Below are 55,090 nucleotides of genomic sequence, written 5' to 3'. Positions count from 1 at the left end.
CGGGATCACCATCGTGCTCGGCCAGGCCTGGTTCGGCCAGGGCGGGCGCACGCCGCAGCTGGCCGGCGACGCGCGCTTCACGCCGATCACGCTTCCGGGCGCCGACGCGGTGCGCGAGGTGCCGATCCTTGGGCCGCTTTATGCCAACGTCATCTCCGGCAACAATATTCTGACCTACCTCGCCTTCCTGGCGGTGCCGCTCTCGTGGTGGATCCTCTACCGCACGCGCTTCGGTCTTCGTCTGCGCGCCGTCGGTGAAAATCCGGGTGCGGTCGATACCGCCGGCATTTCGGTCAGCTGGCTGCGCTACCGCGCCGTCATCTGCGCCGGCATTCTCTGCGGCTTCTCCGGCACTTATCTGGCGATCGCGCAGTCTGCCGCCTTCATCAAGGACATGTCGGCCGGCAAGGGCTATATCGCGCTGGCAGCCCTCGTCTTCGCCAAGTGGAAGCCGGTGCCTGTGATGTTCGCCTGCCTGCTGTTCGGCTTCCTCGATGCACTCGGCAACTTCATGCAGGGCAAGCCGATCCCCGGGATCGGCGAAGTGCCGGTGCAGATCTTCCAGGCCCTGCCCTATATCCTCACCTGCGTGTTGCTCGCGGGCTTCATCGGCAAAGCCATCCCGCCGAAGGCCGGCGGCACACCCTATGTCAAGGAGCGCTAAGACCATGTCCCACGACCTCTTCGAAGCCGCCCGCGGCGCCATGGCATTCGCCCATGCGCCCTATTCCAAGTTCCCCGTCGGTGCCGCGATCCGCGCCGAGGACGGCAAGGTCTATACCGGCGCCAACATCGAGAACCTCTCCTTCCCCCAGGGCTGGTGCGCGGAGCCGACGGCGATTAGCGCCATGATCATGGGTGGGGCGAAGAAGATCGTCGAGATGGCCGTGATCGCCGAGAAGCTGCCGCTCTGCCCGCCCTGCGGCGGCTGCCGGCAGAAGATCTCGGAATTCGCCTCCAAGGAGACGAAGATCTATCTCTGCGACGAAGCCGGCGTGCAGAAGACCATGACCATGGACGAACTGCTTCCCTTCAGCTTCGAGACCGAACTCTGATGCAGGCGGCGCTCGACCTGCTGAAGGCGCGTCTCGGCGGGCTTTCGCCGCGCTACGGCGTCATCCTCGGCTCCGGGCTCGGTTCGCTGGTGGCAGAACTGAAGGATGCGGTACGGATACCCTATCAGGATGTGCCGGGCTTTCCCGTCAGCGCCGTCTCAGGCCATGCCGGCGAGGTCGTGGCCGGCACGCTTGGCGGCGTGCCTGCGATCATGCTGTCGGGACGCGTCCACTTCTACGAGAAGGGCGACGCCAACGCCATGCGGCGGCCGATCGAGGTGTTGAAGGCGCTCGGCGTCGAGGCGCTGATCCTGACGAATTCGGCGGGATCGCTGCGCGAGGATCTGGCGCCGGGATCGGTGATGCAGATCACCGACCACATCAACTATTCCGGCATCAACCCGCTGATCGGCGAGGAGAGCGACCGTCGCTTCGTGGGCATGACGAATGCCTACGATACCGGCCTTGCTGAGGCGATGCGGCGGGCGGCGGAGAAGACCGGGACAGCGCTTTCGCAAGGCGTCTACATGTGGTTCTCGGGCCCGAGCTTCGAGACGCCGGCGGAGATCCGCATGGCGCGCATTCTCGGCGCAGATGCCGTGGGCATGTCGACCGTGCCCGAGGTCATCATTGCCCGAATGCTCGACATGAGGGTTGCGGCTGCTTCCGTTATCACCAACTATGGGGCCGGAATGACCGGTTCGGAACTGAGCCACGACGAAACCAAGGAGATGGCGCCCATCGGCGGTGCCCGTCTTGCCGCCATCCTGAAAGAGATGATCGCGGCTGGAGGAAATGACGCATGAGCAATCACTCGCTGAAGGAAACGGCAGCCGTGGCGCTGTCGTTGCTTGATCTCACCAACCTCAAGGACGACTGCACGGAAGCGCAGATCGAGGCCTTGTGCGCACGCGCGCAGACGCCCTACGGCAACAGCGCCGCGATCTGCATCTGGCCGCGCTTCGTGGCGCATGCGCGCTCGATCCTCGGCAGCGGCCATCCCGTGAAGATCGCCACTGTCGTCAACTTCCCCTCGGGCGACATGGAGGTCGCCGACGTGGCGGCCGAGACGCGCGAGGCGATCGCCGACGGCGCCGACGAGATCGATCTCGTCATTCCCTATCGCAAGTTCATCGCCGGCAGCGGCCGGGCCGTGACCGACATGGTTGCCGCCGTGCGCGCCGAATGCGGCGAGGCGGTGCTCTTGAAGGTCATTCTCGAGACCGGCGAGATCAAGGATGCGGCGATGATCCGTCGCGCCTCGGAACTGGCGATCGAGGCGGGCGCAGACTTCATCAAGACCTCGACCGGCAAGGTGTCCGTCAACGCGACGCTTGAAGCCGCCGACATCATGCTGCGCGCCATTCGCCAGAGCGGCCGCAAGGTCGGCTTCAAGCCGGCGGGCGGCATTGCCTCGGTGGCGGATGCAGCACTCTATCTGAGCCTCGCCGAGACGATCATGGCGCCCGACTGGCCGATGCCCTCGACCTTCCGCTTCGGCGCTTCGGGCGTGCTCGACGACATCCTCGCGGTTCTTTCCGGCACGCAATCGGCACCGGCGACCGCCGCGAGCTACTGAGATGATCCCGCAGGAGATCATTCGCCGCAAGCGCGACGGCGCGGTGCTGTCCGATGACGATATCCAGGCGTTCATCGCAGCACTTGCGGCGGGCAAGCTCTCCGAGGGGCAGATCGGCGCCTTTGCCATGGCCGTATGGTTCAAGGGAATGCGCCGCGAGGAGACCGTTTCGCTGACCATGGCGATGGCGCGCTCCGGCGACATGCTCGACTGGAGCGATCTCGACCGGCCGATCGCCGACAAGCATTCGACCGGCGGCGTCGGCGATAACGTCTCGCTGATGCTGGCGCCGATCGCGGCGGCCTGCGGGCTGGCGGTGCCGATGATATCAGGGCGCGGGCTCGGCCACACCGGCGGGACGCTCGACAAGCTGGAATCCATACCAGGCTATACAGTTACCCCCGACGCCGCGCTGTTTCGCAAGGTGGTACGCGAGGCGGGCTGCGCAATCATCGGCCAGACGGCAGCGCTGGCGCCGGCCGACGGCAAGCTCTACGCAGTGCGGGACGTGACGGCGACGGTGGATTCCATTCCGCTGATCACCGCCTCGATCCTGTCGAAGAAGCTGGCCGCCGGGCTGCAGACGCTGGTGCTCGACGTGAAGGTCGGCAACGGCGCCTTCATGGCCTCGTCCGAGGAGGCCGAGCAACTGGCGAAATCGCTGGTCGAGGTCGCGAATGGCGCCGGGCTGAAGACTTCGGCGGTCATCACCGACATGAACCAGCCGCTGGCGGATGCGGTGGGCAACGCGCTGGAGATCCGCAACGCGATCACGTTCCTCGCGGGCGAGAAGAGCGGCACGCGGCTGGAGAGGGTGGTTCTCGCCTTCGCGGCCGAGATGCTCGTCCAGTCGGGCGTCGCATCCTCGCGGGAGGATGGCGAGGCGCGGGCGGCCGAGGCGCTGTCATCGGGCAAGGCCGCGGAGATATTCGGGCGCATGACGCATATGCTGGGCGGCCCGTCCGACCTCCTGGAGAAGCCGGACAGCTATCTGCCCACTGCCCCAGCGATTCGGCCTGTCGTGGCCACGCGAAGGGGCTGGCTTGCGGCCTGCAACAGCAGGGATATCGGGATGAGCCTGATCGATCTCGGCGGCGGGCGGCGACACCCCGATGACCGGATCGACCACCGGGTTGGTTTCAGCGATATCCTGCCGCTCGGCACGCGCGTTGAGCGCGGCGAGCCGATCGCCTTCGTGCATGCGGCGAACGATGATGCGGCGGAAATAGCGGCTGCGGCGCTTCAGGCGAACTACGTGATCGGCGACAGCGCGCCGGCGCTGCCACCGGTCATTTCATCGCGCTTCTGACTACTGCTTCATGCTGAGCGAGCCGTCGGCCACCGCATAAGAGGCGAGCTTCTTCAGGAAGCTCATGCCGACGAGCGTCGAGGACAGGGCTTCGTCCTTCAAGACGAAAGCCTCGACATCGCGCACCCGGATGCCGCCGATCTCGACGCGGTCGAGCATGATGTGCGCTGCCTTGGTCTGGCCGTTGGCGGTGTTGACCGAATAGCGGAAATCGAGCTGGTTTGCCGTGTAGCCGAGACGGCGGGCCATGGTCTCGTTCAGCGCGACATAGGTGGCGCCGGTGTCGATCAGGCCGGAGACCGACTTGCCGTTGATGCGGAAATCGCCGGTGTAGTGGCCCTGCTGATCGGCCTGCAGGCGCATGCTGGTGCCATTGCCTGAGATTGCGGTCGTGGGGGTGGGATCGACCGCGCCGGAAACGAAATTCGCGGAGATCGGGCCTTCCGGGCGCGTAGGCGTGCTTCCGATGAAGGAAGGAACCTGTGTGGCAAGCACCGCTGCGATGCTTGCGAATATGACTGTACGCAAGAGCATGGAAACAGAAATCCTTCCTGTATAAACCGTGCATCATGCGCGGCCGTATCTTTAGCAGCTAAGCCACAATTGCTGAAAAGTTGCTAACGGCAGAAGGAGATAAGGCCTGGAAACATAGTCCAGGCCCCATGTAACATTTCAAATGGTAAACGGCTCGTTAATTACTTCGTGCCGTACATGCGGTCGCCGGCATCGCCGAGACCGGGCATGATATAGCCCTTCTCGTTGAGATGGCTGTCGATCGAGGCCGTGTAGATCTTCACGTCGGGATGGGCTTCCTGGAAGTTCTTGATGCCTTCGGGGGCAGCGAGCAGGCAGAGGAAGCGGATGTTGGTCGCGCCGCGTTCCTTCAGCTTGTGGATGGCGGCGATCGAGGAATTGCCGGTCGCGAGCATCGGATCGACCACGATCATCAGGCGCTCGTCGAGCGCTTCGGGCGCCTTGAAATAGTATTCCACCGGCTGCAGCGTGTCGTGATCGCGGTACATGCCGATATGCGAGACACGGGCGGAAGGTACCAGCTCCAGCATGCCTTCGAGCAGGCCGTTGCCGGCGCGCAGGATCGACACGAAAACCAGCTTCTTGCCTTCAAGGATCGGCGATTCCATCGTCTGCATCGGCGTTTCGATGGTTGCCATCGTCAGCTCGAGATCGCGCGTCACCTCGTAACACAGGAGCGTGGAGATTTCGCGCAACAGGCGGCGGAAGCTGCCCGTCGACGTTTCCTTGCGCCGCATGATGGTGAGTTTGTGCTGCACGAGCGGATGATCGATGACCGTTACGCCGTTCATGGCCGAGCCCTTTCTTTAGCTGTTCTTATAGCATGTTTCTTCCACGGAATTTGTCTCCGCCGCAAGAGCGGAGGGCAAATTGCCCCTATGATCCCCAATCTGGGATCCCCAATCTGGCCCGGATCGGGAAGGATCAGAGCCTGGTCAGAAGCGCGCTACGCGTGGCCTCGTCTACGAAGGCGGCCTCGATGCCGGTGCGGGTAAATTCATTGATCTCGGCGTCGCTGAAGCCGAAGACGGAAGAAGCGAGCTCGTATTCCCGCTCAAGCGAGGTGTGGAAGAAGGGCGGATCGTCGGAGCTGATGGTGACGCGCACGCCGGCATCCTTCAGCGCCCGCAGCGGGTGCGACTGGAAATCCGGGAAGACCTTAAGCGCGATGTTCGAGCCCGGGCAGACCTCCAGCACCGTGCCGAGATCGGCCAGCCGCTTGACGAGGTCCGCATCCTCGATGGCGCGCACGCCATGGCCGATGCGGGCCGGGCGAACCGCATCCAGCGCATCCGTGACGCTGAAGGCGCCGCAGACTTCGCCGGCGTGGATGGTGAGGCCGAGGCCGGCGTCGCGGGCGATATCGAAGGCGCGCGCATAATCCGCCACGCGGCCCATGCGCTCCTCGCCTGCAAGGTTGAAGCCCGTGATGAGTGGATTGCCGGCGCTTGCTGCGTATTCGGCAGCGCCGATGACGCTTTCGGGGCCGAAGTGGCGTTCGCCGGTGACGATCAGCCGGGCCTCGATGCCTGACGCCGCCTTGGCGCGGCGGATGCCCTCGCACACGCCTGCGATATAGGCGTCGGCGCCGAGGCCGATGCGCTTGCCGTGATCGGGCGAGACGATGAGCTCGCTGTAGATCGTGCCGATCGCGGCGAGTTCAGCCAGATAGGTTTCGGTCAGTAGCGCATAGTCCTCGTCGGTCTTGTAGACCTCGGAGATCTTGTCGTAGCACTCGAGGAAGCTTGCGAAATCATGCCAGACATAGGCGCCGTCCTTCAGATAGGCGCTGATATCGATGTTGTACTTGCGGGCCTGCGCCAAAGTGAGCGCCGGCGGAGCGGCACCCTCCAGATGACAGTGCAGCTCGACCTTCTTCAAATGTGACGTCACAGAAAACTCCTCCCGTGCGGGCCGGCGGGGATGCGCAGATGCTGGGCAATGGTCTCGCCGATATCGGCGTAGCTCGAACGGATGCCGAGATTGCGCGGGCGGTGGCCGGGGCCATAGGCGATGATGGGAACCCGCTCACGGGTGTGGTCGGTGCCGCGCCACGTCGGGTCGCAGCCGTGGTCGGCGGTGATGATGACGAGATCGCCGGGCTTCAGCTTGCCGCCGACTTCCGACAGGCGCGCGTCGAAGGCCTCAAGGGCCGCGGCATAGCCCGGCACGTCGCGGCGGTGGCCGTAGAGCATGTCGAAATCGACGAAATTGGTGAAGACGAGATCGCCATCCTCGGCGACATCCATGGCGTCTAGCGTCGCATCCATCAGCGCCGCATTGCCGTTTGCCTTGACGACCCGCGACACGCCTTGGTGGGCGAAAATATCGCCGACCTTGCCGACGGCATGGACGGTGCGGCCTTCCTTTACCAATCTGTCGAGCAGCGTCGGCTCGGGCGGCGGCACGGAGAAATCGCGGCGATTGCCGGTGCGCTCGAAGCTCACTTTGGTTTCGCCGACGAAGGGGCGGGCGATGACGCGGCCGATGTTTTCGCGGTCGAGAAGGGCGCGGGCGATGGCGCAGAAGGTCATCAGCCGCTCGAGGCCGAAATGCTTCTCGTGGGCGGCGACCTGGAAGACGGAGTCCGAAGAGGTGTAGCAGATCGGCTTGCCGGTGCGGATGTGTTCCTCGCCGTAGCGGGCGATGATGTCGGTGCCGGACGCGTGGCAATTGCCGAGGATGCCGGGCACTTCGGCGGCGCGGCACAGCGCTTCCACGAATTCGGGCGCGAAGGCGTCGCCCTCGGTCGGGAAATAGCCCCAGTCGAAATTGACGGGCGTGCCGGCGATCTCCCAATGGCCCGACGGCGTATCCTTGCCGCGCGAGACCTCGTTGGCCGAGCCGAAGCTGGCGTAGACCTTCTCGGCCATCGGCATGCCGACGGGGATCTTGCCGGATGCCGCCTTTGCGAGGTGCAGGAGGCCGAGCGCCGACAGGTTCGGCAGCTGCAAGGGGCCTGATCGCAGGCCTTCGCGGTCGCCGAGGCCGGCGGCACAGAATTCGGCGATATGGCCGAGCGTATCCGCCCCCTCGTCGCCATAGGCGGCCGCATCCGGTGCGCCACCGACGCCGAAGGAATCCATCACGAATAGAAAGGCACGCGGCATGTTTCACCCGACACTGAAAAGCTGGCGCGCCGGATTGCCGGCCGCCGGGTCACAAGCCTTATAACGGAGACGGGAGGATGGCAAATGGGGGCGTCGGCGCGGTCCGCTCAGCAGTCGCTGCAGAGAACGTTGTCGCCCTGGCGCTGACGGTAATAATAGGTGCGGCTGATGGTCAGCGTGCTGTTGTTCGGCATGAGATTGGGCGCGAAGAGGAACAGCTTGTAGGGTATGGACAGCTCCGAGCGGACGAGGAAGCTGTTGGCCTTCCTGAGATCGGTCGGCACGGTCACGGCGGAATTGACCGTGTAGGGACGGCTGTTGTCCTGCGCCCAGGACCACTTGACGGTCGGGTTGGCGGCGGCGTCGATCTGGATGCCTGTAATCTTCAGGCTCAGCGTGGTTCCGGCATTGTAGGGCACGAAGATCGCGGCTGCGGCATTGGGCATGTCCGCGAGCCAGGACTTCGTCACCGTCTGCTGCTGCGTGACGATATCCGCCACCGTGGCGGCGGCGCGCGAAGCGCGCTTGCTGACGCTGAGACCGATGGTGATCTCAAACGCGCCGACATAGAGCATGACGAGGATCGGGAAGAGAATGGCGAACTCGATGGCGCCCATGCCGTCGCGGTCACCCGCGAAACGGCGAGAGAGGGCCTGTAGCCTGGCAATTGCGCTGCGGATCCTCATCATCACGGGTATTGCTCGTTCTGGAACGCGGCGGTCGCGACAATCAAGAAGTAGGCCGAGGAGCCGTCGGATGGCCTGATGTTGGAGATGTAGGGACGGATAAGATCGCCGATGACCTGCCACTTGTAATAGGCGCGGACCATGTTGATGGTGCCGGCGCCGCCTGGCGCGTATTGGAGTTTCGATGTGTCGAGGTCCGAATAGGCGGCGGTCGATTTCGTTGGAATGGTCGTCGGGATGGCGGCGAAGGTCGCGAACTTCTGGACATCGACGAAAAGCTTGCTTGGCGTTGCCGCTTCCGTCGCCGAGCAGGTGATCAGGATCGAGATCTCCTTGCAGAAGGCGGTGCGAAAGGCGGTGCGGTCGGTATTGGTGGCTGTGATCTGGCCGGTGCGGATCTTGCGGCCCAGCGTATCGACGGCGTTGGACACGAGCTCTTCGCCAGCAAAGGCGATGAAGGTCTCGATGATCGCGAAGACGACCATGAAATAAGGAATGGCAAGAAGCGCGAATTCGATCGCGGCGGCTCCATCACGCGAGCGCCTGAAAGCGGCAATGGACCACCGCCGCCTGCATTGGCGCCGATCCGTCCGTTCCGCTGTTTGATCCAATTCCGTCATGGCCTGCATCCGACACAGCTTCGATCATGCACTTTTAGGTGCCGAACGTTGATTTTCCGTTTCAAGCCGGTTCAGAAATTTAACAACAAGTAAAAGGGCTTCGATTAGGGACCAGTTGCACCAGCGCTGGCGCCGGCAGCGGCGGTCGTGTCGCTGTGCTGTTCGCAGTTCGGCGTGCAGGACAAAACCGTGCGCTCCGTCTGGCGGAACACGCGCACCGTGTTGGCTTCGTCGATGGAGACCAGGATGCTCTGATCGAGGATGGCGTTGCCGTCGGCATCGAGCAGGACGAGATTGGTGCTGCCGAAGCTGCGGCCTGTCAGCACGATGGTCTTGGCGTCGGCAACCGTCGCATCCGCCACCTTGGCGTTGCCGACGATGACCTTGCTGACGGGACGATCGAGCTTCAATACGCGCGCCTGATCCATATAGACCCTGAGCATCTGCTGCTGCTGGGCGAAGGCCGGGGCGTAGGCAGTTGCGCAGGCCGCGGCGGCGGCAAGTACACTGGCAAGGACTAGCCTTATGCCGCTCGATGACATCTGGATTCTCTCACGATCACGACGCTAACTTACCGGGAGCATAGAAAAAAATGGTGCATGAAACCTTAATACACGGGCGACCCCGTCCATAACGAGACGTTAACGCACCCTCATCAGTACAGTAATGACGCAAACCGTGCTCACGAGAGCGGATCAGGTAACAGCTCCGGGCGCCCGCTCATCAGGAATCCCTTATTCAGCAGTATCTTCCGCACGATATTTAAATTTCTAAAGAACTACTGAAACGGTTACTTACCATAACGCCGACCGCTCCTTCATTTACATATTAGTAACCCATTTTTTTAAGCCGATTGAAAGAGCGGTTCGTTAGGTTGTGCTCATCCGATCAACGGCAAACAGTTGGCGGACGTGCTGAACATCAACTGGAGTTAGGAGTTATCATGACCAAGCTTGTAAGCCGTTTTCTGAAAGACGAATCCGGCGCGACCGCAATTGAATACGGCCTGATCGCAGCGCTCATTTCCGTAGCGCTCATCACTGGCGCGACCGCACTCGGCAACAAACTGAACCTCATGTTCAACGGCCTGTCGAACACGATCGCTTCCAAGACGCCGGCCTGATATCGCCTTCGGCGACACGATATACGCCAGACCTTAACGGGTCTGGCGCTAAACATAGGCTCACGCGAACCCGCGGTGGGCCTTTTGTCTTAAGGATCGATAGCAGAATGATCGCAGCTTCCGTCTTTGTGATATTCCCGCTGTGCCTCGCAATCGCGGCATTTTCCGATCTGTTCACGATGACGATCCCGAACAGGATCTCTATCATCCTCATCGCGTCTTTCTTCGCCATCGCAGTTTTCACCGGCATGCCGCTGGCCGCGATCGGCAATCATGCCGCCGGCGCGCTTGCCGTGTTTGTCGTCTGCTTCGTTTTGTTTGCAACCAACACCATGGGCGGCGGCGACGCCAAGCTCCTGACGGCATCGGCACTCTGGTTCGGCCTTAACCCTGCTATCGTCGAGTTTCTCGGCTATGTCGGCATTTTCGGCGGCCTGGTGACCCTGATCATCATGATGATCCGCACGCAGGCAGACACCATTCTGGCGATCGGCCTTCCGGTTCCGAACTCTATCCTCATGGCCAAGAAGATCCCCTATGGCATCGCCATAGCGATCGGCGGTTTTCTGGCATTTCCGTCTTCGCCGGTATTCATGACCGCGCTGGAAGGCCTGAAATAAAGGCGCTTAAGCGCTCGTTAACCTAAGATCGAAGTCTTTCGTTAACTATAATTACACCAATTGGAGCCAATTCTCCGGAACGAATATTTCGATTCCTTGGGGAACGCCTGATGAAACCCGCCCGCATTTTGATCCTTGGAGTGGCCGTTGTGGCCGCCGGTCTGGCCGGCGTTCTGGCGATGAGCCTTGCCGGCCGCGGATCGGTCGTGACCCAGGTCCAGCAGGTGGTCGAGAAGGAGCCGACCGTCAACGTTCTGGTCTCCAGCGCCAATCTGCCTGTCGGCGCACGGCTCGACGACAAGTCCGCGCACTGGATGGCATGGCCGACAGGCGGGGTCGTTCAGGGCTTCATCACCGAAACCGACAAGCCAGAAGCCATCAAGGACCTGCAGGGCGCCGTGGTGCGCATGCCGATCTTCGAGGGCGAGCCGATCCGGGCCGAAAAGATCGCCGATTCCAACAGCCGCATCATGTCGTCGCTGCTGCCTTCGGGCAAGCGCGCGGTCGCAACCGAAATCTCGGTCGCAACCGGCGCCGGCGGCTTCATCCTGCCGAACGACCGCGTCGACCTCATCATGGTGCGCAAGGAAAAGAACGGCGACAAGTATCTGACCGAGACCGTGCTCAACAACGTGCGCGTACTCGCGATCGACCAGCAGGTTCAGGAAAAGGACGATGGCTCCAAGGCGGTGGTCGGCACGACCGCGACGCTGGAGCTGACACCTGACCAGACCAAGGTTCTGGCGGTTGCCCAGCAGATGGCCGACCGCCTGTCGCTGGCGCTGCGCTCGGTCGCCGACGCCCGCGAGCCGGACACCAAGGCCGCCGATTACCTGCTCAGCGGTGATAACGGCAGCTCCATCGTTCAGGTCATCAAGTCAGGCGCCATCGTCACCGACAGCGCGCCTTCGAAAGCCGAGTAGAGGAAACGGACATGGGCAACTCAACACGGCACATGAAACATCTGATGGCAGGCTGCCTGTCGCTGACGATCGGCTTGACCGGCGTCGCGCCCAGCTTCCTCGATCCCATCGTCGGCGTCAGCGCGGCTGAGGCCGCCGCCGACGGCATGGTCAACATCACCCAGACGGGCCCCGGCGCACATCGCGCCCTCAAGCTTGGCCTGAAGAAGGCTATCGTCATCGACCTTCCCGTCGATGCGCACGACATTCTCGTTTCCGATCCGAGCATGGCCGACGCGGTGACGCGCTCCTCGCGGCGCATCTACCTGTTCGGCAAGACGGTCGGGCAGACCAACATCTTCATCTTCGGCGCCGACGGCCAGCAGATCGTCAGCCTCGACATCGCGATCGAGCGCGACGTCAGCGGGTTGCAGAACAACCTGCGCCGCTTCATTCCCGATTCCAACATCAACGTCGAGATCGTCTCCGACAACATCGTGCTGACCGGTACCGTTCGCACGCCGCAAGACGCAGCACAGGCCGCTGATCTGGCCGGTGTCTTCCTGAAGGGCGGCGAGGCGACGACGCGCACGGAAACCGCCAGCAGCCAGGGTGGCGGCGACGGATCGGTGGCGCTGTTTGCGGAAAGCCGCCAGCAGTCGCAGGTGATCAACCTGCTGCAGATCGAAGGCGAGGATCAGGTCACGCTGAAGGTGACAATCGCCGAAGTTCGCCGCGAAATCCTGAAGCAGATCGGTTTCGACAATCTTGTCTCCAACTCCGGCGGTCTCAGCGTCGCGCAGCTTGGCGCGCCGAACGCCAGCGCTGCGACCGCAACCGTCGGCGGCGGTCTGGCGGCGCTGTTCAAGAGCTCGATCGGCAAGTACGACATCTCGACCTATCTGAGCGCGCTGGAACAGGCAAAGGTCGTGAAGACGCTTGCCGAGCCGACGCTGACGGCGATTTCCGGACAGGCGGCAACCTTCAACTCCGGCGGCCAGGTTCTCTATTCGACGACCGACAACGACGGCAACGTCACCGTCGTACCCTACAACTACGGTATCAACCTGGCCTTCAAGCCTGTCGTCCTGTCTTCGGGCCGCATCAGCCTGGAAATCAAGACCAACGTGTCGGAGCCGGCACCTTCGGTTACCGGCTCGGCACCGACCTACCAGCGCCGTTCAGCCGAGACATCCGTCGAGCTTCCTTCCGGTGGCTCGATCGCACTGGCCGGTCTCATCCGCGACAACGTCTCGCAGACATCGAACGGAACGCCTGGCGCCAACAAGATTCCGCTGCTGGGCACGCTGTTTCGCCAGCGCACGGTCGAGCGCGACGAGACGGAACTCGTGATCATCGCGACGCCCTATCTCGTGCGTCCGGTCGCCCGCAATCAGCTGAACCGGCCTGACGACAATTTCAGCCCGGAGAACGACGGCGCGGCATTCTTCATGAACCGCGTCAACAAGGTCTACGGCGGCAAGACGCCGGTCGCCGACGCCCAGTTCCACGGTTCAATCGGGTTCATCTACAAATGAGCGAAGCGGGATCAGCAATGGCACAACACAGAGACACGCCGATGGCCAAGATCAAGACCAGCGCCCGTAACCGCGGCTTTTCGACACCGCTGATCGCGGCGGCCGCAATCGCTGCCGCCCTGCTTTCGGGCTGCGCCTCGCGCGACGACCTGACGACAGGCGGTATTCCTGACGATTACCGCCAGCGCCATCCGATCGTGGTGACGGAAGCCGAGCAATCGGTCGATATTCCGGTTGCCTCGACCGACCGTCGGCTCAACACAGCGCAACGCGACATGATCCGCGGCTTCGCGCAGAACTACGGCTCTCGCGCCACCGGCCCGGTCTACCTCTTGACGCCGGAGGGATCGCCGAACTCCAACGCTGCCCGCCAGCTGCGCGGCCAGGTGCGCGCCGAACTCTCCGCACGCGGCATCGCGAGCTCGAAGATCGTCAACAGCTCCTATGTGACGCTCGACGCCAAGGATGCGGCGCCGATCCGCCTCACCTTCGTCGGCACCACGGCGATGACGTCGCAGTGCGGCCAGTGGCCGAAGGACATGATCAACGACTTCAGCAACCAGAATTACTATAATTTCGGCTGCGCGACGCAGAACAACCTCGCGGCACAGATCGCCAACCCCGAAGATCTCGTTGCGCCGCGCGGCATGACGCCGATCGACGCGACGCGCCGCAACGCCGCCATCAAGGAATATCGCGAACGCACATCCACGATCGAAGAAGTCGGTGGCAACGCCGCCGGAAGCTTCTGATCAGACCAGGATCGACGATGAGCACGGTTGAATACGACATCACGAACACCGCCGACCTTCAGCAGGCCGAAGAGGCCATGCGCATGGGCGATCTGGAAAACATGCGCCCGCTTCCGCGCATCTCGGTCCACGCCTTTTGCGAGAGCGAAGAACTGCAGCGGGTGATGGAGCGCTGCGGCAATGATCGCCGCCTGTCGAAGGTGAGCCTGCGCATCACCAGCGGCGGCATTGCGGCGGCGGCCAACATGTTTGCCAGCGCGCCGACACCGAACCTGATCATTCTCGAGACACGCGCCAATAGCGCCGGCCTGCTCAACGAGCTGGCGCCGCTCGCCGCCGTCTGCGATCCGTCGACCAAGGTCATCATCGTCGGCTACCACAACGACATCGCGCTCTATCGCGAGCTGATCCGCAACGGCATTTCCGAATATATCGTGCAGCCGGTGGGCATGGCCGACATCATGACGGCGATGGCGACGATCTTCGTCGATCCCGATGCCGAGCCACTGGGGCGCAGCATCGCCTTCATCGGCGCCAAGGGCGGCGTCGGCGCCTCGACCATCGCGCATAACTGCGCCTTCGGCATTTCGCGGCTGTTTTCGACCGAGACGATCCTCGCCGATCTCGACCTGCCCTACGGAACCGCGAACATCGATTTCGATCAGGACCCGACGCAGGGGATTGCCGAAGCGGTCTATGCGCCTGAGCGCCTCGACGAGATGTTCCTCGACCGCCTGCTGACGAAGTGCTCCGAGCACCTTTCGCTGCTTGCGGCGCCGTCCATCCTCGACCGCGCCTATGATTTCGACGGACATGCCTTCCAGCCGGTCATGGAGGTGCTGCAGCGCAGCGCGCCGGTGACCGTTCTCGACGTGCCGCACGCCTGGTCCGAATGGACCCGCTCGGTACTCGGTGCCGCCGACGAGGTGGTCATCTGCGCGTCTCCCGATCTCGCCAATCTGCGCAACACCAAGAACCTGATCGACGCCCTGCGCAAGATGCGGCCGAACGACAAGCCGCCGCACCTCGTTCTCAACCAGGTGGGCATGCCGAAGCGTCCGGAAATCAGCCCGTCGGATTTCTGCGAACCGCTGGAATGCGAGCCCGTCGCCATCATCCCGTTCGACAGCAACCTGTTCGGAACGGCTGCCAATAGTGGCCGGATGATCTCGGAGATGGATCCGAAATCGCCGACGGCCGAGACCTTCTCGCAGCTGTCGCACATCGTTACCGGGCGCATCGCCGTCAAGAAGGCGAAGAAGAGCAGTCTTCTCGGCCTCCTGAAACGCAAGTAGCCCACCAGGAGTGGAATAAGGCATGTTCGGAAAACGCGGAAACGAAGGATCTGGCAAGGCGGGCGGCACGATCGCGCCACCGCCACCTGTTGCTGCGCCTTCCTCGTCGACGGCGCCGGCCGTCTTCGTCGAGCCGCAGCGCGAGCAGACCCGCCAGCAGGTGGCGCCGCCGCCGATGCAGACGCCGCAGCGCAAGCGCCCTGCCCGCACCGACGAATATTACGATACCAAGGCACAAGTCTTCTCGGCGCTGATCGACACGATCGACCTGTCGCAGCTCGCCAAGCTCGACGGCGAGAGCGCGCGCGAGGAAATTCGCGATATCGTCAACGATATCATCACGATCAAGAACTTCGCGATGTCGATCTCCGAGCAGGAAGAACTGCTCGACGACATCTGCAACGACGTTCTCGGCTATGGTCCGCTGGAGCCGCTCCTGGCGCGCGACGACATCGCCGACATCATGGTCAACGGCTCCGGCAAGACCTTCATCGAAGTCGGCGGCAAGACGCTGGAATCGGAAGTGCGCTTCCGCGACAACGCGCAGCTCTTGTCGATCTGCCAGCGCATCGTCAGCCAGGTCGGCCGCCGCGTCGATGAATCGAGCCCGATCTGCGACGCCCGTCTTCCCGACGGCTCGCGCGTCAACGTCATCGCACCGCCGCTCGCCATCGACGGGCCGGCGCTCACCATTCGTAAGTTCAAGAAGGACAAGCTGACGCTCGACCAGCTGGTGCGCTTCGGCGCGATCACGCCCGAGGGCGCGACGCTGCTGCAGATCATCGGCCGCGTCCGCTGCAACATCGTCATCTCCGGCGGTACCGGCTCGGGCAAGACGACGTTGCTCAACTGCCTGACCAACTACATCGACCGCGACGAGCGCGTCATCACCTGCGAGGACACGGCCGAACTGCAGCTGCAGCAGCCGCATGTGGTGCGGCTCGAAACCCGCCCGCCGAATATCGAAGGCGAAGGCGAGATCACCATGCGCGATCTCGTCAAGAACTGCCTGCGTATGCGCCCCGAACGCATCATCGTCGGCGAAGTGCGCGGACCCGAGGTCTTCGACCTCCTGCAGGCGATGAACACCGGCCACGACGGCTCGATGGGCACGATCCACTCGAACTCCCCGCGCGAATGCCTCAGCCGTATCGAATCGATGATCGCCATGGGCGGCTATTCGCTGCCGGCCAAGACTGTTCGCGAGATCATCTCGAACTCGGTCGACGTCATCGTCCAGGCCGCGCGCCTTCGCGATGGCTCGCGCCGCATCACCCAGATCACCGAGGTGATGGGCATGGAAGGCGACGTGATCATCACCCAGGATCTGATGCGCTACGAGATCGAAGGCGAAGACGCGGGCGGAAAGATCATCGGGCGACACAAGTCGACCGGTATCGGCAAGCCGAACTTCTGGGATCGCGCCCGCTATTACAACGAAGAGAAGCGGCTCGCCGCGGCGCTCGACGAAATGGAAGAGAAGTCGAAGGATTAAGATTATGTTCGGTTTCGATCCGATCGTGCTGGGTATCGTGCTGCTCGTGGCCATTTCGGCCGGCGCGGTGTGTTACGGCCTGCTGTTCTCACGGATGGAAACCGAAAAGAAGGCGGCAAGCCGCGTCAGCCGGGTGGCATCGGCCGAACTCGACAAGCAGAGCGTCAAGGCAGCGCGCGACCGCGTCCAGGAAATGTCGAAGCGTCGCAAATCGATGCAGGACAACCTGAAGGATCTCGAGAAGCGGCAGCAGGAAAACGCCAAGAAGAAGCTGACGCTGAAATCGCGACTGACGCAGGCCGGTCTCTCGATCACGCCCGGCCGTTTCTACATGTTCAGCGGTATTTTCGGTCTTGTGCTGATGTTCGTCGCGTTTCTGGCCGGCGCCCCCACCATGGTGGTGCTCGGGCTGCCTGTTGTGGCCGGGCTCGGGCTGCCGCGCTGGATCCTCGGCTTCCTGATCAAGCGTCGCCAGAACAAGTTCCTCGACGAGTTCCCGAACGCGCTCGATGTGATCGTGCGATCGATCAAATCCGGCCTTCCGCTGAACGACGCGATCCGGCTGATCGCCAACGAGGGCAAGGAGCCGGTCAAGGGCGAGTTCCGGCGCGTGGTCGAAAGCCAGCAGATCGGTCTCAGCGTGCCCGACGCCTGCACGCGCATGGGCAACCACATGCCGCTGCAGGAAGTGAACTTCTTCGCGATCGTCATCGCCATTCAGTCGCAGGCCGGCGGCAACCTTTCCGAAGCGATCGGCAACCTTTCGAAGGTGCTGCGCGAGCGCAAGAAGATGAAGGCCAAGGTCAAGGCGCTTTCCATGGAAGCCAAGGCATCGGCCGTCATCATCGGCGCGCTGCCGTTCATCGTCGCGACGCTCGTCTACATGACGTCGCCGCAATACATGATGGTGCTGTTCACCGACCCGCGCGGTCACTTGATCATGGGCGCTTCGGCGGTGTGGATGTCGATCGGCATCTTCGTCATGCGCAACATGGTCAATTTCGATATCTAACCGAGGCAATGCGATGTCGTCCGATCTTGCGAGTTCCCTGACCGATCCCTCGATGCTGATCGCGGTGCTGGTGGCGCTGGCGGTGTTCGCGACGCTCTACACGCTCGCCATCCCGTTCTTCGAGCGCGGCGATCTCAACCAGCGCATGAAGGCGGTCTCGACGGAGCGCGAGCAGATGCGCGCCCGCGAACGCGCGCGGATGAACGCGGAATCGACCGGCAGCAAGGCGTCGCTGCGCACGCAGAACAACCGCTCGGTTCGCCAGATCGTCGAGCGCTTCAACCTGCGCGAGGCGCTGGTCGACGAGAACACCATGAACAAGCTGCGCGCGGCCGGCTATCGCTCGGAAAACGCGCTCAACATGTTCCTGGTCGCGCGCTTCCTCCTGCCGTTCTGCTTTTTCGCGCTGGCGATCTTCTGGGTGTTCGGCCTCGACCACCTCGTCGACAAGCCGACGCCGATCCGCTTTCTGGCGACGCTCTGCTTTGCCTATGTCGGCTTCTATGCACCGAATATCTTCATCTCCAACAAGATGAAAAAGCGGCAGCACTCGATCAAGCGCGCCTGGCCGGATGCGCTGGACCTGATGCTGATCTGCGTCGAATCCGGTATCTCGATCGAGGCCGCGATGCGCCGCGTCTCGGAAGAGCTCGGCGAGGCCTCTCCGCCGCTCGCCGAAGAAATGGTGCTGACGACGGCCGAGCTCTCCTTCCTGCCGGATCGCCGCGTGGCGCTCGAAAACCTAGGTACGCGCACGCAGATCCCGATCGTGCAGTCGGTCGTGCAGGCGCTGATGCAGGCCGATCGCTACGGTACGCCGATCTCGCAGGCACTGCGCGTGCTTGCCCAGGAAGGCCGCGACGAGCGCATGAACGAGGCGGAGAAGAAAGCCGCCGCGCTGCCGCCGAAGCTCACCGTGCCGATGATCCTGTTCTTCCTGCCGGTTCTGGTCGCCGTCATTCTCGGACCGGCCGGCATCCAGGTCGCCGACCGGTTCTAAACGTCTCGACCGTCAGCCGGCGTTTCCACACCACCGATTTTTAGGATGGACCGTTACGCGGGGTCGTGTGACATTGGATCACGCTAACCCCACAACGCGGACCATCGCCATGTCGTCGCTCAGCGTCTTTCTCAGCATTCTCGCAACGCTCTCGATCGGCGCGATGAGCCCCGGGCCGAGCTTCGTTCTCGTCTCCAGGATCGCCGTATCGCGCTCGCGTGTCGACGGGCTTGCGGCGGCGGCCGGCATGGGGCTGGGCGGGGTGTTGTTCAGCATCCTGGCGCTGGCGGGGCTGACCGCCCTGCTCTCGCAGTTCGGCTGGCTCTATCTGGCGCTGAAGATCATGGGCGGGCTCTATCTTGCCTATATAGCCTACAAGATCTGGCGCGGCGCGAGTGAGCCGCTCACGATCGGCGAGACGACCGCCGCCAGCCGCGCCATCGGCCGCAGCTTCATGACCGCGTTCCTGACGCAGGTCAGCAATCCGAAGACGATCGTCGTTTATGCCAGCATTTTCGCGGCGCTCTTGCCGAAGACCATTCCGTTGGAATTGTTCGTGGCGATCCCGCTTGGGGTCTTTGCCGTCGAGGCCGCGTGGTAGACGATCGTGGCGCTGGCTTTCTCGGCCCGGCACCCGCGCCGGGTCTATCTCGCCGCGAAGAAGTGGATCGACCGCGCGGCCGGCGCCGTCATGGCCGGGCTCGGGCTGCAGCTTGTCGTGTCAGGCCTGAGCGGCCGTTAGACTTTAATCAGTTGGCGCTGGCTGTCGCGGTGCCGACATCCTTGGCGGCGAGCTTCTGCCAGGAATTCTGCTGCGACATCATCGAGCGGAGATAGGCGACGTTGGCATCGGCCTGCTGCGGCGAGAGTTCGCCGCGGGCGATCTTTTCCGCTTCCGGGAAGCGGCCTTGCAGGCCAACGACGAGCGCCAGGTTCTGGCGCACGCGGCTATCGGCCGTCGGCTGGCTTGCTGCCTGACGCAGATAGGTTTCGGCGGTCCGGAGATCGCGGGTCAGCACATAGGACATGCCGAGATTGGAGAGGATCGACGGCTCGCCCGGCTGCAGATCGAGCGCGTCGCGGTAGCGCTGGCGGGCCTCGCTCGAGCGGCCGAGCTGATCGAGGATGGCGCCTTGCGCCGAGACGAGCTTCCAGTCGGGACGGTCGGCCGTCTGGGCGCGGCCGATGGTGTCGAGCGCCTGCTGCAACTGGCCGGCGGCGGCCTGCGCCTTGCCGTAGGCAGCAAGCACGTTGCGATCCTGCGGATTGGCGATCGCCACCTGCTGCATGACGGCGAGCGCCTGGGCATCCCTGCCCTGCATGCGCAGCAGATTGGCGTAGTTGACGCCGTTTACGGGATCGCGCGGGTTCTTCTCATAGGCCTGGCCGACGCGATCGGTGGCGGAGCGCACTTCCTGATCGTTCATCGTCTCGACCGGCTTGTTCAGCGCGACCGGGATGGAACCCGTCGTCATCTTGTCCTTGGTGGTGTTGCAGCCGGCCAGCATCAGGGCCAGCATCGCGGTTGCTGCGCACTGGAGAAGGCGGGTTTTCGAATAAGTGTCGACCAAAGCAGCCATCGCGGTTTCCTGAAATCAGAAATCGGCGCCTGACCTAAAAGCGGAACAGGGAAAGGCTTTGACGCAATCTACGCTCAAGCAATAGTCTGTTAACCCTAACGGAACGTTAAAATATGATTCCCGGACGCCCCCGAAGGATAAACAATGCCCCCGTTCCAGTTCATCGAGAGACCGACCCCCTTCAATAGCAAGGGCGGCCAGACCCTGCCGATCTTCGCCGTCACGCCGGCGCATATCGAAACCGGGACGATCGATCCGATCGCGCTCGATTGGGCGAAGAAGGCGGGCTACAAGGCGGAAAGCGGCTCGCTGCTGCTGATCCCGACTTCGGAAGGCCATCTCGGCGGCGCTCTCTTCGGCCTCGGCACCAATCCTTCGGAACAGCCCTATATCACCGGCAAGCTGGCGCGCGCGCTACCGGCGGGCGACTGGCATATCGAGACGGCGCCGCTGACGGCCAACCGGCTGGCGCTTGGCTTCGGCCTCGGGAGCTACCGCTTCGACCGCTACAAATCCGAAAAGCAGCCGGCCGGCACGCTGATGATCCCGCGCGATGCCGATGCCGCCGATATCAAGCGGCAGCTGGCCGGCGTGTTCCTTGCCCGCGACCTGATCAACACGCCCACCAACGACATGGGCCCGAACGAGCTGGAAGCGGCGTTCCGCGGGCTTGCGGCGCATTACAAGGCGGAGATCTCGGTGATCTCGGGCGACGATCTCCGGCATAATTTCCCTCTCGTGCACACAGTCGGCCGCGCCGGCGCCGACGCGCCGCGCCTGATGGAGCTGCGCTGGGGCAAGAAGGGTCATCGCAAGATCACGCTCGTCGGCAAGGGCGTGTGCTTCGACACCGGCGGTCTCGACATCAAGCCCGCCTCCTCCATGCTTCTGATGAAGAAGGACATGGGGGGTGCTGCCAATGTCATGGGTCTGGCGCTGATGATCATGGATGCCAAGCTGAAGGTCGACCTGCGCGTCGTCATTCCCGTGGTCGAGAACTCGATCTCGTCGAACGCCTTCCGCCCCGGCGACATCTACAAGAGCCGCAAGGGCCTGACGGTGCAGATCGACAACACCGACGCCGAGGGCCGCCTGATCCTCGCCGACGCGCTGGCCTACGCCGACGAGGAAGAGCCCGACCTTATGATCGACATGGCGACGCTGACGGGGGCTGCGCGCGTGGCGCTCGGACCCGACCTGCCACCCTTCTTCACCGACGATACCGATCTCGCGCGCGACTTGATGGAATCGAGCATCGAGACCGACGATCCGCTCTGGCGGCTGCCGCTCTATGCCGGCTACGAAAAGGACATCCGCGCCAAGTTCGCCGACATCACCAATGCGCCGGCAGGCGGCATGGCGGGCGCGATCACGGCCGCGCTGTTCCTCAAGCGCTTCGTCAGCCACGCCAAGAGCTGGGCGCATTTCGACATTTACGGCTGGGCGCCTTCGGAGCGTCCGCATTCGCCCGGCGGCGGCGAGGCGCAGGCGATCCGGGCGCTCTACCACCACATCCGCGAGAGCGTTCGTTAAAATTTTATTCACCCTGTGGGGCGGCAGATTTGCCGCCCCATTGCGTTGCGAGGATACGTGCCGGAAAATGGAACGCAGGCGTAACGAATGCGGGAGGGGCCGTGCCGATCGAATTGACCGCATCGCAGGCGCTCGGGCTCTGGCATGGCGTCTCGCTCGATCAGGTCCGCCACGACGACCGCGATTTGACATTGCGCCAGATGGCGATCCTGCTGCATATCTATCTCGTGCCGCCGCCGCATACCGTGCGCGGACTGGCCGCCGAGCTCAACGTTACCAAGCCGGTCATCACCCGGGCGCTCGATACGATGGGCGAGATGGGGCTGGTGGACCGGGTGCGCGACGACAGCGACCGGCGCAACGTGCTGATCAAGCGCACCGTGGGCGGCGCGCTTTACCTGGAAAAACTGGGCGACCGCGTGCGCGAGCACGGGCGCCGGCTGTGACTTTGAGGACAAGACCATGACCACGCTCGACCGCCGCCTGCACGCCTTCAGGGACGACCTCGCCGAGCGCGGGCTGGAAGGACAGGTCACGGCGCAGCGCTTTACCGACGGGACACCGGCGCGCGTCACCGTACCGGTCGTGGGGCTACGGCCGCGGCCGGACGCGACCGTCGGTATCGACACCGAGCTCTTGTTCGGCGAGGACGTGACCGTGCTCGACCGCGCCGATGGATGGTGCTGGATCAAGGCGCGGTCGGACAATTACGTCGGCTACCTGCCCGAGAGCGCTGTGAGCGAAATGTCGCCCGCGCCGACCCATGTCGTCACCGTTCAGCGCACCTTCCTCTATCGCGAGCCGGAGCTGCGCAAACCCTATAACAGCATTCTTTCGATGGGCAGCCGCGTCGCCGTTGCCGGCACCGCAGAGGCGCGCGGCAACCACTATGTGACGCTGGAAGACGGCACGGCCATTTTCGCCAAGCATGTGCAGCCGATCGGCGCGCTTGATGGTGTCGACTATGTCGATATCGCCGCCCGTTTTGTCGAAACGCCCTATCTCTGGGGCGGACGCTCCGGGCTTGGGATCGATTGCTCCGGCCTGGTGCAGCTTTCCATGCTGATGACCGGCCGCGCCGCGCCGCGCGACACCGACATGCAGGCCTCAGCGCTCGGCACGCCTATTACCCGCGAAGAGCTGCGACGCGGCGACCTGGTGTTCTGGAAGGGGCATGTGGCGATCATGGAGGATGCGGAAACGATCCTGCATGCGACCGGCCATACCATGACGGTGGTACGCGAGAATTTCGAAGAGGCCGTTCAGCGTATCGGCTGGCTCTACGAGCAGCCCAACGGCTATCGTCGCCCGATCAGCTGACCGGCGGCTTCGGCCATGCGGTGACGCCGCCGGACCAGGTTTCGAAGGCCTTCGACAGTCTCAGGACGCGCATGTCGTCGAAGCGGGGGCCGACGATCTGCAGGCCGATCGGCATGCCGGATCGGGAAAAGCCGCAATTGATCGACGAGGCAGGCTGCTCCGACATGTTCCAAGGAACGGTGAAGGCGATGTGCTCGAAGGGGCGGGCCGGATCGTTGGTCGGCGAGGCCCATTCGGCCGGATAGGAGATGATGGGATTGGTGGGCGACAAGACGGCATCGACCGTCTCGAACAGCGCGCCGCAGGCCTTGCGCATCTCGATCGTCTGGTTGAAGCCCTTCACGGCGGCGACGCCGCTGACATCGGCCCCACCCTTGGCCCAGCCGTAGATATAGGGAAGGATGCTCTCCCGGCGCTCCTCGCTCAGCCCCTCGATATCGCCCCAAAAGCGGGCACGCCAGAAATTGTCGAGCCCATCCAGCATCGCCCGCGACAGCACCGGGCCGACCGGCACGATGACGGCGCCGGCTTCCTCGAACTGTTTCGCAGCCGCAACGACCGCCGCCCTCACCTCGTCCTCGGCATCAAGGCCGCAGCCCGCGTCGAGCATGAGGCCGATGCGCATGCCCGAGAGGTCGATGTCGAGATCGGTCCAGTCGATATCGTTCGGCGGGAGGCTGGTGCCGTCGCGCCAGTCCGGCCGCGACAGCGTCGCCATGGCGAGCGCCGCATCATCGACCGTGCGCGTCATCGGCCCGGCGCAGCGGCCGACGTAATAGGGATCGACCGGTATGCGGCCGTGGCTAGGCTTGAAGCCGAAGATGCCGGTCCAGCCGGCCGGAAGCCGCACGGAGCCGCCGATATCGGTGCCGATGTGCAGCGGGCCATAGCCAGCTGCCGCCGCCGCCGAGGCGCCGGCGCTGGAACCGCCGGGGTTCTGGCTGACATCCCACGGATTGCGGCTGAGCGGGTGGAAGCTCGAAAGGCCGGACGAGAGCATGCCGTAATCAGGGCATGTGGTCTTGGCGAAGATGATGGCGCCATCCTCGCGCATGCGGGCGGCAACCGGGGCGTCGTCAAGCGCCGGCGTCAGCTCCACGGCCCTGGTGCCGAGCGGGACGGGCTGGCCTTTTGTTGATATCAGCTCCTTCAGCGTGACCGGGATACCATCGAGCGGGCCCAGCGTTTCGCCCTTCGCCCAGCGTTCGGTGGAGGCCTTGGCATGCGCGCGGGCGGCGTCGGGATCGTAGAGATAAAGCGCGGCGATGTGCGGCTCCCAGGCCGCGATATGCGGCTCCAGCGCCAGCCAGTATTCCAGCGGAGACAGGCTCTTGCTTGCAAAATACCGCTTCAGTTCGCGGATGCTCAGGTCGATCTCGGTCATGGCGCGGTCTTTCAAAATGACATCATCAAATCAACGGCGTCTTCAATCAGCGGCTGGCCTCGCGAGGATCGAGCAGGTCACGCAGCCCATCGCCCAGCATGTTGAAGCCGAGGACGGAGAGCGCGATGGCAAGGCCGGGGAGAATGGCGAGCCAGGGGGCAAGGGCAAGATAGGTCTGCGCATCGGCAAGCATCCGCCCCCAGCTCGGCGCCGGCGGGGCAAGGCCGAGACCGAGGAAGCTGAGGCCCGCTTCGGTGAGCACCGCGAGGCCAAGCTGGATGGTCACCTGGACGATGAGCTGGCTCATGATATTGGGCAGCACGTGGCGGAGCGAGATCGCCAGCCGGGTATTCCCAAGCGCGCGGGCGGCGAGCACGTAATCGCGGCTCCAGGCCTGCAGCGCGCTGGCCAGCGCAACACGGGCAAAGACCGGAATGAGGAAGGTTGCGATCGCGGCTATCGCCGTCAGCCGACCGCCACCGAGGAAGGCGCCGAGCATCATCGCCGAGAGGATAGGCGGGAGCGCGAAGATGACGTCGCAGACGCGCATCAGAAGCGTTTCGAAGATGCCGCGAAAGGCGGCTGCCGCGAGACCGGCGATGGTGCCGAGCGTGCCGCCGATGGCAACGGCGACGATCGCGATCGAGAGCGAATTCCAGCAGCCGACCATCAGCATGGAGAGCACGTCGCGGCCGAGCTGATCGGTGCCGAGAAGGCCGAAGCCGAGCGGCGGCTGCAGCTTGTGGATGATCTGCATCTTCGCCGGCGGCAGCGGCGTCCAGACGAGCGACAACAGCGCGATGGCCACGAGGCACGCGACGATCACGGCGCCGATGATGAGGTTGACGCGCTTGACGCCGCGCATGCGGCGGCGGCCGATACTTGTTGCGGTCGAGACCAGGGGCGCCATCTCAGATCCCCTTTCTCAGACGCGGGTCGATCGCGAGATAGGAGAGATCGACCAGGAAATTCATGAGGATGACGAGGCCGGCGAAGAACAGCACCACATCCTGCATGACGACGATATCGCGCTGCGACAGCGCCTGATAGGCGAGACGCCCGAGGCCGGGGAGATTGAAGACATTCTCGACCAAGACTGCGCCGGCCACCAGAAAGGTGGCTTGCAAGCCGAGGATGGTGAGGATCGGCACCAGCGCATTGGGCACCGAATGGCGCCATAGTACGGTGGCTGATGACAGGCCCTTGGCGCGGGCGGTGCGGGTGAAATCCTCGTGCAGCGTGTCCAGCACCGCCGAGCGGGTGACGCGCGTGAGCACGCCCGCCTGCGGCAGGGCCAGCGCGACTGCCGGCATCAGCAGGGCCTTCAGCGCCGGCCAGACACCCGCGCTCCAGCCCGGAAAACCACCCGCCGGCATCAGCCCGAGCGTGGTCGAAAACAGGATGATCAGCAGCAGCGCCACCCAGAAGGCGGGCACGGCGATGCTGACCTGCGAGAAGACGGTCGCGACCGCATCGACAATGCCGCCGCGCCTGGATGCGGCGGTGACGCCGAGGGGGATGGCGATGGCCACGGAGAGCAGGATGGCGATGAGGGCGAGCGGCAGGGTGACGGCGAGCCGCTCGAGGATCAGGCCGGCGACGGGGACGCCGTAGGTGTAGGAGCGCCCGAGATCGCCGGTGAAGACGCCTGCCAGCCATTCGGCGTAGCGGACCAGGAGCGAGCGGTCGAGGCCGAGTTCGTGCCGGAGCGCCGCCAGCGTTTCCGGCGAGGCCGAGGTGCCGAGCATGATCGAGGCCGGGTCGCCGGGCAGCATGTCCATGACGGCGAAGATCAGCAGCGAGACCACGAGCAGCGTGAGTACGAGGCCGGCGACGCGACGGAGCACGAGGGCGATCATGCGGCGGGCCTTGGGGTGGTGAGCGCCGTGTTGGAGGCACGCTCAGAGCGCGGGATAGTGAAGGCGGACTCGGTGGTTGGGATACCCCCCTCTGTCCTGCCGGACATCTCCCCCACAAGGGGGGAGATCGACTCGTGGCGATGGCATCGCTGAACGTTGAGGTCGGAACGAGCGGGTGAGCCCAGCCGATCTCCCCCCTTGTGGGGGAGATGCCCGGCAGGGCAGAGGGGGGTAACCTTGGCGGGGCGATGATGTTTACGCTCAGCGTCCGTAGCCCCCTCATCCGACCCTTCGGGCCACCTTCTCCCCATCGGGGAGAAAGGAAGAGATCGGCGCGAGCGGCCCGCCACACGTCCCTTCGCCCCAACGGGGAGAAGGTGCCGGCAGGCGGATGAGGGGGCCGCAAACTCGGTGATTACCCTAACCTCTCCATCCTCTCCCACCAACACGAACCCTCCCGCCACCTACTCGTCCCAGGAGACGTTGGTGAGCACGTTCGATGGGATCGGCTCGTTTTCCCAGAGGCCTTTCAGCTTCTTGTCCCAGACGCCGAGCTTGGGCATGACGAAGAGGAAGAGCGCCGGGACGTCGTCGGCGAGGATGGTTTGCGCTTCGGCGTAGATTTTGGCCTGCGCGGCCGGATCGGTGGTTTCCTGGACCTTCTTCATCAGCGCGTTGAAGGCGGGGTTCTTGTAGTTGAAGTAGTAGGGATCGCGGGAATAGATGTCGATGTCCATCGGCTCGGCATGGGCGACGATGGTCATCTGGTAAGAACGGTCCTTCATCACGTCCTGGACCCACTTGGCCGGGAATTCGGTGGGTTCGATGGTCATGGTGACGCCGATTTCGGCGAGCATGGCCTGCATGACCTCGGCGCTGCGCGGCGCATAGGCCATCTGCGGGGACTTGATGGTGAAGCTGAAGCCATCAGGATAGCCGGCTTCCGTCAGCAAGGCCTTGGCCTTTTCCGGATCGTAGGGGAGCTTCGCCGTCAGGTCGACATAGCCGGGGTCGTTCGGCGTGTAGTGGCTGCCGATCGGCGTGCCGAGGCCGGACCAGGCGCCTTCGATCACCGTCTTGCGGTCGATCGCCATCATCAGGGCCTGGCGCACGCGCTTGTCGTTGAAAGGCTTTTCGGCATTGTTCATGCCGGCCACGACCTTGAGCTCGGTGTTGCCGATCTTGGTCATCAGCCGGGCATCACCGTCGAACGAGGTCATCAACTCGGGCGCGGCGAATTCGGGGATGGCATCGACGTCGCCGGATTTCAGCGCGGCTGCCTGCGCCTGCGGATCGGCGATGAAGCGGAAGGTGACCTTGTCAAGCGCGACCGACACGTCCTTGTTCCAATAGCCGGCGTTCTTTTCCAGCTCGACCTTGTCGCCCTTGGCCCAGCTGACGAACTTGAAGGGGCCGGTGCCGACGGGCTTGGTCTTGTCATCGGCCGCCGAGTTCGGCGCCACCATGACGGAGGCCGGCCAGCCGAGCCAGTAGAGCAGGCTGCCAGTGGGCTCGGAGAGATGCAGCACCAGTGTCGCGGCATCGGGCGTATCGATCGACGAAATGGAGGCGAAGAAGCGCTTCTGCGGATTGACGGAATCCTTGCCGCGGGCGCGGTCGAGCGCGAACTTGGCGGAGGCGGAATCGAAGGCCTGCCCGTCGTGGAAGGTGACGCCTTCGCGCAGCTTGAACGTGTAGGTCAGTCCATCCGGCGAGATCTCCCAGCTTTTCGCGAGCTGCGGCAGAACCTTGCCGGCCTCGTCGATCGTCACCAGACCCTCGAAGACGTTCTGCCAGGTGACCTGGCCGATGGCGACGGGGGCGGCGATCGTCGGGTCGAGGCCTGTGGGCTCGATGGTCATGCCGAGGCTGAGCGAGGTCTTGGCGGCTTCAGCCGGCGTCAGGCTCAGCATCACCAGGCCGGCCGAGACGGCGGCCCCAAGCGAAAGACGACGAACGAGGCGCGCCGAGGGCGCGAGCGAAAGCTTGATCATCATGTTCCCTTCATGGCCGCCGCTTGCTGCAACTGGCCGATTGCCGATAGAGTGTCATTGCGCCTGTGCACACACAATGACGATTTTGTGTGCTCAGTGTAGCCGAAAGAGCTACACAGGAATTTCCCACTCGATGCAAGCCCAACACCGCCTGCTGGCGGCCGCTGCATCCGCTCAGCCCTTGCCGACAGGGCCGCCGGCGCGCTCGCGCATGAAGCGCTCGATGAAATCGAGAAGCTTGGAGGCGGCGAAGGATAGCTGGCGATCGGGCGCGACGCAGAGATCGACATGGGTGCGGATGGCACTTCTTGGCGCCAGCGGCACGGCCCGCAGCTGGCCGGCCTCGATCTCGCGGCGCACCGTCAGCGCCGGAAGCAGCGTGGCGGCGGCACCGCTCAGCACCAGTTCCTTCAGCATCTCCAGCGAGCTGGTGACGAAGACGGCATCGAAGCTCAGCCCTGCCTTCTCGAACAGTGCATCGAAAGCCTGGCGGAAGCCGAAGGACTGGTCGGGGAGCGCCAGTGGATAGTCGGCTATATCCTTGAGGCTGACCTCCAGCCGCTCGGCTGCCGGATGGCCTGTCGCGACGATCAGGTCGTAGGCGATCTCGGAGCGCAGCCTCACCTTGGTGCCCGATACGGCCGGCGCAAACAGGGTGACCGCGATATCCGCCTCGCCGCCATTGACCGCCTCGACGGCCTGGCGAGCGCTGGAGATGGTAACCTCGAAATGCAGCTTGGGATATTTGAGGCTGAATTCGGCCAGCGCCGGCGCCAGGAGATTGGCGACGGTGGCGCCATTGGCGTGGATGGCGACGCGGCCGGCCTGCAGGCCCTTCAGATCCTCGATAAGCTGGCCGACATGATCGAGCTCGCGCAGGGTGCGGCCGGCGCGGGCGGCGAGCAGCTCGCCGGCGGCCGTCAGCTTGACGCCACGGGCGCTGCGCTCCACCAACGGCGCGCCGAAATGATATTCGAGGTTCTCGATCTGTCGGCTGATCGCTGTCGGCGCGACGTTCAGGTTTTCGGCCGCCTGGCGCATCGAATTGGTGCGGACCAGTTCGTCGAAATACATCAGGGCGCGTATCTGCATCTCACCGTCTCCGCATTCGGACCAATGCCATCCTCTAATCCATCACAGACGATCGGCATAGCGGTCCCGCCATGCCGGCTGGGCGCCTTCCACCGGAAGGGCCGTCGCCTCATAGACGCCGCGGGCAATGGCGCGGGCCATCACAAGCGTGGCGAGGTGGCAGAGTTCCAGGAATTCGGGGAGCCCGCCGAGTGGCTTGGCGCCGGTGGCAGCCGAGAAGATGGTGTCGCCATCGAGTGGCAGATGCGCGGGCAGCAGCGCCCGAGCAAAACCGTCATGGCCCATGGCAGCGAGGCGATGTGCTTCGGCCTTCGTCAGCACCGCGTCGGTGACGATGGCGCCGATGGTCGTGGCGGTGGTGTTCATGCCCTTGAGGCGCATGGCGGTATCGCGCGCGTCGATTGCCTGCGGCAGGCCGAGGCCGCCGAATTCACTGTCTTGTTCGAAAGGCGCCGACCAGAAATGCGGCCCCTCGCCCACCGTAGCGGAACCGAGCGCATTGACGGCGACGATGGCCGCGATCGTGTGGCCAGCCGACGAGCGGGCGCTGGCCGAGCCGAGGCCGCCCTTGAAGGTCGCGGTGGTGGCGCCGGTGCCAGCGCCCACCGTGCCGAGCGCGAACGAACCCTTGGCGGCAGCGCGGAAGGCTTCGTAGCCGAGTTCGCGATAGGGCGATTGCAGGCCCCAATCCTTGTCGCCGCCGTTCAGCAGATCCATCAGGATCGCCTGCGGAACGATGGGGACGCGCTGGTTTCCAACAGGAAAGCCGCGGCCCATGGCGCGCAGGCCGGCCTGGACACCACCGGCGGCATCAAGCCCGAAGGCGGAGCCGCCCGAGAGCACGAAGGCATCGACCTCGGCCACCGTCATGGAGGGATCAAGCAGCGCCGTGTCACGGCCGCCCGGCGCACCGCCGAGCACGACGCCGGAGGCCACCGCCGGCCGATCGAAGACGATGGCGGTGACGCCGGAGCCGAGGCCGACATCCGTGGCGTGGCCGACGGAGAGACCCTCGATATCGGTGAGCAGATTGAGCAAGTGCTGCGTCCTCTTCGTCAGTGGGCTTCTCGCCGGTGGGCGATCAGCAGGAGGCGATAGGACGATATGGGAGACCAAAAAACAAGACCGGCCCCGCTTCAGGCGGGACCGGTCAGATATCCTCGAATTGTTTTCGTCCGGCAATCTCAAGCCGGCATCGAACCATGCCCTCAGGCATGGATGGGTTTGGGATGACGGCGGGTCATCAGGTCGTGGATCGCGTGCTTGACCTCGGCCGGCGAGCTGAAGTGCTGCTCGTCGAGATCGTGGACGTGATACTTCACGGCGATGAATTTCAGCCGGTTTTCATCCGGAATGACGATGCCAACGGGCACGCCTGCGTATTCGATAACTTCTTTTTTCATGCATAGAACTCCTGCCGCGCGGAGTGCGTCGGCGATGGCGAATTGACTTGTCTTTTACCGTTTAAGGGGGGACGAAGGTCACATTCGACAGTTCGGGCGGGAGAGAGCGCCCGGACGGTCATTGCCAAGCACCGGGCGCATCAGGAGCGTGGCAAGAATTTCAAAGTCGTTCATGTCTCATTCCTTTCTTCTGCGTCGTGCTTGCTTCGGGCCCCGGGCATGCCGGGACCGGCGGTTGGCGTTCCGTATAATCTACTTTATTTGTAGAGAATACATAACGAACTGTCGGAAACATATTCCGAAACGTGTCAAAATGTCGGCGATTAGGAAAATATCATTCCGCCAAAGCCGAATTCACGAGAAGACCATTAGCAGGTCTTTGTGCACTTGGTATGACGATACGGAACTCTCCGTCGCTCGCAGCCAGAGATAGGGAGTGCGTCTGATTCCGGCAATGGGGCTTTTGATTAAAAGTCTGTAAGCCGCGAAATGACCGAAATGGTTAATGCCCGCGGGCGGCGATTAACGCTTGAAAGTCAGGTGGATCGTGCCGCTGGGCGCGGTTTCGGATTTGACCGTGTAGCCTGCTTCCAGGCCGCGCAAATCATCCCACAGGCGAATGCCGCGACCCAAAAGGATCGGCGTGATCGCGACGTGAAGCTGATCGACCAGACCGGCTTTCAGAAAATCTCGGGCGACCGTCGGTCCGCCGCCGACGCGCACATCCTTGCCGTTGGCGGCCTTCGTCGCCTGCTCCAACGCCTCGACGGGGTCGGCGCTGAGGAAGTGGAAGGTCGTGCCGCCGGCCATCTCGATCGACGGGCGCTCCCTGTGCGTGAGGACAAAGACCGGGCAACCGAAGGGCGGTTCGTCGCCCCACCATCCGCGCCAGTCCGGATCATCGGGAAAATTGTGCAGGCCGAACATGCCGGCACCCATGATCTCGGCGCCGATATTCTCGAAATAGGCCCGCGCGTAGTCATCGTCGAGGCCGGTGGTGCCGCTGCCGCTTGTGTCCTTGAACACGCGCTCCCGGAAGGTCCGCGTGGCCATGTAAGCGCCGACGAGCCGTGGCCAGTCCTCGCCGAAGGGGACTTCTGATGTCTGGTCGGTCGTCGTGGCGAAACCATCGAGCGAGATCATGAGATCGATACGGACTGCCATCGTGCTATCCTCCTCACAGTTTAAATACTAAGGCTGTTGCCTTTGTATCAGATCAAATCACTAAGGCAAGTACCTTTCTAATATTGACCCGCAACCCGGCCTGCCGTAAAAAACGACATGCCCTATCACTCGACCCCGCTCGACCTCGCCTTTCACGCTCTTAGCGACCCCACACGCCGCGCGGTGGTCTCGCGGCTGGCCGAGGGCGAGGTATCGGTCAGCATCCTGGCGGAGCCCTTCGACATGGCCCTGCCCTCCTTCGTCCAGCATCTGAAGGTGCTTGAAGACTGCGGGCTGATCGCCAGCGAGAAGCGCGGTCGCAGCCGCTGGTGCCGCTTGGTGCAGGCGCGCTTCGACGAGGCGGCGGACTGGATGGCATCCGAGCGGCTGCGCTGGACACAGCGGCTGGATCGCCTGGAGACTTATCTCGATAATACGCAAGATGAAGTGGGAGGAGATTGAAGCACATGGCAGATCCGTTTGACAGCTGGTCGCTGGACCGCGAAATCGTGCTGGTGAAGGTCATCAATCATCCCCGCCACAGGGTCTTCGCGGCCTGGATGGACCCCAATGCTTTGGCGCAATGGTATGGTCCTACAGGACTTGCGATCGAGAGCATCGAGGCCGATATCCGCGAAGGCGGCGTCTGGCGGTTTGATATGGTCGGCATGTTCGAAGGCCGGGAGCAGCGCTTCCCCAATCTCATGCGTTTTCTTGAGATCGTGCCGAACGAGCGGATCGTCATGGACTACGGCACGCCCGACCCCGAGGACCCCGATCGCTTCAGGGTGACGGTGACCTTCGACGAGCAGACCGACGGCAAGACGGTGCTGACCATGCGTCAGCTGCATCCCACCCGCGCGCGGCGTCAGTTCGTCATTGGTTTCGGCGCCGTCGAATATGGGCTGCAGACGCTTGACGGACTGGTGGCCTGGCTGGATGGCCAGGCAGGCGGGGCGGCCGAGTAAAGGCCGCTCACCAGCCCTCAGACAGCACCTTCTCAAGCATGTCGGAGAAGAAATCGGCGCTTTCTGCGGCGAGGCAAAGCGGCGGCTTGATCTTCAGCACGTTGAGGTGATCGCCGGTCGGTTGCATGATGACGCCGAGATCGAGAAGGCGCGCGCAGATCGCTGCCGTCTCCTCGGTCGCAGGCTCCAGCGTTTCGCGGTCGCGAACGAACTCGACGCCGAGATAAAGCCCCATGCCATGCACGGCGCCGATGAGCGGATGGTGATCCATCAGTGCCACCAGCCGGCCCTTGAGCCGATCGCCGATCTCGCGGGCATTCTGCTGCAGCGCCTCGTCGGCCATGATGTCGAGCACGGTGATGCCGACGACGGAGCTGACCGGGCTGCCGCCGGCCGAGGAGAAGAAATAACCCTCCTTCTCCAGCGAATCGGCGATCGCCCGCGTGGTGATGACGGCGCCGAGCGGGTGGCCGTTGCCCATGCCCTTGGCGACCGTGATGATATCGGGCACCACCTGCTGCTCTTCGAAGCCCCAGAAATGATGGCCGAGCCGGCCATAACCGACCTGCACCTCATCGGCGATGCACACGCCGCCACGGGCGCGCACCTGACCATAGACGGCGGCGAGATAGCCATGCGGCAGCGCGATGCCGCCGGCGTTGCCGTAGACCGGTTCGGCGATGAAGCCTGCCAGCCGCTCGCCGCCGGCGTCGATCAGTTCCAACGCTGCAAGGACACTCTGCAGATAATCGCCGGTCGAATCGGGGCCACGAAACTCGCCGCGATAGGTGTTGGGCGCGGCGACGGGGTGGACCCAATCGGGCCGCGTCGTCAGCGCCTGCGGGTTGTCGGCTATCGAGGTGGAGACGGCATCGCTTGCCACCGACCAGCCGTGATAGGCCTCCAGCAGGCTCAGCATGTTGCGCGCGCCGGTATGGGCCCAGGCGAGCCGCAGCGCCAGATCATTGGCCTCCGAACCGGAGTTGACCAGGAAGACGGTGTCGAGACCTTCAGGGGCCAGAGCCGCCAGCCGCTCGGAGAGATCGGCGACGGCGGCGTAGTGAAAGCGCGAATTGGTGTTCAGCCGCAGCCATTGTTCGCCGACGGCATCGGCAAGGCGCGGATGGCCGTGGCCGAGGATGGTGACGTTGTTGACCATGTCGAGATAGGCGCGGCCCTCGACATCGAACATGTACTCCTTCCAACCGCGCTCGATGCGCGGCGGGGTCTCGTAATAATGCTTCTGGGCGGCGGCGAAATGGGCCGTGCGTACGGCAAGAATTTCCGCGTCGACAGGCTTCGGCGCCTCGACGCCCTTGCCGAGCAGCGCTGCCGGAGACGGGCAGAGCGCCGACCAGGCGAAGACTTCGGCTGGCGTGCAGAAGAGCGGCGGCTCGCCGCCCTTCAAGGTCGAGAGCTGCACGCGCAAGCCGCCGAGCGAGCCTTGCTCGCCGGAGACCACGCCGATCGCCTGGCCAGCTTCGAGCTCGGCGCCGTCTTCGACCGATGGGTCGAGACCGTCGAGATGAAGGCTGATATCGGCACCCTCGAGCACGAGATGGTGGTTCTGCCAGCTGATGCGGCCGGGGAACGGGGCCGCGATCGCGTTGCCGGCGGCCAGGCAGATATCGGCGTGCAGGGCATAAGTGGCCGACGGCCTGGCGCTCAGCAGGCGGGCGCGCGACAGCCTGTATTCGCCGTAGCGGGTGGCGGCGGCATCGGCCTCGGAAGCGGCGCGGGCAAGCAGGCGCCAGTCCATATCGCCCTGACCCCAGTTGCCGGCGGCAAAATGCTGACTTTCGACGCCGAGGTCGACATAGAGCATGTTCTGGAGATCGAGATCGGGCAGCAGCGGATGCCAATGCTCGGTCGCAACGGCCGGAAGTTCGATGCCCGCCGTCTTCAGGATCGCCGTTTCCATGAGATCGAAGGGCACGGCGATGGCGGTATCGAAGATGCGCTGCTCGAGCACGAGGTTGGCGCGGACATATTCGTTTTCGGGATCGATGGAGATCTGCTGCTCGCTGCTCGCCACCAGGATGACGGCGCGGGCGACGACCAGCGGCCAGAGCGCCCTGAGCTCCTCTTCCTTCAGCGGATAGACCTCGTGATAGGCCTTGACTGCGGGCAGCACGAAGAAGGGGTCGCCATCGGCCTGGTGCAGCAGCGAGGCGCAGGTGACGGCGAGATCGCCGACCAGCCAGCCGCGGATGATATCGCCGAAATCGATGACTCCATCGGGAATGAGGCGGCCCTTTTCGTCACGGCGGCTGACGACGTTGTCGCCAGTGACGTCATGATGGACGGCCTGCAGGCGCAGCGCCGGCGCGAAGGGCTGCACGCGGCGGACGGCGGCGACCATGTTCTTGGCGATACGGTCGCGCGCGGCGCCATCGGTGATCGCCGACAAGAGCTGGACGGCGACCGGGCCGGCGCGGCGCAGGTCCCATTGCAGGTTGCGGTCGAGGCCGGGGTGGTCGAAATCGGCCAGGGATTTGGCGAGATTGGCGCAGAGCGCGCCGAGCGCCGCCACGGATTGTTTGGGGAGATATGAAGGCTTGGTGAGGCCCTCGCCTTCGAGATATTCGAGCAGGCGAACCTGGTAGGTTTGGTCGCGGACGACGACGGCGACGATGTCCTGGCCATCGGTGGAGGCGACCACGCGCGGCACGCGCGGCGCGCCCTCGATGCCGGCGAGGTGTCGGATCGCGGCATTCTGCGCCTCGAGCTCGATCGTCTCGTAGATCATGTGGCAGATCTTCAGGACATATGTCTGATCGCCGGTATCGACGCGGTAGTTGCGGTCCTGCTGGCTTCCGAGTTCGCTGAGCTGGCCGGACAGACCGTAACGCGACTGCAGGATGTCTCCCGCTTCCTCTGCCGTCACATCTGGACGCGGAAGCTCGAGACGCTGAGCGAGCGTTTCATCGGTCATGGCATTCCCCCACCGCACGATTCGATCCTGCACAATAAGCAGATAATCGACAGCTTGCTATCGGCAAGCAAGGGATCGGGCGTCATCACTAGGAATTACCGGCCCAGGAATTACTGGCCAAGGAATTAGCGGACGCCCGACACCAAGTGCTTAGCCCATGCGCTCGGAGGCGTAGCTGCCCGGGCTTGCCGGGAAGACCACGGTGCGGTTGCCGTTCAAGAAGACGCGGTGGTGGATATGGGCGTGGATGGCGCGGGCGAGAACTTGGCTCTCGACGTCACGGCCGATCGACACGTAGTCATCGGCCGACTGCGCATGGGTGATGCGCGCGGTGTCCTGTTCGATGATCGGGCCTTCGTCGAGGTCGGCGGTGACGTAATGCGCGGTGGCGCCGATCAGCTTCACGCCACGCTCATAGGCCTGCTTGTAGGGGTTGGCGCCCTTGAAAGATGGCAGGAAGGAGTGGTGGATGTTGATGATGCGGCCGGACATCTTCTGGCACATGGCATCAGAAAGCACCTGCATGTAGCGGGCGAGCACGATCAGTTCCGTACCGGTCGATTCGACGATCTGCATGATCTGCGCTTCGGCCTGCGGCTTGTTTTCCTTCGTCACCTTGATGTGGTGGAAGGGAATGTCGTGATTGACCACCACCTTCTGATAGTCGAAATGGTTGGAGACGACGCCAACGATATCGATCGGCAGCGCGCCGATCTTCCAGCGGTAGAGCAGATCGTTCAGGCAGTGGCCGAAGCGCGAGACCATCAAGAGCACCTTCATGCGCTGGTCGCCGTCGTGGATTTCCGCGGTCATCTCGAACTTCTCGGCGATCGGCTGGAAGCCTTCGCGGATCGCGGCCAGTGTCGCACCTTCTTCGGAGATGAAGCTGACGCGGGTGAAGAACATGCCGGTGGAGAGATCGTCGAACTGCGAGCTATCGATGATGTTGCAACCCTTGTCGGCCAGATAGGTCGAAATCGCCGCCACGATGCCGCGTGTCGATTTGCAGGCTACCGTCAGTACATATTGCGTCATGCGTCATATTCCTTGTTCAAGCGTCGGCCCTCTGGCATCGGCTGTGGAGCCTGCTTAGATCAAAGCGACATGGCCGATCAAGCACGACGCTCACGCCGCTGCACCAAGTTTATCGAGAAGAGCGGCCTTAATGGCCGGAACATCCCATCGACCGTCAGCTTACGGCGTTTCCTATCGGAGTCCGTTCACTTTGCGTCGTGGAACCGCGAATCCCCGCCGTGGCCGCGGTGCCCTCGTTGAATTTGAGGAAGCCGACGAGAAGCCAGCCGAGGCCGGCGGTCTTCATGGAAAAGATCGCGGTCGAGCCGATCATCAGGTTCAGGAACATGAAGAGCGAGAGGGAATGGCAGAGCCGCTTCTGGTTCGGCGTCTGGCCGGCCGGATAAAAGGATACAAAGAGCCAGAAGAGGATCAGGCCGAAGACGGTGGCGCCGTAGGTGATGTAGACATAGCCGCTGTCGACGAAGGTGGTGGCCTTGTCAAGCTCGAGGCCCATCGTCGCCGGCAAATCCATGGCGATGATGTTTCTGATCGTGCCGCTGATGCGGCCGACGAAGTCGTCGTCATGGGCGTTCGGCTTGAAGGCGTGAATGATGAAGCCGACCATGACGATACCAGGCATCATCAGGAAATTGAAGATCTTCGGGATGAATGGATAGATGACATAGCCGGCGGCGCTGACGATGGCGAAGATCAGCATGGTGCGGGTGTCGTTGGTCACCAGGATGAGCACGATCGTGGTGACGAAGATCAAGCGATCGAACAGCGTGATGCGATTGGCGAAGCTCACGAGATAGATGACCATGACGCCGCAGAAATTGGCAAGCGACACCTGTTCGAGGAAGATCGAGGAGGAGCGGTGATCGATCAGGCCGAAGGAGAAACGGCCCTCGAAGCCGAGCGCGCCGCGAAACAGGCCGGCGTCGCTATAGGTGGCGGGAGGCACGCCGCGGGTGTTCTGGAAATACTCGGCCGGATGGACGAGCGCCACATAGGCGGGCGTCGAGATGATCTCGCAAACCAGCACGGCCAGAACCGTGATGCAGCAGATCTTGAAGGCGAGCCGCAGCGTTCGCTCGTTGCTCCAGCGGCCGAGCACCGTGAAGGCGAAGATGATCAGGACATTGCGCAGATGATCGATATAGCCGGCCTTGTTGATGACCATCACGTAAACAGTGAGCACGATGGTCGCGAGGAGATAGCCGAGAGGAATGATATCCTCCTCGAATATTCCCTTCTTGAGGATATAGCCGAAACTGTAGGCGAGGATCAGGATTTCGCTCATCACCACGGCGGTCGGTGTCAGCGGCATGATGTTGTGATTGATGAAGGCAAGGATGGCGTTGTAGGTCACACCGAGCACGCTGACAGCCAGGATGCTGTAATCGATCGGCTCCTTAGCGGTCGTGCCCTTGCCTGCCATGTCCTCAATCCACCAGCGTCTTGCACTTGGCCTTGTCGGCGGGCGGCGCCTTGATGGCGTTTTCCAGCGCCGTCATCTGCTGGCGGTCCTTGCCGTTGCGCGGCTGGACGTTCAGCGTCTCGGTCTCCGGCCACCAATCGCCCGCCACCCAATAGGTCCAGCCGAGCCAGACATCCGGGTTTGCCTGCATGTGATTGAGCACGCGACCGAGGCCCGCCACGCAGGCGTTGTCCTGCGATACGCCGAACTCGCCGAGGAAGACGCGCGTGTTGTTCTTCTTCGCCCAGTCGGTCATTGCAGTCACCGCGTTGAGCGCGCTGTCGTTGCCGCTGCATTCGGCGTGCATGCCCGATGAATCCTGGTCAAAATACTGATGCACCTCGTAGGCGTAATTCTTACGCGGGTCGCGAACGCCAAGCATGACCGTGCCGTTGGCGCCACCCGGCGCATCCGCCAGCCAGGAATGGGCGCCGGTGAAGCGGGTGCCGGGAACGAGGATCAGATTGTTCGCCCCCGTCGCGCGGATCGTGCGCATCGCGGCATTGGCCGCCTTCAGCCAGGCATCGGCGCCGATGTCGTAAGGCTCGTTCATCAGGCCGAAGATCACATCTTCTTGATTGGAGAATTCGATCGCTAGCCGCGCCCAGAATTCCGCGAAGGCGGTGTCGGTAACAGGCGGTGTGCCGATCATCACCTTGTCGTAATGGGCGTAGTTATGCGGATCGAGAATGATGGTCAGGTGCTGCTTGCGCAAAAGCTCGACCGCGTCCTTCAGCCGCTGCAGCTCAGCTTCGTCGAGCGGCTTGCCGAGTTCGGGCTGCAGGCGCTCCCAGAGGAAGGGAAGGCGGACGGTGTTGAAGCCTTTCTTGGCGAAATAGGCGATGGTTTCCTCGGAGGGGTAGGCATAGGCCTTGAAGACCTCGCCGCCGCGCTCGCCGAATTCGGCACCGGAAAGATTGATGCCCTGCAGGCACGTGCCCTGCGCGCTGGCGCCACCGGCCTGGAGCAAGATCGTTGCCAAGACGGCCGCCGCGAGGCGCCGCCGGGGGGAGGATTTGTCGCTCATTTGATACCGCTTCCGGGTTCGGCTGGTCGTTGGTGTCATTGCTTGTCCCGGCATCTTAACGGTCCGTTAGCTAAGGATTTCTAAAGTCGAGCCCACGTCGCCAGTATTTTAGAGGCGAGCAACGAGCGCGCGCATGAACCAGTTTGACAGGAACAAGGTTGGCCGGCTGCCACAATGGCGCAGCTATGAGCCGCCGAACACCGAGCCCAACCGGACCGGCACGCCCGGACCGGTGCTGCGCCCGTCCGACTTCGTGCCCGCCAAGCCCACCCCTGCCTCGCTGATCACCGACGCCGCCCCTCAAGACACGCAACCGCAGAGCCGATCGAGACCGCCACTGCCCGCCGCCGAGCCCGCGCGGACGCCTGAGCGCGACGACCCGATCCAGCCGAGCGCCGACGCCGCGCCTCGATCCGCCAGCACCGTCGCGCGCGAGACTGCACCAGCGCCCCTTACGACGCCGGTGACGGAGCCCGTCGCCTCACCTGTGATCGCGCCCGCTGTAGCGCCCGAACCGGGCGGACCGCTACTCGACACACGCTCGGCGATCCAGGCGATCTGGAACAAGCGCCTCCTCATTCTTGGCCTATCCGTGCTTGGCGCAGTTGCCGGCGCCGTCGCGCTACCGATGTCGACGCAGAAATTCACGGCCAACACGACGCTCTACTTCGACCCGCGCCAGATCGGCCTCAACGATCCCAGCACGCAGGCCTCCGGTCCCTCGCCCGAGATGATATCGGCGATGATCGACAGCCAGGTGCAGATCCTGAGCTCCGGCAATGTCATGCGCCGCGTCGCCGATGCAATGAAGCTCGATCAGGATCCGGAATTCAACGCCGGCCGGGCCGATAGCGCCGCCGTCGTCAGCGCGCTGCAGAAGGCGCTGGTCATCACCCGCCAGAGCTCCACCTATGTGGTCTCCATGGACGTCACCACGAAGAACGCCGAGAAATCGGCGCGGCTGGCAAACCAGGTCGTAGCCTCCTTCCTGCAGGAAGAAGACGGCGCCAGCACCGGGCTCTATCAGGACACTTCGACCACGCTCGACAACCGCCTGACCGACCTTCGCCAGAAGGTGCAGGAGGCCGAGCAGGCGGTGGAGACCTACCGTGCCGACAACGACATGGCTTCGACGCAGAACGGGCTGATCTCCGACCAGCGCCTGGCATCGCTCAACACGCTGCTGGTGACCGCGCAGGACAAGACGATCCAGGCCAAGGCGCGCGCCGATGCGGCCGCCAATCTGCGCTTCGAGGACGTGGTCGGCGGCACATCGCAGGGCGGCGGCGTTTCGACGGCGCTTGCGACGCTGCGCCAGCAATATTCGACGCAGGCCGCCATGGTGAGCAGCCTCGAGAGCCAGATGGGCACGCGCCATCCGCGCCTGCAGGCGGCGAGATCATCGCTCAAAAGCATATCCGACCAGATCCGCGGCGAGCTGCAACGGCTGGCGAGCACGGCGCAGGGCGAATACCAGCAGGCGAAGAAGGCCGAGGACGCTGTCTCCAAGGAGCTGTCGGTTCAAAAGGCCCTGCAGGTCAACACCTCCGACAAGCAGGTCGAGCTCAACGAATTGCAGCGCAAGGCGACCGCCGCGCGCGACATCTACGAAACCGTGCTGAAGCGTTCCGGCCAGACCAGCGAGGAGCAGAGCCTTTCGCGCAGCAATGTGCGGGTGATCTCGCAGGCCGAGCCCCCGCTGAAGGCCAACGGGCCGGGCAAGACGGCCCTGCTGATTGCCGGCGTCATCGGCGGGTTCTTCGCCGGCTTCCTCCTCGGCGCGGGCTTTGCCATCCTCGCCAGCCTGTTTGCTCACCCGACGTTTCGCGGCTATTTCCGTAAGCCGGCCTAAGCTCGCGTGAGGTCACGTTTGCGGGAGCGGCGCGTGCTTCCGCTTGATGCGCTGCAGTGGCGTGCTTACATCGAGCGCATTGATAGAGAGACCGGCAAACGGCCGGAGGGAATTGATGCGGCTTGGCAATTTCGAAAAAATCGTTCTCGTGGCGCTGACGCTATCGAGCGGCGTTCTACCCGCGCCGGCGTTTTCGACCGACTGGGGGCGCGCCGGCCAGGGGCGGGTGCAATCGGCCTATCCCTATGCCAACCTGCCCGGCGTCAAGGCGCCAACCGACCCTTCGCTGGAGCCTAAACTGACCTGCCGCACCGAGACGCAATTCGTGCGCCGGCGCTACGACGAGATCTTCCGCTCCGGCGGCATGCCGATGACCGTTTATGTGTGCGATCGCGACGGCGTGATTTCCACCGGCAGCCAGGTTCCTTTGCGCGGCCATTACCAGCCCGTCCGCTGATCGGCTCTTTCCCTTCCTCACGGAATTCGATACTCGTCGCCGACGCTTTTTTAAGCGATGCGGCCTTGCGAGGTCGGCGAAATATTTCCAAGGTCCGGTAACAATTGCATGTGCCCGTTCGTAGAGGATGATGTCGGGTGAAGTATTCGGCGCGTGAAGAGGAATGGGCAGACTGGATGCGCCGCGCGCTTGATGGCGACGCGCAGGCCTATCAGCGCTTTCTTCTGGCGGTGACGCCTCATTTGCGCGCCATGGCCCGGCGACGCTGCGAGCAATTCGGCGCGCCGGCAAGCGAGGCGGAAGACGTGGTGCAGGAAGTGCTGCTTGCGGTGCATCTGAAACGCGGCACCTGGGACCCGGCGCGGCCGATCGGTCCGTGGCTGTCGGCCATCGTGCGCAACAAGCTGATCGACAGCCTGCGCCGTCGCGGACGGCATGTGAGCGTGCCGATCGAGGATGTGATGGAAACGGTTGCAAGCGACGATGAGGCAGCCGATGCAATGGATCGGCTCGATGCCATCCACCTTTTGGAACGGCTGAAGGATCCGCAGCGCGACATCGTTCGCTCGATCTCGATCGGCGGCGCGGGGATCCGGGAAACGGCGGAGCGGTTGAAGATGAGCGAGGGTGCGGTGCGCGTTTCGCTGCATCGGGCGCTGAAGAAGCTTGCCGGCTTTTATCGCGGCGAGACGGACGATCGGAGTGGACGTGTTGAAGACGAATGAGCTGATCAGCCTGCTGGCCGAGGATACGCCCGTGCGGATGCGGCTGGGGCGCGCGCTGAAGATCGCGCTCGTCTCGGGCGTCGTCGTTTCGGCGCTGATTCTGGTATTCGCGATCGGCATCCGCCACGATATCGCAAGCATGATGGGGACCACCCGCGTGCTCTTCAAGGTGAGCCTGATGCTGGTGCTCGCCATTCTCGCATCGACGATCGTGTTTCGCATCGGTCGCCCTGACGTGCCCGTCAGCGCCGCGTCATGGGCGCTTCTGGCGCCGACGGGCCTGCTTGCGGCCGCCGTCCTGATCGAGCTCCAGGTGCTGCCGCGAGAGCTTTGGGAACCGCAGATGATGGGGCACAATGCGGCCTACTGCCTGATGCTCATCCCGCTTCTGTCGATCGCGCCGCTTTTGGGCTTCATCCTGGCGCTGCGCGCCGGTGCGCCACGACGGCCGGCGCTTGCGGGCGCCGCAGCCGGCCTTGCCGCCAGCGCGATCGCCTCGGCGCTCTATGCCTGGCATTGCATCGACGACAGCCCGCTCTTCGTCGCCACCTGGTACACGATCGCGATTGCGCTCGTGACCGCCATCGGCGCAGCGCTCGGCCGTCGCTATCTCAGATGGTGATGATCAAGCGGTGGCCCGAACGGCCACCCTGCACGCGGGATTGCTAGCCGCCATTGGCGATATCGCCATCGACCGCCTGCTGCTGCGTCGCCTTTGGCCCGACCGGCTGCACCACGTCGTCGATCCGATGCCTGGTGCCGTAGCTCATGACGGCGCAGGCAATGATGACGGCCATGAGCAGACAGGCGAGCACGCCCGTCAGATCGACCCTCAGCGTGATGCGGCGGCCATTGTCGGAAGAAGACGTCACGTTGGTCATGCAGCACCCGGTCCCTCGAATACTATCGATGAATATCGTCGCCCTCCCAGCGGGACGAACTAAGCATCATTCGAAGAGGATGGAAAGAGATTGGGGCTTATCTAAGGGATCGATCGCGCGATAATACTTGGCAAAGTTGCATGAAAACATGGCTGCGCGGGCGGGGGTAGAAATAGGCGCGTCGGCACTTGCGGCGTGGCAGTAACGAATGGGCGCTGGTTCAGCGCGCACCACCCGCCAGAGCCCTGCGCACGGCATCCGGTTCCTTTTCAATTACCCTCAACAACGCCGCAGCTGGGCCACTGATGCGACGCTGGCCTTGCTCCCACTTGCGGTAACCGGAGAGGCTCATGCCCATCAGCGGCGCCATCTGAGCCTGGGTAAGCTTTACCCTCTCACGCACCTCGCGGGGATCGAGGGGAGCATGAACGACAGCTGGCCCTTCGCCCTTTGCATGGGCGAGAGCTTCTCCAAGAGACTGGATAAGATCGTCTGCGAAATCCGTCATTTTCGTCTCGTCTCCGTCATTTCGTCTGGCGCGCGGCGGCCTTGAGAGCCGAGGCCAAGGCGGAAACAATCCGTTTCTCGTCCGGCGTCATGTCGGTCTTGGCGTTCTTCGCGTAAGCAAGCAGAGCATAAAGCGGCATCGTCTCATCGAGATAGTAGTAGATGATCCGGGCGCCGCCTCGTTTTCCTCGTCCAGACGCCGCAAAGCGCACCTTGCGAACGCCGCCCGTACCCGGAATTTCATCTCCGGCAAGAGGATTTTCCGCGAGAAAGTCTATCAACTCCCGCTTCTCTTCCTCGCTGAACAATTTCTCGGCTTGCCGGGTGAATGTCGGAGTCTCTGCAACAGTCTGCATGAAATGTACCCCATTGGGTTATCATTTTCAAGATAATCGACTATCCGTCAGGCACGCGAAGAGCCTGCTCAAATTCGCTTTAGTTTAGAATGACGCGGATTGCCGTTGGTATCCGGCACGACAATTCAAAGGCCCTGATTCAATAAGCCTGACGCAAAACAAGACAAGCCCCGTGAGGGCTTCCGGTGAACCGGAAAGCGTATCGAAGATACTTTCTAAGTCTTGAAATAATTGAGAAATCTATGTTTCTCAAAAATGGAATGGTGCCCAGAAGAGGACTCGAACCTCCACACCCTTTCGGGTACCAGCACCTGAAGCTGGCGCGTCTACCAATTCCGCCATCTGGGCGACGGAGAGCCATGTACGGGGGTGGCCCGTTGGTGTCAACAGGGTTTTTGAAGTTTTTCTGACACCACGCAAAAAAGTCTAGGGCCAAGGCCGGTAAAGGTGGGTTTTTCGGCGTTCGAGGATTTCGGGCGGTGCCAAGAAAGCTTGGGCGCACTATATGTCATTCAAGGAAAAGGATGGTGCGATGCGCGTTTTTCAGAAATTTCCGGTTGTTGTGATTCTATCCGTGATGTCGTTCAGCCAGGTTTCGGCCATGCCGATGGCGCCTGCCCCCGAAAATATCGGCAATCGCGATATCATCCGCGTGCAGACCATGTGCGATTTTCGCGGCTGCTTCACCTTCGGCAAGACGCAGTCGTTCACGCCATCCTATGTGCAGCCGAACTACCGGCCGCCGACCGCGACGGGACCGACCTATTACCGCCCGCGCGAGATGGGCCCGGCGCCGCAATACTACAACCCGCAGCCGCCGACGCGCTATAGGCCGTCGCAGCCACAGACGCGAACGGCGCGGCCGAACACGCCCGATCGCAACTTCCATGTCGATTGGTGCCGCAATCAGTATCGCAGCTACAATCCCAGGACGGATCGCTTCGTGACCTATGAGGGGATCTACAAGACCTGCAACTCGCCTTACGACTAGGCACGGGCGAGCTGAGCGTGCCGGAGCGGCTTAGTTTTCCTTCGACGCCCGGTCGGTGTGGCCGAGGTCGCGATCGGGGTCGATGATATCGCGGATGCGCTGCTTCAGCTCCTTGGGGCCGGGAAAGCCGCCGTCGCGCTTGCGCTCCCAGACAAGCTCGTCATCGACGCGGATTTCGAAATTGCCACCGGTGCCGGGAATCAGCGCCACCTCGCCGAGGCTATCGGTGAAGGTCTGCAGTAGCTCTTGCGCCATCCAGCCGGCGCGTAGCAGCCAGTTGCACTGGGTGCAGTAGAGGATGGTCACGCGGGCTTTTTTCTCGGTCATGGGGGCTTTCCGTCGGGCTTCGGGCATGTCGTTCCAGTTGCGCCGAGCTTACGAAGTGGCCGGATGCCGCGCAACGGATATTGCAATGCGTGATGGCTTGGTGTTCTTCCTCAATCTGCAGCAAGACAGGAGATGCCGATGCGGGTTGCCATCATCGAGAACATGAAGAACACGCCGCTGGGTTCGCTCGGCATCGCGCTTGCCGAAGCCAATGCCGCGCTCGACATCTACCAGCCCTATCTCGACGGCCGGCTGCCGCAGAGCATCTTCGAGCATGACGCGCTTGTCGTGTTGGGCGGGGAGCAGGACGCGCTCGACGATGCGAACTACCCCTATCTGCCCGCGCTTGCGCGGCTGATGCAGCGCTTTTGCGAGGCGGGCAAGGCGGTGATGGGCATTTGCCTGGGATCGCAGATCCTGGCGCGCGCCTATGGCGCGGAAAACCATCTTGGCCGGCAGCTGGAATTCGGCTGGAGACCCGTCGAGATGACTGAGGAGGGCAAGGCCGATCCGCTGCTTTCGGGCCTCGATGCCGATTTCACCACGTTCGAGTGGCACAGCGATACGTTCACGTTGCCTCAGGGTGCCTGCCTGCTGGCGACAAGCCCGCTTGTGCGCAACCAGGCCTTCCGGCTTGGCCGCGCGACCTATGGCACGCAGTTTCATTTCGAGGCCAGCCGCGCGGTGGTCGAGGGGTGGAAAACGGGCTTCGAGGCGACGATCGAGCGCATGGAGCCCGGCTGGCTGGAGCGTCACCCCGATCTCGCTCCCGTGGATGGCGCTGCGGCCGACGCCAGCGGCCTTGCGATCGCGCGCAACTGGGTTGCGATGATCGAGGTCGCGACCGCGAAGGAACCGGTCGCCGTCGGCGCCTGAGGATAGGACGAGCGCCGGCCTTCGTCAGCCGGCCCGCATCAACCCGCTTTCAGGCCCGGGCTCGCATCGCCGCCCGTAAGCTCCGGCATCAGATCGGCGATCTTCACGACCTTGCCGCTGCGCGCGCTCGACAGCGCGGCGATCCCCGTCAGCACCGACATGGCGCCGGCGCGGGTGCCGGCGCGCTGGCCGAGGTGGTCTTCCATGCCAGGCTTGAAGATCATGTTGCGCATGCGATCATCGCCGCCGTAATGGCCGCCGGAGAAATGCGGCACGACGATGCGCTCGACCGGCTCCCTGCCCTTCGGAAAGTTGCGGATCAGGAGGATCGTATCCTCATCCGGCGTTTCCCAAGGCTGTTTTTCGAACTGGCGCAACTCTATGCGCCCCTCTGTGCCGTTGAAGGCGATGTGGTGGCCTTCGATCGGCTGGAAGGTGTTCAGCGAATAGGAGACGTGGACGTTGTTCCTGTAGCGCAGGCTGACGACCATGGTGTCGGGGATATCGATATCTTCGCGATAGACACAGCCATCGCGGAAATAGCCGTCGATCTCGGAGGGGTCTTCATAGAGCGCGTCGAGGAAGGGATCGGCCTCGAGATCGAGGTAATAATCGCACTCCCCCGTGTGCGGACAGAGCTTGCAGCGCGGGCCGCGGAAGGGGCCCTTGCGGCCGTAATTCTGCAGGTCGGCGAAAGAGGTGACAGCCTCGGGGTCGCTGTCGAGATACCAGTTCAGCAGATCGAAGTGGTGGGTGGCCTTGTGGACGAAGAGGCTGCCGGAATTTTCCGTATAGGCGTGCCAGCGGCGGAAGTAGTCGGCGCCGTGCTTGGTGTCTAGGTACCAGTGGAAATCGACGGAGGTGACGCGGCCGATCTCGCCCGAGGAGAGCAGCTCCTTGATCTTGGCGGCCGTCGGCGCGTAGCGGTAGTTGAAGGAGACGTCTACGCGCTTGCCGCTGCGCTTTTCGGCATCGAGGATGCGGCGAATCTTGTCGACAGCTGTCGTCATCGGCTTTTCGGTGATGACGTCGATACCGGCTTCGAGCGCGCGCACGACGATGTCGTCATGGGTATAATCGGGCGTGCAGACGATGACCATGTCGACCTCATGCTCGGCGAGCATGGCGTCGATATTCTCGTAGATCGGGGCGTTGCTGCCGATCATGGTGCGGGCGCGTTCGGCGCGCAGCGAATTGGTGTCGACGATCGCCACCAGATCCACATGCTCGCGCCAGCCGGCCAGCAACTCCTTTCCCCACATGGTCGTTCCGCGATTTCCGGTGCCTATCAGTGCGAAGCGGCGTTTCTCCATCGAATGATCCTCCTCATGAGTGCGGAAACGAATGTGTTGTTTTGATCCCGGTCTTTGCCGGCTCAGATCCGGCAGCAGTCATGAAAACGCTCGACGCAGGTGCGGATCACCTCGTCGGCCGGGCGTTTCCACCAGTTCTCCGCCGAGAATATCTCGACCTCCTGCGCGCCATGAAACCCCGCGCCCTCCACCATCCGTCTTATGCCCTTCAGGTCGATGACGCCATCGCCCATCATGCCGCGATCGGTCAGCATATCCCGCGTCGGGACCAGCCAATCGCAGATGTGGTGCGCGAGAATGCGCTTCAGCTGACCCGCGCGGGCGATCTGGCGCGCCAGATCGGGGTCCCACCAGACATGGTAGACGTCGATCGCAACGCCCACCCCCTCGCCCAGCGTCTCGCACATGTCGAGCGCCTGGCCGAGCGTGTTCACGCAGGAGCGGTCGGCGGCATACATCGGATGCAGCGGCTCGATCGCCAGCGGTACGCCGGCGGCGCGGGCATGCGGCAGCGTTGCGGCGATGCCGTCCGCCACCATGTTGCGCGCTTCATCGATATTCTTCGAGCCGCCGGCGAGCCCGCCGACCACAAGCACCAGGCAATCGGCGCCCAGAGCGGCTGCCTCATCGACGGCGCGCTTGTTGTCGTCGATCGCGGATTGGCGGTCCGCCGCCGTGGCTGCCGGAAAGAAGCCGCCGCGGCAAAGGCCGGTGAGCTTGATGCCGTTCTGGCGGACGATGCGCACCGCCTCGTCGAGCCCGACCTTGGCGATCTGATCGCGCCAGGGCGCGATCGAGGTGATGCCGTGCTTCAGGCAGAGATCGACCGCTTCGGCGAAGCCACATTGCTCGCGAATGGTCGCGAGGTTGATGGAGAGATCGACTACCATGTTTGCCGTGCCCCGCTTTCATGCGGGGCAACAGGCGCGATCACCATGAGTACATAGCGCGCTATATCAGGCATGGCTCAGAACTCCAGCGCGGGCACATCGAGCCAGCGGCGCTCGGCCCAGGATTTCAACCCGAGTTCGGCAAGCTGCACGCCCTTGGCGCCGGCCTCCAGACCGTAAGGCCAGGGCGCATCCTCGGCGACATGGCGCAGGAACATCTCCCACTGCACCTTGAAGCCGTTGTCGAAGGCCTGCGTGTCGGGCACCTCGTCCCAGGTCTTGTAGAAATCGATCGTCTGCGGCTGGTCGGGGTTCCAGACAGGCTTGGGCGTGTTGACGCGATGCTGGGTCCAGCATTTCGTCAACCCGGCGACGGCCGAACCGTGGGTGCCATCAACCTGGAAGGTGACGAGATCGTCGCGGCGCACGCGCACCGCCCAGGACGAATTGATATGGGCGATCGCCCCGCCTTCGAGCTCGAAGGTGGCATAGGCGGCGTCATCGGTGTCGCAATGATAGGGCTTGCCCTGTTCATCGACGCGGGTGCCGATATGGGTGGCGCCGAGGCAGGAGACCGATTTGACCTCGCCGAAGAGATTGTCGAGCACGTAGCGCCAGTGGCAGAGCATGTCGAGAATGATGCCGCCGCCATCGGCCTTGCGGTAGTTCCAGGACGGGCGCTGCGCCGGCACGCCCCAATCGCCCTCGAAGACCCAGTAGCCGAACTCGCCGCGGACGGAGAGGATCTTGCCGAAGAAACCGCTATCGCGCAGCAGCGCCAGCTTGCGCAGGCCGGGCAAGAAGAGCTTGTCCTGCACGACGCCATGCTTGAGCCCCGAGGCTCGCGCCTTGCGGGCGAGCGCGATGGCGACTTCGAGATCATCCGAGATCGGCTTTTCGCAATAGACGTGCTTGCCGGCGTCGAGCGCCCGCGACAAAAGCTCGGCGCGCATCAGCGTGGTGCCGGCGTCGAAGAATATCTGGTCGTCGGGATTCTTGAGGGCCGCGTCGAGATCGGTCGACCAGCGCTTGATGCCGTGGCGCTTCGCCAGCTCCTCCATCTTGGCGGCGTTGCGGCCGACGATGATGGGGTCGATTTCCAACTTCTCGCCTGATTTCAACGTCAGGCCACCCTGATCGCGGATCGCCAATATCGAGCGGACGAGGTGCTGATTGTAGCCCATGCGGCCCGTTACGCCGTGCAGAATTATTCCTAGACGTGCCATGTCTGCCTCCCTGCAAAACTGCGTTGCAATGCCGGACGCGCGATGCCGCGCGGCTCCTCCCGGCCAGTAACCAAACAGTTACTTGATGGCAGAGGAGAAGCGGCGCTGTCAATAGCCGGGGCTAAATTTCAGCGATCAGGCTGTGATCGAGGCAAGCGTGACGTGGACGATGTGGCGCTCCCAGGCGTCGAGATTGCCCTTCTCCGCAAGGTCGCGGCCGAAGATGGTCGAGAGCGTGTACTGGTTGGAAATGTAGAAATAGCCGAGCGAGGCGATGGTCAGATAGACGTTCAGCGGATCGGCGGCGTCGATGAAGACGCCCGTCTTCTTGCCGCGATCGAGCACCTCGGTCAGTTCGACGATCAGATGCGAATGCAGCTCCTTCAGCCGCACCGACTGGCGCAGCCAGCGGGCGCGGTGCAGGTTTTCGGTACCGAGCAGACTCAGGAATTCGGGGTGTCTCAGGAAATAGCGCCAGGTGAAGAGCGCGAGCTCGGCGATCCCCTCCTCCGGGCTGCGGTCGCCGATGTGCAGTTCGCGCTCGGCGGTGCGGATGCCGACATAGGCTTCCTCCAGCACATGCAGATAGAGCTGCTCCTTGTCGCCGAAGTAGTGATAGAGCATGCGCTTGTTGGTACCGGCGCGCTCGGCGATGGCATCGACGCGGGCGCCGCCCATGCCGTTTTCAGCGAATTCCCGGGTCGCGGCTTCGAGAATGGCGGCGCGCGTTCGCTCGGGATCGCGCTGCAGGACGCGCTCTTGTGAACGCCGCTTGGCCGGTTTCTTCTCTCCACTGCCATCCATCCCCACTACCCTTTCCTTTAAACCTCGCGCTCATAGTTGTTTATGAACAAATTGTAAAAAACCAAGCCTGACGATCCCGCCGCCACATGTCGCTTGACAGTCCCGGTGCTTCTTCATAGCTTGTAACCAAATAGTTATTTGTTGCAAGAGAAACCAGCCGGGAGCGTGTGGAGGCGCTCCCCAAGGGAGGAGGAAAAACAGATGACGTTTCGTGTGAGCAGACGCAATTTCGTTGCGGGAGGAGCCACGCTTCTTTCGCTGTCCGCACTGGGTCCAGGGGCTTTTGCCGCCGATGCCCGGCTACGGCTCTTGTGGTGGGGTTCGCAGCCGCGCGCCGACCGCACCAACAAGGTTTCGGATCTCTACAAGGCCAAGAATTCAGGGACGTCGATCACCGGCGAGTTCCTGGGCTGGAGCGACTACTGGCCGCGCCTGGCGACCCAGGTCGCCGGTCGAAACGCGCCCGACGTGATCCAGATGGATTACCGCTATATCGTCGAATATGCGCGGCGCGGCGCGCTTGCCCCGCTTGAATCCTACATGCCGTCGAAGCTCAATCTCGACGATTTCGATCCGGCGCAGATCGAGGGCGGCAAGGTCGACGGCCATCTTTACGGCGTCAGCCTCGGCGCCAACTCGGCCGCAACCGTCGTCAACACGGTGGCGCTGCAGGAAGCCGGCGTCGAGATGCCGACCAACAAGACGACCTGGGAAGAGCTCGGCAAGATGGGCGCCGAGATCACCAAGGCCGGCAAGCGCAAGGGCTTCTTCGGCTTTGCCGACGGCAGCGGCGCGGAGCCGCTCTTCGAAAACTACGTGCGTCAGCGTGGCAAGGCGCTCTACACGGCGGATTCGAAGATCGCCTTCGGCGCCGACGATGCATCCGAATGGTTCGACATGTGGGCCAAGTTCCGCGAGGCGCAAGCCTGCGTGCCGCCCGATGTGCAGGCACTCTACAAGGACACGATCGACACCGCGCCGCTGACGCTCGGCAAGGCCGCGATCGACTATGCGCACAGCAACCAGTTCGTCGGCTTCCAGGCCGTGGTCAAGGACAAGCTGACGCTCAACAACTACCCCCTGATCAAGGCGGACTCGAAGGGCGGCCACTACCGCAAGCCGTCGATGTTCTTCTCGGTCTCTGCGCAGTCCAAGGCGCTCGAACAGGCCGTCGACTACGTCAACTTCTTCGTCAAGGATCCTGATGCCGCCAAGGTGCTCGACGTCGAGCGCGGCATCCCGGAATCGAAGGCGATGCGTGATGTCGTGGCCGGCATGCTCGACGATGTCGGCAAGATCCCGCTTAACTATGTGGCCAATCTCGGCGATCTCGCCGGGCCGTTGCCGCCGCCGCCGCCTTCAGGCGCCGGCGAAGGCCAGACCGTTCTGCGCCAGCTTGCCGAGCAGGTCGCCTTCGGCCAGGTCACGCCAGCCGATGCCGGCAAACAGCTTGTCGACGAGATCACGCGCCTTCTCGCGCGGGGTTGACCGACATGAGCAATGCGATGCGCGCGACGGCTGACCGGGCCGCGACGGCGGAGCAGTATCAGGGAGTGGTCGCCGACAGCCGTTGGCGACGCCTCCTTGCCGCCAACGGACCTGGATATCTCTTTCTTCTTCCATGGCTGCTCGGCTTCCTGGGGCTGACGCTCGGGCCGGCGCTGGTGTCGCTCTACCTGTCGTTCACGGATTTCGACATGATCCGCTCGCCGGAATGGGTGGGGGCGGCAAACTATGTGCGCATCACCACCGCGGACCCGAAGTTCGCGGCGGCGATGAAAGTGACGCTGACCTATGTCGTGCTGTCGGTGCCGTTCAAGCTGATCTTCGCGCTCTTGGTGGCGATGGCGCTCAACAAGGGGGTGCGGGGGCTGACCTTCTACCGCGCCGTCTTCTATCTCCCATCGCTGCTTGGCGGCAGCGTGGCGATCGCCGTGCTCTGGCGGCAGCTCTTTGCCGGTGACGGCCTGGTCAACGCCGCGCTCTCGCATATCGGCATCCAGGGCCCGAGCTGGATCTCGCATCCGAGCTACTCGATCTACACGCTCGTGGCGCTCAGCGTCTGGCAGTTTGGTTCGCCGATGATCATCTTCCTCGCTGGGCTCCGCCAGATCCCAACCGACATGTACGAGGCGGCGAGCCTCGACGGGGCCTCGAAGTTTCGGCAGTTCTACAAGATCACCCTGCCGCTGCTGACGCCCGTCATCTTCTTCAACGCCGTGGTGCAGACGATCGACGCCTTCAAGGCGTTCACGCCGGCCTTCATCATCTCCGGCGGGTCGGGCGGGCCGATCAATTCGACGCTATTCTACACGCTCTATCTCTATCAGGAGGCGTTCGGGAACTTCCGCATGGGCTATGCTTCCGCTCTTGCATGGATCCTGGTGCTGATCATCGCCGTGTTCACCGCCTTCTCGTTCCTGTCCTCACGCTACTGGGTGCATTACGATGACTAACGGGATCACATCCGCGGTCGCCGCGCCGCCATCCGACATCACCAAGCGCAGCCTGCCGGCCTCGATCGTCGTTCACACGCTGCTGATCTTGGCCTCGCTGCTGATGCTCTATCCGCTCTTGTGGATGGTGTCGGCCTCGGTGCGGCCGGAAAACGAGATCTTCTCGTCGACCTCGCTCATCCCGTCGTCGATCGACTTCACATCCTACGTGCGCGGCTGGAGCGGGCTCGACATCACCTTCGGGCGTTTCTTCTGGAACTCGCTGGTGATTTCGCTTCTGACGGTCACCGGCAATGTGGTCGCCTGTTCGCTGGCGGCCTATGCCTTCGCGCGGCTGCGCTTTGCCGGGCGGAACTTCTGGTTCGCGATCATGCTCGGCACGCTGATGATCCCCTATCACGTGACGCTGATCCCGCAATATGTGCTGTTTCTCAACCTCGGCTGGGTGAACACCATCCTGCCGCTGGTCGTGCCTAAGTTTCTCGCCAGCGACGCCTTCTTCATCTTCCTGATGGTGCAGTTCTTCCGCGGCATTCCGCGCGAGCTCGACGAGGCGGCGATGATGGACGGCTGCAGCGCCTGGCGGATCTACTGGAAGATCATGCTGCCGCTCTCGCTGCCGGTGCTGGCGACGGCGGCGATCTTCTCCTTCATCTGGACCTGGGACGACTTCTTCGGGCCACTGATCTACCTCAACGACATGGATACCTACACGATCCAGCTCGGCCTGCGCACCTTCGTCGATTCGAGCAGTACATCGGACTGGGGCGGGCTGTTCGCCATGTCGACGCTGACGCTGGTGCCTGTGTTCTTCTTCTTTCTGTTCTTCCAGCGGCTCTTGATCGACGGCATCGCCACGACGGGCATGAAGCGTTGAGACCGGCCGCAATGAACATGCCAAAGAGACCTGCCCCATGAGCATAAAGAGAGTTGCGATCATCGGCTGCGGTATCGGCCGCTCGCATATCGTCGAAGGCTACCTGCCGCATCCCGACAAGTTCGAGGTAGCCATTCTCTGCGACCTCAACGAAGCACGCCTTGCCGAGGTGGCCGACGAGTTCAGGATCATCGGTCGCACCACCTCGTTTGCCGAGGTTCTCGCCGACGAGAGCATCGACATCATCGACATCTGCACACCGCCGGGCATCCATCTCGAGCAGGTGGTGGCGGCCCTTCAGGCGGGCAAGCACGTGATCTGCGAGAAGCCGCTCACCGGATCGCTATCAGGCGTCGACGAGATCATGCGCGTAGAAAAGACCGCCAAGGGCGTGCTGATGCCGATCTTCCAGTATCGCTACGGCGACGGCGTGGAGAAGGCCAAGCGGATCATCGAGGCGGGGATCGCGGGCAAGCCCTACATGGGCTCGGTCGAGACCTTCTGGCTGCGCACGCCCGCCTATTACGCCGTGCCCTGGCGCGGCAAATGGGCAACCGAGCTCGGCGGCGTGCTGGTGACGCATGCGCTGCACCTGCACGACATGCTGCTGCACTTGATGGGACCGGCGACACGCGTCTTCGGCCGTGTCGCGACCCGCGTCAACGACATCGAGGTCGAGGACTGCGCCTCGGCGAGCCTGCAGATGGAAAACGGCGCCTTCGTCTCGCTCTCCTGCACGCTCGGCTCGCAGCAGGAAATCAGCCGGCTCAGGCTACATTTCGAGAACGTCACCTTCGAGAGCAACCACGAGGCCTATTCGCCGGGCAAAGACCCATGGACGATCCTTGCCGCCAATGAAGGGGTGCAACGCCGGATCGACGCCGTGATCGGCGACTGGCAACCGGTGGCGCCGCGCTTCACCACGCAGATGGCGCATTTCCACGCCCATCTCGAAGGCAACGGGCCGCTGCCCGTGAGCACTGAGGATGCGCGGCGGGCGCTGGAGCTCGTGACCGCCATCTATCAATCGTCGGACAGCGGCCAGGACATCGCCTTGCCCGTCGGACCCGACAGCCCGAAATACGCCGACTGGCGCGCAAGAACCCGGTAACGGACCAGATAAGGAAACCCAAGAGATGGCAACAAGCGTCGTTCTTCAGAAGGTC

58 protein-coding genes, 1 tRNA gene and 1 pseudogene (2 of these 60 only partly in view) are annotated in these 55,090 nt (G+C 63.3%); 31 read left to right on the top strand and 29 right to left on the bottom strand.

Annotated elements, in window-relative coordinates; translation table 11 throughout:
• The 5 genes in view from ACCD05_RS14040 to deoA are tightly spaced (at most 4 nt apart) and all read left to right on the top strand, a layout consistent with a single transcriptional unit that may run on beyond the window.
• A protein-coding gene (locus ACCD05_RS14040) for an ABC transporter permease (RefSeq protein WP_113239459.1) crosses the window boundary here: on the top strand, positions 1-664 show its 3' portion. It extends 308 nt beyond the left edge of the window; 664 of the gene's 972 nt are visible here — the last part of the coding sequence; its start codon lies beyond the left edge, outside the window; its stop codon occupies positions 662-664.
• Positions 665-668: 4 nt separating this feature from the next.
• Positions 669-1,055 carry a cytidine deaminase gene (locus ACCD05_RS14035; protein WP_047506699.1) on the top strand — a complete coding sequence of 129 codons (387 nt, stop codon included), beginning with the start codon at positions 669-671 and terminating at the stop codon, positions 1,053-1,055.
• Positions 1,055-1,861: a purine-nucleoside phosphorylase gene (locus tag ACCD05_RS14030; protein WP_413393392.1), complete on the top strand. Its 807-nt coding sequence runs from the start codon at positions 1,055-1,057 to the stop codon at positions 1,859-1,861. The genes ACCD05_RS14035 and ACCD05_RS14030 overlap by 1 nt, the downstream gene beginning before the upstream one ends.
• Complete coding sequence (gene deoC, locus ACCD05_RS14025) at positions 1,858-2,634, top strand: deoxyribose-phosphate aldolase (protein ID WP_018899196.1); 777 nt, start codon at positions 1,858-1,860, stop codon at positions 2,632-2,634. Before ACCD05_RS14030 ends, deoC begins: the two co-directional genes overlap by 4 nt.
• 1 nt (position 2,635) lies before the next feature.
• Positions 2,636-3,943, top strand: a complete 1,308-nt coding sequence (gene deoA, locus ACCD05_RS14020) for a thymidine phosphorylase (protein ID WP_413393390.1) — start codon at positions 2,636-2,638, stop codon at positions 3,941-3,943.
• Here deoA and ACCD05_RS14015 read toward each other — a convergent pair whose 3' ends face one another.
• The 7 genes from ACCD05_RS14015 to ACCD05_RS13985 all read right to left on the bottom strand — a co-directional run bounded on the left by ACCD05_RS14015 (position 3,944) and on the right by ACCD05_RS13985 (position 9,435).
• The gene (locus ACCD05_RS14015) at positions 3,944-4,477 is read right to left on the bottom strand and encodes a TIGR02281 family clan AA aspartic protease (protein WP_047506688.1); all 534 of its coding nucleotides are present in this window, start codon (positions 4,475-4,477) and stop codon (positions 3,944-3,946) included.
• A gap of 161 nt (positions 4,478-4,638) precedes the next feature.
• Positions 4,639-5,268, bottom strand: a complete 630-nt coding sequence (upp, locus tag ACCD05_RS14010) for a uracil phosphoribosyltransferase (protein WP_047506686.1) — start codon at positions 5,266-5,268, stop codon at positions 4,639-4,641.
• A gap of 133 nt (positions 5,269-5,401) precedes the next feature.
• Positions 5,402-6,370, bottom strand: coding sequence for an adenosine deaminase (locus ACCD05_RS14005; RefSeq protein WP_413393388.1), 969 nt, complete (start codon positions 6,368-6,370; stop codon positions 5,402-5,404).
• Complete coding sequence (locus ACCD05_RS14000; protein ID WP_413393386.1) at positions 6,367-7,587, bottom strand: phosphopentomutase; 1,221 nt, start codon at positions 7,585-7,587, stop codon at positions 6,367-6,369. The genes ACCD05_RS14005 and ACCD05_RS14000 overlap by 4 nt, the downstream gene beginning before the upstream one ends.
• A gap of 107 nt (positions 7,588-7,694) precedes the next feature.
• A complete protein-coding gene (locus ACCD05_RS13995) occupies positions 7,695-8,273 on the bottom strand; it encodes a TadE/TadG family type IV pilus assembly protein (protein WP_413393469.1) in 579 nt (192 codons plus the stop codon).
• Between the two features lie 2 nt (positions 8,274-8,275).
• Positions 8,276-8,893: a TadE/TadG family type IV pilus assembly protein gene (locus ACCD05_RS13990; protein ID WP_047507478.1), complete on the bottom strand. Its 618-nt coding sequence runs from the start codon at positions 8,891-8,893 to the stop codon at positions 8,276-8,278.
• A 104-nt stretch (positions 8,894-8,997) separates the two neighbouring features.
• Entirely contained in the window at positions 8,998-9,435 is a 438-nt protein-coding gene (locus tag ACCD05_RS13985; protein ID WP_047506680.1) for a pilus assembly protein N-terminal domain-containing protein, read from the bottom strand.
• Between the two features lie 401 nt (positions 9,436-9,836).
• Here ACCD05_RS13985 and ACCD05_RS13980 point away from each other — a divergent pair, with 401 nt between their 5' ends.
• The 10 genes and pseudogenes from ACCD05_RS13980 (at position 9,837) to ACCD05_RS13935 (ending at position 19,372) form a co-directional block, all read left to right on the top strand.
• Positions 9,837-10,016: a Flp family type IVb pilin gene (locus ACCD05_RS13980; protein WP_047506676.1), complete on the top strand. Its 180-nt coding sequence runs from the start codon at positions 9,837-9,839 to the stop codon at positions 10,014-10,016.
• Between the two features lie 107 nt (positions 10,017-10,123).
• Positions 10,124-10,636 (top strand): prepilin peptidase, encoded by a 513-nt coding sequence (locus ACCD05_RS13975; protein WP_413393383.1) that lies wholly within the window; start codon positions 10,124-10,126, stop codon positions 10,634-10,636.
• 110 nt (positions 10,637-10,746) lie between these two features.
• Entirely contained in the window at positions 10,747-11,559 is an 813-nt protein-coding gene (cpaB, locus tag ACCD05_RS13970) for a Flp pilus assembly protein CpaB (RefSeq protein WP_047506673.1), read from the top strand.
• Between the two features lie 11 nt (positions 11,560-11,570).
• Positions 11,571-13,076, top strand: coding sequence for a type II and III secretion system protein family protein (locus ACCD05_RS13965; protein WP_413393381.1), 1,506 nt, complete (start codon positions 11,571-11,573; stop codon positions 13,074-13,076).
• A 17-nt stretch (positions 13,077-13,093) separates the two neighbouring features.
• Positions 13,094-13,828 (top strand): CpaD family pilus assembly protein, encoded by a 735-nt coding sequence (locus ACCD05_RS13960; protein WP_413393380.1) that lies wholly within the window; start codon positions 13,094-13,096, stop codon positions 13,826-13,828.
• Between the two features lie 17 nt (positions 13,829-13,845).
• A complete protein-coding gene (locus tag ACCD05_RS13955; protein ID WP_112981723.1) occupies positions 13,846-15,123 on the top strand; it encodes an AAA family ATPase in 1,278 nt (425 codons plus the stop codon).
• Between the two features lie 22 nt (positions 15,124-15,145).
• Entirely contained in the window at positions 15,146-16,618 is a 1,473-nt protein-coding gene (locus ACCD05_RS13950) for a CpaF family protein (RefSeq protein ID WP_047506665.1), read from the top strand.
• Positions 16,619-16,622: 4 nt separating this feature from the next.
• A complete protein-coding gene (locus ACCD05_RS13945; RefSeq protein ID WP_047506663.1) occupies positions 16,623-17,630 on the top strand; it encodes a type II secretion system F family protein in 1,008 nt (335 codons plus the stop codon).
• A gap of 13 nt (positions 17,631-17,643) precedes the next feature.
• A complete protein-coding gene (locus ACCD05_RS13940) occupies positions 17,644-18,630 on the top strand; it encodes a type II secretion system F family protein (RefSeq protein WP_047506661.1) in 987 nt (328 codons plus the stop codon).
• A gap of 109 nt (positions 18,631-18,739) precedes the next feature.
• Positions 18,740-19,372: pseudogene (locus tag ACCD05_RS13935) on the top strand (LysE family translocator).
• Between the two features lie 7 nt (positions 19,373-19,379).
• On the opposite strand, the gene ACCD05_RS13930 reads toward ACCD05_RS13935, so the two are convergent.
• Positions 19,380-20,210, bottom strand: coding sequence for a pilus assembly protein TadD (locus ACCD05_RS13930; RefSeq protein WP_413393376.1), 831 nt, complete (start codon positions 20,208-20,210; stop codon positions 19,380-19,382).
• Between the two features lie 144 nt (positions 20,211-20,354).
• Between ACCD05_RS13930 and ACCD05_RS13925 the strand changes: the two genes are divergently transcribed.
• The 3 genes from ACCD05_RS13925 to ACCD05_RS13915 all read left to right on the top strand — a co-directional run bounded on the left by ACCD05_RS13925 (position 20,355) and on the right by ACCD05_RS13915 (position 23,063).
• The gene (locus ACCD05_RS13925) at positions 20,355-21,743 is read left to right on the top strand and encodes a leucyl aminopeptidase family protein (RefSeq protein ID WP_413393374.1); all 1,389 of its coding nucleotides are present in this window, start codon (positions 20,355-20,357) and stop codon (positions 21,741-21,743) included.
• Between the two features lie 101 nt (positions 21,744-21,844).
• The gene (locus tag ACCD05_RS13920; protein WP_018899175.1) at positions 21,845-22,189 is read left to right on the top strand and encodes a MarR family transcriptional regulator; all 345 of its coding nucleotides are present in this window, start codon (positions 21,845-21,847) and stop codon (positions 22,187-22,189) included.
• Between the two features lie 16 nt (positions 22,190-22,205).
• The gene (locus ACCD05_RS13915) at positions 22,206-23,063 is read left to right on the top strand and encodes an NlpC/P60 family protein (protein WP_413393372.1); all 858 of its coding nucleotides are present in this window, start codon (positions 22,206-22,208) and stop codon (positions 23,061-23,063) included.
• On the opposite strand, the gene ACCD05_RS13910 is transcribed toward ACCD05_RS13915, so the two are convergent.
• The 8 genes from ACCD05_RS13910 to ACCD05_RS13875 all read right to left on the bottom strand — a co-directional run bounded on the left by ACCD05_RS13910 (position 23,056) and on the right by ACCD05_RS13875 (position 31,959).
• Positions 23,056-24,447, bottom strand: a complete 1,392-nt coding sequence (locus tag ACCD05_RS13910; RefSeq protein ID WP_413393370.1) for an amidase — start codon at positions 24,445-24,447, stop codon at positions 23,056-23,058. The two genes, ACCD05_RS13915 and ACCD05_RS13910, sit on opposite strands and share 8 nt — an antisense overlap.
• A 46-nt stretch (positions 24,448-24,493) precedes the next feature.
• Complete coding sequence (locus ACCD05_RS13905) at positions 24,494-25,357, bottom strand: ABC transporter permease (protein ID WP_413393368.1); 864 nt, start codon at positions 25,355-25,357, stop codon at positions 24,494-24,496.
• A 1-nt stretch (position 25,358) separates the two neighbouring features.
• On the bottom strand, positions 25,359-26,306 hold the full coding sequence (locus ACCD05_RS13900) for an ABC transporter permease (RefSeq protein WP_413393366.1): 948 nt from the start codon (positions 26,304-26,306) through the stop codon (positions 25,359-25,361).
• Positions 26,307-26,770: 464 nt separating this feature from the next.
• Positions 26,771-28,300 (bottom strand): ABC transporter substrate-binding protein, encoded by a 1,530-nt coding sequence (locus ACCD05_RS13895; RefSeq protein WP_413393467.1) that lies wholly within the window; start codon positions 28,298-28,300, stop codon positions 26,771-26,773.
• A 174-nt stretch (positions 28,301-28,474) separates the two neighbouring features.
• Positions 28,475-29,392 (bottom strand): LysR family transcriptional regulator, encoded by a 918-nt coding sequence (locus tag ACCD05_RS13890; protein ID WP_413393364.1) that lies wholly within the window; start codon positions 29,390-29,392, stop codon positions 28,475-28,477.
• A 42-nt stretch (positions 29,393-29,434) separates the two neighbouring features.
• Positions 29,435-30,430 carry a P1 family peptidase gene (locus ACCD05_RS13885; protein ID WP_413393362.1) on the bottom strand — a complete coding sequence of 332 codons (996 nt, stop codon included), beginning with the start codon at positions 30,428-30,430 and terminating at the stop codon, positions 29,435-29,437.
• 170 nt (positions 30,431-30,600) lie between these two features.
• Positions 30,601-30,795, bottom strand: a complete 195-nt coding sequence (locus ACCD05_RS13880; protein ID WP_018899167.1) for a hypothetical protein — start codon at positions 30,793-30,795, stop codon at positions 30,601-30,603.
• Positions 30,796-31,317: 522 nt separating this feature from the next.
• Positions 31,318-31,959, bottom strand: a complete 642-nt coding sequence (locus ACCD05_RS13875) for a dihydrofolate reductase family protein (RefSeq protein WP_413393360.1) — start codon at positions 31,957-31,959, stop codon at positions 31,318-31,320.
• Positions 31,960-32,076: 117 nt separating this feature from the next.
• Between ACCD05_RS13875 and ACCD05_RS13870 the strand changes: the two genes are divergently transcribed.
• Together ACCD05_RS13870 and ACCD05_RS13865 are read left to right on the top strand one after the other, a co-directional pair.
• Positions 32,077-32,421 carry an ArsR/SmtB family transcription factor gene (locus ACCD05_RS13870; protein ID WP_413393358.1) on the top strand — a complete coding sequence of 115 codons (345 nt, stop codon included), beginning with the start codon at positions 32,077-32,079 and terminating at the stop codon, positions 32,419-32,421.
• A gap of 5 nt (positions 32,422-32,426) precedes the next feature.
• Positions 32,427-32,927: an SRPBCC family protein gene (locus tag ACCD05_RS13865; RefSeq protein WP_018899164.1), complete on the top strand. Its 501-nt coding sequence runs from the start codon at positions 32,427-32,429 to the stop codon at positions 32,925-32,927.
• A gap of 7 nt (positions 32,928-32,934) precedes the next feature.
• Here the strand turns inward: ACCD05_RS13865 and ACCD05_RS13860 are convergent, their stop codons facing one another.
• The 4 genes from ACCD05_RS13860 to ACCD05_RS13845 all read right to left on the bottom strand — a co-directional run bounded on the left by ACCD05_RS13860 (position 32,935) and on the right by ACCD05_RS13845 (position 39,386).
• Positions 32,935-35,862 (bottom strand): aminotransferase, encoded by a 2,928-nt coding sequence (locus ACCD05_RS13860; protein WP_413393356.1) that lies wholly within the window; start codon positions 35,860-35,862, stop codon positions 32,935-32,937.
• Between the two features lie 150 nt (positions 35,863-36,012).
• Positions 36,013-36,897: a formyltetrahydrofolate deformylase gene (gene purU / locus ACCD05_RS13855; protein ID WP_413393354.1), complete on the bottom strand. Its 885-nt coding sequence runs from the start codon at positions 36,895-36,897 to the stop codon at positions 36,013-36,015.
• 154 nt (positions 36,898-37,051) lie between these two features.
• Positions 37,052-38,320: a hypothetical protein gene (locus tag ACCD05_RS13850; protein ID WP_413393352.1), complete on the bottom strand. Its 1,269-nt coding sequence runs from the start codon at positions 38,318-38,320 to the stop codon at positions 37,052-37,054.
• Between the two features lie 4 nt (positions 38,321-38,324).
• Positions 38,325-39,386 carry a glycoside hydrolase family 5 protein gene (locus tag ACCD05_RS13845; RefSeq protein WP_413393350.1) on the bottom strand — a complete coding sequence of 354 codons (1,062 nt, stop codon included), beginning with the start codon at positions 39,384-39,386 and terminating at the stop codon, positions 38,325-38,327.
• 133 nt (positions 39,387-39,519) lie between these two features.
• Here ACCD05_RS13845 and ACCD05_RS13840 point away from each other — a divergent pair, with 133 nt between their 5' ends.
• From ACCD05_RS13840 to ACCD05_RS13825, 4 genes are all read left to right on the top strand, one after another.
• Positions 39,520-41,238, top strand: a complete 1,719-nt coding sequence (locus tag ACCD05_RS13840) for a GNVR domain-containing protein (RefSeq protein WP_413393348.1) — start codon at positions 39,520-39,522, stop codon at positions 41,236-41,238.
• A 115-nt stretch (positions 41,239-41,353) separates the two neighbouring features.
• Positions 41,354-41,695: a hypothetical protein gene (locus ACCD05_RS13835; protein ID WP_047506624.1), complete on the top strand. Its 342-nt coding sequence runs from the start codon at positions 41,354-41,356 to the stop codon at positions 41,693-41,695.
• A 137-nt stretch (positions 41,696-41,832) separates the two neighbouring features.
• On the top strand, positions 41,833-42,420 hold the full coding sequence (locus ACCD05_RS13830; RefSeq protein ID WP_209232230.1) for a sigma-70 family RNA polymerase sigma factor: 588 nt from the start codon (positions 41,833-41,835) through the stop codon (positions 42,418-42,420).
• Positions 42,404-43,042: an NrsF family protein gene (locus ACCD05_RS13825; RefSeq protein ID WP_413393345.1), complete on the top strand. Its 639-nt coding sequence runs from the start codon at positions 42,404-42,406 to the stop codon at positions 43,040-43,042. The genes ACCD05_RS13830 and ACCD05_RS13825 overlap by 17 nt, the downstream gene beginning before the upstream one ends.
• Positions 43,043-43,085: 43 nt before the next feature.
• Here ACCD05_RS13825 and ACCD05_RS13820 read toward each other — a convergent pair whose 3' ends face one another.
• The 4 genes from ACCD05_RS13820 to ACCD05_RS13805 all read right to left on the bottom strand — a co-directional run bounded on the left by ACCD05_RS13820 (position 43,086) and on the right by ACCD05_RS13805 (position 44,512).
• Positions 43,086-43,301, bottom strand: coding sequence for a hypothetical protein (locus tag ACCD05_RS13820; protein WP_413393343.1), 216 nt, complete (start codon positions 43,299-43,301; stop codon positions 43,086-43,088).
• 220 nt (positions 43,302-43,521) lie between these two features.
• The gene (locus ACCD05_RS13815; protein WP_413393341.1) at positions 43,522-43,809 is read right to left on the bottom strand and encodes a helix-turn-helix domain-containing protein; all 288 of its coding nucleotides are present in this window, start codon (positions 43,807-43,809) and stop codon (positions 43,522-43,524) included.
• Positions 43,810-43,825: 16 nt separating this feature from the next.
• Complete coding sequence (locus ACCD05_RS13810) at positions 43,826-44,164, bottom strand: type II toxin-antitoxin system RelE/ParE family toxin (RefSeq protein ID WP_209188698.1); 339 nt, start codon at positions 44,162-44,164, stop codon at positions 43,826-43,828.
• Between the two features lie 261 nt (positions 44,165-44,425).
• Positions 44,426-44,512, bottom strand: a tRNA-Leu gene (locus ACCD05_RS13805).
• 253 nt (positions 44,513-44,765) lie between these two features.
• Between ACCD05_RS13805 and ACCD05_RS13800 the strand changes: the two genes are divergently transcribed.
• Positions 44,766-45,155: a BA14K family protein gene (locus ACCD05_RS13800; protein ID WP_413393465.1), complete on the top strand. Its 390-nt coding sequence runs from the start codon at positions 44,766-44,768 to the stop codon at positions 45,153-45,155.
• 30 nt (positions 45,156-45,185) lie between these two features.
• Here the strand turns inward: ACCD05_RS13800 and ACCD05_RS13795 are convergent, their stop codons facing one another.
• Positions 45,186-45,482: a SelT/SelW/SelH family protein gene (locus ACCD05_RS13795; RefSeq protein WP_413393338.1), complete on the bottom strand. Its 297-nt coding sequence runs from the start codon at positions 45,480-45,482 to the stop codon at positions 45,186-45,188.
• A gap of 138 nt (positions 45,483-45,620) precedes the next feature.
• On the opposite strand from ACCD05_RS13795, the gene ACCD05_RS13790 reads away from it, so the two are divergent.
• Entirely contained in the window at positions 45,621-46,358 is a 738-nt protein-coding gene (locus ACCD05_RS13790; protein ID WP_413393336.1) for a type 1 glutamine amidotransferase, read from the top strand.
• A gap of 38 nt (positions 46,359-46,396) precedes the next feature.
• On the opposite strand, the gene ACCD05_RS13785 is transcribed toward ACCD05_RS13790, so the two are convergent.
• From ACCD05_RS13785 to ACCD05_RS13770, 4 genes are all read right to left on the bottom strand, one after another.
• A complete protein-coding gene (locus ACCD05_RS13785; protein WP_413393334.1) occupies positions 46,397-47,671 on the bottom strand; it encodes a Gfo/Idh/MocA family protein in 1,275 nt (424 codons plus the stop codon).
• Positions 47,672-47,733: 62 nt separating this feature from the next.
• Positions 47,734-48,561 carry a sugar phosphate isomerase/epimerase family protein gene (locus tag ACCD05_RS13780; RefSeq protein WP_413393333.1) on the bottom strand — a complete coding sequence of 276 codons (828 nt, stop codon included), beginning with the start codon at positions 48,559-48,561 and terminating at the stop codon, positions 47,734-47,736.
• A gap of 77 nt (positions 48,562-48,638) precedes the next feature.
• Complete coding sequence (locus tag ACCD05_RS13775) at positions 48,639-49,787, bottom strand: Gfo/Idh/MocA family protein (RefSeq protein WP_112982925.1); 1,149 nt, start codon at positions 49,785-49,787, stop codon at positions 48,639-48,641.
• Between the two features lie 135 nt (positions 49,788-49,922).
• Positions 49,923-50,591: a TetR family transcriptional regulator gene (locus tag ACCD05_RS13770; RefSeq protein ID WP_413393330.1), complete on the bottom strand. Its 669-nt coding sequence runs from the start codon at positions 50,589-50,591 to the stop codon at positions 49,923-49,925.
• 201 nt (positions 50,592-50,792) lie between these two features.
• Between ACCD05_RS13770 and ACCD05_RS13765 the strand changes: the two genes are divergently transcribed.
• The 5 genes in view from ACCD05_RS13765 to ACCD05_RS13745 are tightly spaced (at most 37 nt apart) and all read left to right on the top strand, a layout consistent with a single transcriptional unit that may run on beyond the window.
• Complete coding sequence (locus ACCD05_RS13765) at positions 50,793-52,079, top strand: ABC transporter substrate-binding protein (RefSeq protein WP_413393328.1); 1,287 nt, start codon at positions 50,793-50,795, stop codon at positions 52,077-52,079.
• 5 nt (positions 52,080-52,084) lie between these two features.
• Positions 52,085-53,047: a carbohydrate ABC transporter permease gene (locus ACCD05_RS13760; protein ID WP_026283119.1), complete on the top strand. Its 963-nt coding sequence runs from the start codon at positions 52,085-52,087 to the stop codon at positions 53,045-53,047.
• Positions 53,040-53,924, top strand: a complete 885-nt coding sequence (locus ACCD05_RS13755; RefSeq protein WP_111563069.1) for a carbohydrate ABC transporter permease — start codon at positions 53,040-53,042, stop codon at positions 53,922-53,924. The genes ACCD05_RS13760 and ACCD05_RS13755 overlap by 8 nt, the downstream gene beginning before the upstream one ends.
• 37 nt (positions 53,925-53,961) lie before the next feature.
• On the top strand, positions 53,962-55,035 hold the full coding sequence (locus tag ACCD05_RS13750; RefSeq protein ID WP_413393326.1) for a Gfo/Idh/MocA family protein: 1,074 nt from the start codon (positions 53,962-53,964) through the stop codon (positions 55,033-55,035).
• 25 nt (positions 55,036-55,060) lie between these two features.
• Positions 55,061-55,090, top strand: partial view of a sn-glycerol-3-phosphate ABC transporter ATP-binding protein UgpC gene (locus ACCD05_RS13745; protein WP_112982922.1) — the 5' end (the start) only. It continues 1,050 nt past the right edge of the window; only the first 30 of its 1,080 coding nucleotides appear in the window; the start codon lies at positions 55,061-55,063; its stop codon lies beyond the right edge, outside the window.

It is taken from the genome of Rhizobium sp. Rhizsp42 (genome assembly GCF_047304155.1).
GTDB lineage: Bacteria > Pseudomonadota > Alphaproteobacteria > Rhizobiales > Rhizobiaceae > Rhizobium.
The sequence above is the reverse complement of the archived record's forward strand: the minus strand, read 5'-3'. Positions and strand labels throughout refer to the sequence as shown.

Bases quoted from the DNA above. Each gene is read 5' to 3' on its own strand.
- ACCD05_RS14035 (WP_047506699.1), top strand. From the start codon at position 669: ATGTCCCACGACCTCTTCGAAGCCGCCCGCGGCGCCATGGCATTCGCC.
- ACCD05_RS14030 (WP_413393392.1), top strand. From the start codon at position 1,055: ATGCAGGCGGCGCTCGACCTGCTGAAGGCGCGTCTCGGCGGGCTTTCG.
- deoC (WP_018899196.1), top strand. From the start codon at position 1,858: ATGAGCAATCACTCGCTGAAGGAAACGGCAGCCGTGGCGCTGTCGTTG.
- deoA (WP_413393390.1), top strand. From the start codon at position 2,636: ATGATCCCGCAGGAGATCATTCGCCGCAAGCGCGACGGCGCGGTGCTG.
- ACCD05_RS14015 (WP_047506688.1), bottom strand. From the start codon at position 4,477: ATGCTCTTGCGTACAGTCATATTCGCAAGCATCGCAGCGGTGCTTGCC.
- upp (WP_047506686.1), bottom strand. From the start codon at position 5,268: ATGAACGGCGTAACGGTCATCGATCATCCGCTCGTGCAGCACAAACTC.
- ACCD05_RS14000 (WP_413393386.1), bottom strand. From the start codon at position 7,587: ATGCCGCGTGCCTTTCTATTCGTGATGGATTCCTTCGGCGTCGGTGGC.
- ACCD05_RS13995 (WP_413393469.1), bottom strand. From the start codon at position 8,273: ATGAGGATCCGCAGCGCAATTGCCAGGCTACAGGCCCTCTCTCGCCGT.
- ACCD05_RS13990 (WP_047507478.1), bottom strand. From the start codon at position 8,893: ATGACGGAATTGGATCAAACAGCGGAACGGACGGATCGGCGCCAATGC.
- ACCD05_RS13985 (WP_047506680.1), bottom strand. From the start codon at position 9,435: ATGTCATCGAGCGGCATAAGGCTAGTCCTTGCCAGTGTACTTGCCGCC.
- ACCD05_RS13980 (WP_047506676.1), top strand. From the start codon at position 9,837: ATGACCAAGCTTGTAAGCCGTTTTCTGAAAGACGAATCCGGCGCGACC.
- ACCD05_RS13975 (WP_413393383.1), top strand. From the start codon at position 10,124: ATGATCGCAGCTTCCGTCTTTGTGATATTCCCGCTGTGCCTCGCAATC.
- cpaB (WP_047506673.1), top strand. From the start codon at position 10,747: ATGAAACCCGCCCGCATTTTGATCCTTGGAGTGGCCGTTGTGGCCGCC.
- ACCD05_RS13965 (WP_413393381.1), top strand. From the start codon at position 11,571: ATGGGCAACTCAACACGGCACATGAAACATCTGATGGCAGGCTGCCTG.
- ACCD05_RS13960 (WP_413393380.1), top strand. From the start codon at position 13,094: ATGGCACAACACAGAGACACGCCGATGGCCAAGATCAAGACCAGCGCC.
- ACCD05_RS13955 (WP_112981723.1), top strand. From the start codon at position 13,846: ATGAGCACGGTTGAATACGACATCACGAACACCGCCGACCTTCAGCAG.
- ACCD05_RS13950 (WP_047506665.1), top strand. From the start codon at position 15,146: ATGTTCGGAAAACGCGGAAACGAAGGATCTGGCAAGGCGGGCGGCACG.
- ACCD05_RS13945 (WP_047506663.1), top strand. From the start codon at position 16,623: ATGTTCGGTTTCGATCCGATCGTGCTGGGTATCGTGCTGCTCGTGGCC.
- ACCD05_RS13940 (WP_047506661.1), top strand. From the start codon at position 17,644: ATGTCGTCCGATCTTGCGAGTTCCCTGACCGATCCCTCGATGCTGATC.
- ACCD05_RS13930 (WP_413393376.1), bottom strand. From the start codon at position 20,210: ATGGCTGCTTTGGTCGACACTTATTCGAAAACCCGCCTTCTCCAGTGC.
- ACCD05_RS13925 (WP_413393374.1), top strand. From the start codon at position 20,355: ATGCCCCCGTTCCAGTTCATCGAGAGACCGACCCCCTTCAATAGCAAG.
- ACCD05_RS13915 (WP_413393372.1), top strand. From the start codon at position 22,206: ATGACCACGCTCGACCGCCGCCTGCACGCCTTCAGGGACGACCTCGCC.
- ACCD05_RS13910 (WP_413393370.1), bottom strand. From the start codon at position 24,447: ATGACCGAGATCGACCTGAGCATCCGCGAACTGAAGCGGTATTTTGCA.
- ACCD05_RS13905 (WP_413393368.1), bottom strand. From the start codon at position 25,357: ATGGCGCCCCTGGTCTCGACCGCAACAAGTATCGGCCGCCGCCGCATG.
- ACCD05_RS13900 (WP_413393366.1), bottom strand. From the start codon at position 26,306: ATGATCGCCCTCGTGCTCCGTCGCGTCGCCGGCCTCGTACTCACGCTG.
- ACCD05_RS13895 (WP_413393467.1), bottom strand. From the start codon at position 28,300: ATGATCAAGCTTTCGCTCGCGCCCTCGGCGCGCCTCGTTCGTCGTCTT.
- ACCD05_RS13890 (WP_413393364.1), bottom strand. From the start codon at position 29,392: ATGCAGATACGCGCCCTGATGTATTTCGACGAACTGGTCCGCACCAAT.
- ACCD05_RS13880 (WP_018899167.1), bottom strand. From the start codon at position 30,795: ATGAAAAAAGAAGTTATCGAATACGCAGGCGTGCCCGTTGGCATCGTC.
- ACCD05_RS13875 (WP_413393360.1), bottom strand. From the start codon at position 31,959: ATGGCAGTCCGTATCGATCTCATGATCTCGCTCGATGGTTTCGCCACG.
- ACCD05_RS13870 (WP_413393358.1), top strand. From the start codon at position 32,077: ATGCCCTATCACTCGACCCCGCTCGACCTCGCCTTTCACGCTCTTAGC.
- ACCD05_RS13865 (WP_018899164.1), top strand. From the start codon at position 32,427: ATGGCAGATCCGTTTGACAGCTGGTCGCTGGACCGCGAAATCGTGCTG.
- ACCD05_RS13860 (WP_413393356.1), bottom strand. From the start codon at position 35,862: ATGACCGATGAAACGCTCGCTCAGCGTCTCGAGCTTCCGCGTCCAGAT.
- purU (WP_413393354.1), bottom strand. From the start codon at position 36,897: ATGACGCAATATGTACTGACGGTAGCCTGCAAATCGACACGCGGCATC.
- ACCD05_RS13850 (WP_413393352.1), bottom strand. From the start codon at position 38,320: ATGGCAGGCAAGGGCACGACCGCTAAGGAGCCGATCGATTACAGCATC.
- ACCD05_RS13845 (WP_413393350.1), bottom strand. From the start codon at position 39,386: ATGAGCGACAAATCCTCCCCCCGGCGGCGCCTCGCGGCGGCCGTCTTG.
- ACCD05_RS13840 (WP_413393348.1), top strand. From the start codon at position 39,520: ATGAACCAGTTTGACAGGAACAAGGTTGGCCGGCTGCCACAATGGCGC.
- ACCD05_RS13835 (WP_047506624.1), top strand. From the start codon at position 41,354: ATGCGGCTTGGCAATTTCGAAAAAATCGTTCTCGTGGCGCTGACGCTA.
- ACCD05_RS13820 (WP_413393343.1), bottom strand. From the start codon at position 43,301: ATGACCAACGTGACGTCTTCTTCCGACAATGGCCGCCGCATCACGCTG.
- ACCD05_RS13815 (WP_413393341.1), bottom strand. From the start codon at position 43,809: ATGACGGATTTCGCAGACGATCTTATCCAGTCTCTTGGAGAAGCTCTC.
- ACCD05_RS13810 (WP_209188698.1), bottom strand. From the start codon at position 44,164: ATGCAGACTGTTGCAGAGACTCCGACATTCACCCGGCAAGCCGAGAAA.
- ACCD05_RS13800 (WP_413393465.1), top strand. From the start codon at position 44,766: ATGCCGATGGCGCCTGCCCCCGAAAATATCGGCAATCGCGATATCATC.
- ACCD05_RS13795 (WP_413393338.1), bottom strand. From the start codon at position 45,482: ATGACCGAGAAAAAAGCCCGCGTGACCATCCTCTACTGCACCCAGTGC.
- ACCD05_RS13790 (WP_413393336.1), top strand. From the start codon at position 45,621: ATGCGGGTTGCCATCATCGAGAACATGAAGAACACGCCGCTGGGTTCG.
- ACCD05_RS13785 (WP_413393334.1), bottom strand. From the start codon at position 47,671: ATGGAGAAACGCCGCTTCGCACTGATAGGCACCGGAAATCGCGGAACG.
- ACCD05_RS13780 (WP_413393333.1), bottom strand. From the start codon at position 48,561: ATGGTAGTCGATCTCTCCATCAACCTCGCGACCATTCGCGAGCAATGT.
- ACCD05_RS13775 (WP_112982925.1), bottom strand. From the start codon at position 49,787: ATGGCACGTCTAGGAATAATTCTGCACGGCGTAACGGGCCGCATGGGC.
- ACCD05_RS13770 (WP_413393330.1), bottom strand. From the start codon at position 50,591: ATGGATGGCAGTGGAGAGAAGAAACCGGCCAAGCGGCGTTCACAAGAG.
- ACCD05_RS13765 (WP_413393328.1), top strand. From the start codon at position 50,793: ATGACGTTTCGTGTGAGCAGACGCAATTTCGTTGCGGGAGGAGCCACG.
- ACCD05_RS13760 (WP_026283119.1), top strand. From the start codon at position 52,085: ATGAGCAATGCGATGCGCGCGACGGCTGACCGGGCCGCGACGGCGGAG.
- ACCD05_RS13755 (WP_111563069.1), top strand. From the start codon at position 53,040: ATGACTAACGGGATCACATCCGCGGTCGCCGCGCCGCCATCCGACATC.
- ACCD05_RS13750 (WP_413393326.1), top strand. From the start codon at position 53,962: ATGAGCATAAAGAGAGTTGCGATCATCGGCTGCGGTATCGGCCGCTCG.